This window comes from Geomicrobium sp. JCM 19055 (assembly GCF_000698185.1).
In the GTDB taxonomy this organism is placed as follows: domain Bacteria; phylum Bacillota; class Bacilli; order Bacillales; family Marinococcaceae; genus Geomicrobium_A; species Geomicrobium_A sediminis.
In genome coordinates this window covers 1-57,671 of the sequence record NZ_BAXL01000001.1, presented here as the reverse complement: position 1 = coordinate 57,671, position 57,671 = coordinate 1, and the positions used below count along the sequence as shown (strand labels likewise).

The window sequence follows — 57,671 nt, the reverse complement described above, 5'->3', positions numbered from 1 at the left end:
TGCACATCATGATTAGACTTGCAGGAATGGAAGACCTCTCTGGTGTTGTTGCGATAGCCAAAAAAGCAACAAAGCTAATGAATGAAGAAGGAAGCGACCAATGGAATGAAGAGTACCCTACACTTCACCATTTTGCACAGGATATAAAGAAGAAGTCGCTTTACGTTTACGTCGAAGAACGAATTGAAGGGTTTATCGTTATCAATCAAGAGTTTGCCAAAGAGTACCATCAACTTTCGTGGCGCCATCTTGATACAGACTCTATTACGCTACATCGCCTCGCGGTTAACCCAACAGTACGCAACAAAGGTATTGCTGAAACACTCTTTCGTTTTGCAGAAACAGAAGCGTTAAATCAACAGCTAAAATCAATCAAAATCGATACGTATTCATTAAATACGAAAGCACAGAAGCTTTTCCAAAAACTTGGTTATTCTCAAGTAGGAGAACTCCAAACAGAAGCACGAGAAGAGCCGTTCTTCTACTATGAAAAAGCGATCTAAAAAACTCACCCGCCTTTTTCTAGGCGAGTGAGTTTTTCTCATCCATTCATTAAATTTTTAGAGAGATGTACTTTGTTTCTATATATTCTTCTAATCCGTGATGTCCGCCTTCACGACCAATACCACTCTGTTTCCATCCTCCAAAAGGCGCCTGAGCAGTGGATGGACCACCATCGTTTAAACCAACAATTCCATATTCAAGGTCCTCACTTAAACGTACCGCTTTACCGATATCACTCGTAAATAAATAGGCTGCAAGACCGTAAATTGTATCGTTCGCTCTTTGGATTGCTTCTTCATCGGTCTTAAATGTAGCAATTGGCGCGAGGGGACCGAACGTTTCGTCGTTCATACAAGCCATCTCTTCAGTTATCCCTGTCATGACCGTTGGTGTTAAGAATAACTCACCGATTTTCTCACCGCCAGTAACGACCTTCGCTCCTTGTGACTTTGCATCTTCAATTTGCGATAGCACTTTATCAACAGCATTTGAGTCAATGAGTGGTCCGATATCCGTCTCATCATCAAGGCCGTCACCGACTTTTAGTTGTTCAACGAGCACTTTTAGTTTCTCAGTAAATTCCTTTTCGACGGACTCTGCAACATATATGCGGTTGGCACATACACACGTTTGACCTGCATTGCGGAACTTCGACGCAACCGCTTGTTCAGCTGCATTATCTAGGTCAGCGTCTTCTAAAACGATGAGCGGGGCATGGCCACCGAGCTCTAATGAGATTTTCTTAATGTTCTTTGACGCGCCCTCCATTAACGTACGGCCAACTTCTGTAGAACCTGTAAACGTTAATTTGCGTACGCGCGTGTCGTCTTGCCATACTTCAGAGATTTCACTCGATTTACCAGTGATAACATTGATTACACCTTTAGGAATCCCTGCTTCAACCGCCAGTTCAGCAAGTTTCAAAGCCGTCAAAGGCGTTTGAGTTGCTGGTTTAATGACGACTGTACAACCTACAGCAAGTGCTGGTGCAACCTTTCTTGTGATCATTGCAGCTGGGAAGTTCCACGGAGTAATGACCGCTACAACCCCGACCGCTTGTTTCGTCACAAAGATTCGCTTGTTCTCAGCTGACGCTGGAATCGTTTCACCATAAACACGTTTTCCTTCTTCTGCGTACCATTTAATAAATGAATTTGCATAGCCAATCTCACCACGGGATTCTTTCATTGGCTTGCCTTGTTCCTTCGTCATCGTCGTTGCTAACTCTTCTTGATGTTTATCGATAAGATTGTGCCACTTTTCAAGCTTCTCTGAACGTTCAGCTGCGGTTAACTTTGACCACGGGCGAAATGCCTCATATGCTGCATCAACCGCTTGCTTTGCCTCATTTTTTCCACCCTTTGGAACGGTGTCTACAATCGCTCCATTTGCAGGGTTGGTTACATCAATTTGTTCAAGGTCTGCTCCTGTCCATTCGCCATTAATTAAATGCTTCATCTTATCTCTCCTCTCTACATCATACGTAGAGTATAACGCTAGTTTCACATGAAACAAAAGAAAAACGACCTTCGCAAAAGCGAAGGCCATTCATCATCATACGCCCCAAACACCGCGTACTTCATTTGTTTGTGTACGATCAGGTCCAACAGAGAAAATGGATAGTGGAATATTCGTTAATTGGGAAACTCGTTCCGCATAATGACGCGCATTTTCAGGAAGATCACTTAACGACTTCGCTCCTGTAATGTCCTCGCTCCACCCTGGCATTTCTTCATACACTGGTTTACATTCTGCTAACACATTAAGACTAGCTGGGAATTCTTCAAGGCGTTCCCCTTGGTACTCATAAGCCGTACAGATCTTCACCGTCTCAAGACCAGAAAGCACGTCTAAACAGTTGAGGGAAAGTCTGTAATCCCACTTACGCGACGTGCGTGGCGTACAACGACGGAATCAAACCAACCGACACGTCTTGGTCGCCCTGTAGTCGTTCCGTATTCGTTACCAATCTTACGAATGCGATCACCAATTTCATCCGTAAGCTCTGTCGGGAATGGACCGTCTCCAACACGAGTCGTATATGCTTTTGAAACCCCAACAACTTTCTGGATTTTAGATGGTCCGACACCCGAACCGATTGCAACACCACCGGCAATAGGGTTTGATGATGTAACGAATGGATACGTACCTTGATCAATATCAAGCATAACACCTTGGGCACCCTCGAATAATACACGTCGACCTTGATCAATCGCATCATTCAATACGACAGACGTGTCACAAACGTATTGTTTTAACTTTTGACCATAATCAAAGTATTCTTCAAGAATCTCTTCTACTGTAAACCCGTTAGTCTCATAGAGTTTTTCCAATAGACGGTTTTTCTCGATCAAGTTACGTGAAAGCTTACTTTCAAATTCCGTCTTCTCTAGAAGATCAGCAATACGAATACCGATCCGAGCAGCTTTATCCATATAAGCTGGACCGATGCCTTTTTTTCGTCGTACCAATTTTGCTTGCGCCTTTACTCTCTTCTTCCACGATATCTTGTTTTATATGATAAGGAAGGATCACATGCGCACGGTTGCTAATACGCAAATTGCTCGTATCAATGCCACGTTCTTGTAATCCAGTCAACTCTTCTACTAATGCCTTAGGATCGATGACCATGCCGTTTCCAATTACACAAATCTTATCATCATAGAAAATCCCTGACGGTACTAGGTGAAGCTTATACGTTTCTCCACCAAATTTAATCGTATGCCCCGCGTTGTTACCACCTTGATAACGAGCAACGACTTCCGCGTTTTCTGATAAGTAATCTGTAATCTTCCCCTTGCCTTCGTCTCCCCATTGTGTACCTACAATTACGATGGATGACAAAAGACTCACCTCTTCCGATATAATTAAATCGTTCATTATTTATCTCTTTACCGTAGTCAATTCTATCAAAAGAAACACTTCAGGTCAAAATAAACCGAACATTTATATCAAAAAAAAGGATATTCATTCGCCTTATTGTTAAATTTGTTAACAAAAAAAACGAAGGGTTTTAACCCTTCGTTTAAGCTACGCACCAGGTGGTGCCATATTCTCGTCATGCCTTCGATCAAGGTTGACGAACTTGTTGTATTCTTTTATAAACGCAAGCTCTACACTACCAACAGGACCGTTACGTTGTTTCGCAATAATAATTTCAATCATGTTCTGATTTTCAGCATCATGATCATAATAGTCTTCACGGAACAAAAACGAAACGATGTCCGCATCTTGCTCAATACTTCCTGACTCACGCAAGTCGCTCATCATCGGACGCTTATCTTGACGGGATTCCACACTACGTGAGAGCTGAGACAAGGCAATGACCGGTACGTCGAGCTCACGTGCAATCCCTTTTAAGTTACGAGAGATCTCAGAGACTTCTTGTTGACGACTATCAGTTCCTCGCCCTTGAATGAGTTGAAGATAATCGATTAAGATCATGCCTAACCCTTTTTCCTGCTTAAGCCTTCGGCACTTCGCACGAATATCAGCAACACGAATTCCAGGCGAATCATCGATATAAATGCCTGCTCTAGACAACGTTCCCATCGCCATTGCAAGCTTTTCCCAGTCTTCTTCAATCAACTGTCCTGTACGAAGGCGTGTACCGTCGATATTACCTTCGGCACAGAGCATTCGTTGCACAAGTTGCGACGCTCCCATCTCAAGACTAAAGATCGCGACATTTTCATCACTTTTTGTTGCGATGTTTTGTGCAATGTTTAACGCAAACGCCGTCTTCCCCATAGATGGACGTGCAGCAACGATAATTAAGTCACTGCGTTGAAACCCTGCTGTCATTCGATCAAGCTCTTGAAACCCGCTTGAAACGCCCGTCAGTGCGTCGCCACGGCCTTGTAACATTTCAATGTTGTCATACGTCTCCATTAACACGTCTTTAATGGACACGAATGCACCTGAAGAACGACGATTCGAGACTTCTAGAATCATGCGCTCTGCATCACTTAATACGTCATCGACTTCTTGCTCCGCCTCAAATCCATCTGTTGCAATCGTCGTTGCCGTTCGAATTAATCGACGAAGCAATGATTTCTCTTCGACCGTTCTCGCATAGTGCTGAACGTTTGATGCAGTCGGCACAGCGTTTGCTAAATCGGTTAAATAGGCAACGCCACCTGCTTCTTCAAGCCACTGGCGATTTTGAAGCTCAGAGGTGACCGTGACGAGGTCTACAGGCTCGCCTTTCTCAGAGAGCTCAACCATCGCACTAAAAATTCGTTGATGAGAAGCACGATAAAAGTCTTCAGGGCGCAAACGCTCGGTCGCAGAAACGAGGGATTCCTCTTGCAAGAAAATGGACCCTAATACTGCTTGCTCTGCTTCGATATTTTGTGGAGGAAGTCGATCCTCTTGCCATCCTTCTGTCACCGTACCCTCACCTCATTTGCTTATTGTTCTTTTACGTGAATGTTAACTGTCGCTGTTACCTCAGGATGAATCTTCACAGGCACTTTCGTAACTCCGAGTGTACGAATTGGCTCGCTAAGTTCAATTTTGCGTTTATCAACCTTAAAGCCTTTTTTTCTTGAGCGCTTCATGAATTTGCTTTGTGGACACGGCTCCGAATAACTTACCGCCTTCACCTGCTTTAGCATTCATTTCAACGTCTGTACTTTCTAATTCGGCTTTTGTTTTTTCTGCTGCTTCACGTTCTTCTTGTAGTTTTTTATCATCGCTTTTTTGCTTCGCTTGCAAGTCTTTCATGTTACCTGTTGAAGCTTCAACCGCTAAATCATTCTTCAACAAATAGTTACGTGCGTATCCTTCAGACACGTCTTTCACTTCACCTTTTTTTTGCCTTTACCTTTAACATCTTGCTTGAAAATTACTTTCATGTAGACTGACCTCCCATAGATTGATCCATTGCTTCTTTTAGTTGTTCTTCAACTTGTTCAATAGTCAGGTCATCAAACTGAGCAGCGGCGTTTGATAGATGTCCACCACCACCCAATTTCTCCATGATCACTTGAACGTTAATATCTCCTAAGGAACGGGCACTCACACTCACCCGACCGTCATCCCGCTTCGAAATAACGAACGAAGCCTTAACGTCATTCATCGTAAGTAACGTATCCGCTGCCTGTGCAATAAGAACAGGATGATAGGTTCGACCTTCTTCACCACGCGCAATGGCCATTCCACTGCCGTAAACCGTCGCACGTCCGATAATTCTTGATCGTTCAATGTAGTTATCCAGATCTTCTTTTAGAAGCAACTGTACCGCTGTTGTATCAGCTCCATTTGCTTTTAAGTAGGAAGCCGCATCAAACGTTCTTGAACCTGTACGAATGCTAAAATGCTTCGTATCGACCATCATACCCGCAAGCATCGCCGTTGCTTCTAGCGATTCCATTTTCACTTTATTCGGTTGGTACTCAAGCAACTCCGTTACTAACTCTGACGCTGAAGAAGCATACGGCTCCATATACACGAGCGCTGCATTATCAATAAATTCTTCCCCACGACGATGATGATCAAGTACAACGACTCGGTGCACACGATCAAGAAGCTTCGGCTCAATAACAAGTGACGGTTTGTGGGTATCAACAACAACGAGAAGTGTCTGCTTCGTTAATTGTTCCAACGCTTCTGTAGGCGAAATAAACCTCGACCATAAATGCTCATGATGTTCAACTTCATCCATAAGCTTCTGAACGTCAGGACTCACTTGATCAGGATCAAGAACGATATACGCATCTTTGTTGTTCACTTCTGCGACTTTTAATACGCCGATACTTGCTCCAATCGCATCCATATCAGGCGTTTTATGCCCCATAACGATTACTTGATTACTCTCTCTTACAAAATCCCTTAAAGCATGAGAAATAACCCGTGCTCTTACACGTGTTCGCTTTTCTACCGCGTTCGTCTTTCCACCATAAAAACGTACTTGCCCGCTTTTCTCTTTAATTGCTACTTGATCCCCACCACGACCTAATGCAAGATCGAGTGAAGACTGCGCAAGAGATCCAAGATCACGGAGCGTTTTCTCTCCGGTTCCGATTCCAATACTTAGCGTAATCGCTACGCGATCCTTCGATGTTTCTTCACGAATATCATCAACAATTTGGAAACGATTCGTTTCTACTTCTTGAAGAGCCCGATGGTTAAAAACGGCCATAAAACGGTCATCATCAATGCTCCGAAGCAAAATGTCATGCTCATTTGCCCATTTGTTTAACATCGTTACGACTTTGTTTCGGAGACTACTCGTCACTTCGTCATCTAAAGTCTGTGTAACATCATCATAGTTATCTAAATAAATAAAGCCAATAACCGTTTGTTCCTCACGATATCGCTCTTTCGTTTCAATCGTTTCCGTCATATCAAAGAAATAAAGCAAACGCTCATCCGGTCGTTCATACACGTAATGCTCAAGATCGCCAAGCTTCAAGCGATGCTCGGTTTTTTTATCTTCAATATAGATCGGAAGATCTGATGAAATGATCGACAACGACTTCCCTAAATAATCTTCTCCGAGAAGATCACGAATATAAGGGTTCGCCCATTGAATTTCAAAGTTCTGGTCATACAACACAATTCCGACTGGTAAATTCGTAACCGCTTCTTCACCTGCTCGATTGACACGGTGGGAGAGTGTTGTAATGTATTGGCTTAACTCTTGTTGGAAATTCGAACGCGCATAGAAAAAAAACAACACCGATGACAATGAGTGTCACATAACCTACAACAGCAAGCATCCAATTATAAAAAAAGCAATACTGTCACACTCGCTGTTGTGACTGTAAACATAAAGATCATCGGATATAAATACCAATGTTGTTTTGTTATTTCGGGCATACCATCAACCCCTATTTGAATCAGGCTTAATCCGGCTTCTTAAATCAAAACCAAGATCAATGATCCCTAAGATTCGTACAAAGAACGTAATAATCGGTATCACAAGTGCTGAGAACAAGATGATGATCGGTAGCGCCTTTGAGATCTTCTTCACATGGGCAAAATAAAACATAACCGCTGCACCTTGGACAATCATCGCAATCTCAAGTAAAGGTGTAACATTCATCATGAAAATTGAAAGTGCTGATCCTGGGTCGCTTACCCCAACAAGGCTAACGATAATACCGAGTAAATAAATCCAGATAAAAAAATGTCGGCAATGACCACTCTCTAAGAGGTGGAAAACCGAACGGCTTATTCAACAGTCTTCTTAAAATCGGATGCGCAATGATTTGCGTGATAAACGCGTACATCACACCTGTAAAAATCATAAGCATCGCAGACATTTGCGGAATCATATTCGCTAATTCCCGGTATGCAGTAATCGCTTCTTCGTCCGTTTCTGCACCAAAGTTCTGCATTAATTGTTCTGCCGAGTTCATCGACTCAATCATACCTGTGCGAATCGCTTCAAAAGGATGGATTCCCATCACAACATTCGAAAATACAAAGAGCACAAAAATTGCTAGAACGTAACTTACACTACCTGTAAATAAGGTCTGAAATGCCCCTCTACCTTTTGAATAGCTCACACCCATTACAAAACCGCCAATTCCAAACAACAGAATAATTGGCAATGCTAAAGCTGTGGCAAGCAGAAAGGTTATAAGCGTTGCAACTACTAATACGAGAGCCCCCGGCTTCATTCCGTGACGGATCGTATAAACCATCATCGGTAGCGGCAATAACCAAATCGTCAAAAGCGCTACAACAGGGATATATAGTGTCATAACCATAAGTATGGTAAACAGAGCAACAACGACGGCTCCTTCGGTAATTCTACGTGACTGATTCATTCAGAAAATAACCACCAATCTTAGGCTTCATACATATCTTACACTGATCTATTGTAGCCCATTCACACGTAAATTGAAAGGTAATGCTCTTTAAGTATACGTGAAAAAAAAGCCGCCATCTACTAATGAGATGACGGCTTCCTTGAACACATTCTTAAACTTCTTTCGCGTATGGAAGAAGTGCTGCTTGACGTGAACGCTTGATCGCGATCGTCAATTTGCGTTGATACTTCGCAGAAGTACCAGTCACACGACGAGGAAGAATTTTTCCTCGCTCTGAGATAAACTTACGGAGAAGATCAAGATCTTTGTAGTCGATGCGCTTGATCTTATTTACCGTGAAATAACATACCTTTCTACGCTTGCCTCTACGACGTGCCATGTGGTCTCGCTCCTTTCAATTTAAAATGGTAAATCGTCGTCCGATATATCGATCGGTTTTCCATCATTAGAAAATGGATCGTCGTTCAGGTTCGATGATTGACGTTGTGGTGGCTCTTGAGAGTAAGAACCATTCTGGCTGTAGCCTCCACCGCTTTGGCCGTAACCTCCGCCTTGTTGGAAACCACCGCCGCCTCCACCGCTCCCTTGGGAGTTTCTCGGTTCGAGGAACTGAACGCTTTCAGCCTGAACTTCCACAACTTTCACGCGCTTGCCTTCTTGGTTTTCAAAGCTGCGACTTTGTAAGCGGCCATCAATCCCTGCCAAACTTCCTTTTTTTCAAGTAGTTTGCCACGTTTTCTGCCTGCTTCCTCCACACAACACAGCTGAAAAAGTCCGCTTCACGCTCTCCTTGCTGGTTCGTAAACGGTCGATTCACAGCAATACTAAAGTTTGCAACTGCAACTCCATTCGGCGTGTAACGAAGCTCCGGATCATGGGTGAGCCGGCCGACAAGCACAACGCGATTAATCATGCGTAACCCTCCCTTTTATCTATCAATTAGTCGTCTTCGCGAACGACAAGTGTACGAATAACATCATCAGTTAGCTTAACACGACGGTCAAACTCGTTTACCGCTGCTGCGTTAGCATTAACTTTTGTAATTACATAGTAGCCTTCTTTGAAATCGTTGATTTCGTAAGCAAGACGACGTCTTCCTTTTTCATCAACTGATGTGATTTCAGCACCGTTGTCTGTAAGGATCTTTTGGAAACGCTCATTAGCAGCTTTCACTGACTCCTCGTCCAACTGTGGGCTAAGAATGTAAAGAATTTCATATTTACGCATTCTAGTCACCTCCCTTTGGTCTAAACGGCCCTCACTTCATTAAGTAAGAGCAAGGAGCAATAAAACGGGTTATCCCATTTCTATACTCACAACAATCAATTCTATCAGGAAACGTGCGCAATCACAAGTTGGAATTTTATATAGGTAAGAAGTGTTCGAGCGAGGTTGGAGGGGCGTGGGTTAAGTGGTTCGGGGCAACGAAAGTTCAGCTATGTGAGGATGATTTTAATGCTGTCAGTTTCATTTTGCGATAATACGTTTAAAAACCACATAAAGCTAACGTTCTCATGTTATTGGCATCTTTAACTTGTACTTTGTCTGTTTTTGTTTACCAAGTTGCCTTTCTGAAAGCTCATACAGTATGGAGTATGGCTTACGTGTCTTTTCTCCACAGTGGTGACACGCCCAATAGCCATTTTTCACTTTGAAGCGTAAATCCGAAACAGCGTTCACAATACATTCCACCCTGAAGTTCCCCAAATTCTAGACCAAACGGCTTTAATGGGCTGAACCATGCAGGTGGACAGTTTCGCCCCGCCAAACTCGTGCTAGACCGTTTCTTTATAAGACTCAGATACACTTAAAATCGTTTTATGTGACGTAAAATTAACACGACTGAATACGGGTAAATGTTCAGGTAAGTTGTAATGCTGAAGGAATGCTTTAGCAAGAGTTCTTGTCGAAGACATTGCTCAAGAGGATTTGGAAACATCTTAATATTCGTGTCTACACGCATGAATTGATCGTATTCTGCGAAATGAACAAATCCATGAATGTGTTTGACTTCAAGAATGAGTATATAACTTAATATAAACACCAAAAAAACGAGTTGAAACGCAGATTCACTTACGAGGCCAGTGCTGGGAGTACTAAATAGGGCTTCGGTTGGCTGTCTAAACTTGTGAGGTGAAATCCAAGTTGCCTTTCACCAGCATAACCTGCTTGTGCTCGTCGCAGCCTGTTTTCTACTTCAAGGATTATGCCGTTATTCTCTTGTGGTAACCGACGGGATAACGCTTCTACAAACAATCAAATTTGTTCAGGTGCTCTCAACTCCTTTACATATTCAATCAATCATAGATCCCCTCCTTCTATGAACAAGTTTTCGACAGCAAACGATAAAAACCTGCCGTCACCCAAAATAATATTGACTTTTCAGACATTAATATATATCTTTAAGATACATATCATAAAGATATAGAGGTGTAGAATGAAAACAGAAACAAAATGGATCATTTTAGGGATTCTCACGTCCCAGTGCAAAACCGGATATGACATCAAAAACTTAATCGATGCCAGTTTTAGTCACTTTTGGAAAATGAGTTACGGTCAAATTTATCCTGCGCTGAAAACGTTAGTGGAAGATGGATACGCTACGCAATCTGTCATTAAAGCTGATGGAACACCTGAACGCAAAGAGTATACGATCACTACCGCCGGAAAAAAAGAAACTCGAAGAATGGCTTACTGCTCCTGTAAATGAAACTGTTATTATGCGTAATGAATTGCTTGTGAAATTATTTTTCGGGCTGGAGATGCAAAGAGAACAAGCGCTCGCGCACCTAGATAAACAAGAACAAATGCTAAGTGAAAAGCTCGAAGTCTATCACACCATTGAAGAGAACATCCAAACCCATAATGATTCTGAATTTTGGCTGTACACGCTTAATTACGGCAAGGAAATTGCTCAAGCCGAACTACGTTGGTGCCAAAAAAACAAAGGAGAGTATTCAATGCAAAAGCGAATAAGTACGCATAACGATCAAGACCTTGTCGTATTCATCATCGGAATGAGAATTAACAAGTGGTGGAACGTAAAAAAATTGGTGGCCAGTATTTATGGCCATGAGACCGATGCTCCAAGAGCTGTATGCAGATAAAAGTACAGGCTTCTTATCACAAGACACTACACTTGGCGGTCGCACGATTGTTTTGACGCAATATTGGGAAAGCATTGATCAGCTCCTCGATTATGCACACGGTAAAACCCATAAAGAAGCGTGGATCAATTTCTACAAAAAGTCAGCAAAGAGCGAAGCAGTTGGCATTTTTCACGAAACATATGAAGTGAAAGCTGGCGCTTATGAATCCGTTTATTCGCAAATGAACAAGCCAAGAGGCATTTTAAAAGCAAGAGAAATGCAAGCATTGACTGATGACTCTACAGCTAAGAGTCGCCTAACTCATCCTTAAAACTCATTACCGCACGAGTCGTTATTATAAAAAAAGCTCCCAAACGGGAGCTTTTACACATTAAACCTAAAGTGAATAACATCGCCATCAAGTACGACGTAGTCTTTTCCTTCAAGGCGGACTTTACCGGCTTCTTTTGCTTTCGTCATTGAACCGAGTTCTTTAAGGTCTTCATATGCGACCACTTCGGCACGGATGAACCTCGCTCAAAGTCAGTATGGATGACGCCTGCGGCTTGTGGTGCCTTTGTGCCTTTGCGAATCGTCCACGCGCGAACTTCTTGTTCTCCAGCCGTGAAATACGTGGAGAGACCTAAAAGAGCGTAAGCTGCACGGATTAAGCGATCAAGACCCGCTTCTTCAATGCCAAGATCAGCTAGGAAGCTTTGGCGGTCGTCGCCTTCTAATTCAGCAACTTCAGCTTCAATGCTTGCACAAATCGTAATTACTTCTGCGTTTTCTTCTGTTGCACGGGTACGAACGCTAGCGACATACTCGTTATCTTCATCAGACAAGAGATCTTCTTCGCTAACATTTGCAACATATAATACTGGCTTCAACGTTAACAGTTGAAAACCTTTAGCAAGCTTATGCTCCTCATCGTCAAGGTCGACTGAACGCGCTGGCTTTTCAGCCTCAAGTGCATCGACGATCTTTTGGAGAACCGATTGCTCAGCAATCGCTGTTTTGTCTTTTGTTTTGGCGAGCTTGTTTACTTTTTCAAGACGTTTTGAAATTGTTTCAAGGTCAGCGAGAATCAGCTCTAAGTTAATTACTTCCATGTCTCTTAGAGGATCAACACTTCCCGAAACGTGGGTGATGTCGTCGTTATCAAAACAACGGACAACGTGAGTAATCGCATCAACTTCACGAATGTGGGATAAGAATTTATTCCCAAGTCCTTCACCCTTGCTAGCGCCTTCTACAATTCCAGCAATGTCCGTGAATTCAAATGTCGTTGGGACTGTTTTCTTTGGGTTTACGAGTTCAGTAAGAACTTGTAAACGGTGATCAGGCACTTCAACGATTCCGACGTTCGGGTCGATTGTTGCGAATGGGTAGTTCGCTGCTTCAGCACCTGCTTGGGTAATTGCATTAAAAAGCGTTGACTTACCGACGTTTGGTAGGCCAACAATTCCTGTTGTTAAAGCCATCGTATAGTCACTTCCTTTACTCTGCTCGTTCAAGCACCTTTTTCATTTTACGGGCGAATGTCTTTCTCGGGATCATGACGCTATGATCACAACCTTCACATTTAATGCGAATGTCCATTCCCATACGAATAATCTTCCAACGGTTCGTCCCACACGGATGAGGTTTTTTCATTTCCACAATGTCTTTCAGTTGAAAATCAGTCTCCGTCAAGGCATTCGCCCCCTCTATTAAAGATTCATTACATACATATAGAAAAGCTTCCGAAGATCGGAAGCCTTTCGTATTATACCATAACTTGTAACCTTCGTTCTAGCGCAGTTTCGGTTGGTCATCTTGGAGAAAGGGGAAGAGCAAAACCGAGCCTAACAAGTATAAATTCAGCATCCCATAAAGAGGATACAAAAAAACCAACCAATGTTGAGAATCCGAACGTTGTCATCGGGATCAAAGCAGTGACAATGACGAACGTTAACAGCCACCCAGGTGCAGTAAACAAATTTTTAAAGCGACTAAGTAAACCTAAGATATTGGCAGCAGCCGTTGTGAAGATCGCTGTCCATAAAAGAATCGTCATTGCAAAAATTAAAATCGACGGATAGGAACTTAAAATCGAGAATAACGGAATTTCATAGAGCAGTAAGTCATCCGCTACCCTCAGTAACGATTGATTATAAATTAATGACACTCCTCCTAAAATTAAACCGCTACCAATTGTAGCAATCCATACCTCACCTTTATGTTCAATCTTCGTACCAATCGCAGATAGTACAGCGACAACGGGAAGTAAATTTAGGGCTGTAAACGTTAAAGCCGATGGCCAGTTGCTTTGTGCTCCCCATTCCAATGAAAAGCCGCCTTCGCTCGTCCATTGAAAGATAATCAAAATAACAACAAGGCAGATGATCAGCATTGGCGTCAAAAAATTGTTCACAGACGTTAACCCGTCCAAGTCCCAAATAAACAATACGACAAGCAAAATACACATGAGGCCAATTCCAAACCAATAGGGGAGTTCGAACGTCTGAAGTGTTGCACCTCCACCAGAGATCATAATTCCAGTCGTAAGGAACAGATACAAAATAATGAGCTTATCATACGCTTTTGCAAGCCGTTTTCCAAGCAATGCTTCTAAAACAACGACGTAGTTTTCCGCTTTCAAAGAAATACTTAGCTTTAAGATCACATACGAGCAGATCATGAACAGTCCGCTGAATAATAGGATTGCAACGACGCTATCAGCGCCGAAAAATTGCCATATTTCTCGACCAGAAGCGTACCCTGCTCCGATCATCGTTCCTGTTAATAAAAGCATCCACTTTATTCCACGACCGATCATACTATTCTCCCCTTATTCAACCCGTTGTATAGTCTTTGAAAAAAGTTCCTATACTGGGACTAGTATGTTTTGGGAGAAAGAGGTATGTCCATGAAGCTATCATTTTTTTAAAGAAAAGGTGTTTTCTTATCCATTTTACTTTGAAGAGCATCCGTCTAGTGATTCATTGGCACATCTGATGTATGAGGAAATTCTCCGCTCTACAAAACGACAGACGATTGTCCTTCTATGTATCGGTACCGACCGTTCCACAGGAGATGCGTTCGGACCTCTAGTTGGCACAATTATTAAAGAGAACAGCGAACGACGTATGCACGTATACGGGACACTAGAAAATCCTGTTCATGCGCTAAACCTTAAAGAAACCCTTGAACACATCGAAAAAAAACACCCTCTTGCTTTGCTCATTGCGGTCGATGCGAGCATGGGAAGAGCAGAAAACGTCGGACGGGTTACGTTTGCTTCTGGTCCGCTTCATCCAGGTAGCGCAGTTCATAAACGTCTACCTGAAGCGGGTGATATGCATATGACGGGGACAGTCAATGTGAGCGGCATGATGGAACATGTAACGTTACAAAATACACGATTGTACTTTGTGATGCAGATGGCCGAATGGGCTGCTAATGCATTGCTCAAGATGGACAGACTTCTCCATACTCACAAGACAAGACCAACACGTACCGTCTTTACTACAGAAACTTCACAGTTATTAACATCAAGCACAAACCAACACTAAAAAGCCCCAACAATACATGTCGGGGCGTTTACTTATTCTTAAAGCTCAGCTTCAAACGCTGTAATGCCTGCGCTAAAGCGTTCTATCAGTTCATCAATTTCAGGCTGAGTAATGATTAATGGTGGGGCTAGCGGGATAATGTTAATGCCGTTTCCTCCTGATGTCCGTACGAGCAAGCCTCGATCGAAGCAATGTTGGTACAATTTCTCAGCTGCATTATCTTGAGGGTCAAAGCGCTCAAATGACTTCGAATCTTTGAACAGTTCAATTGAACGTAGAAGACCCATTCCTCTCGTAAGGCCGACAGATGTATGTTTAGTGACTAATTCTTCTAAGCGATCACCGAAATACTCACCCATCTCTTTCGCACGATCAACAAGTCCGTCGCGTTCAATAATTTCGATGTTTTTAAGGCCTACAGCACAAGCCATTGCATGACCGCTATACGTAAATCCATGTGCCAGTACGCCATCAAAATCATTAATCACTTTGCGAATTTTGTCGTGAATTAAGACGCCGCCAAGCTGAGCATAACCGCTTGTAATGCCTTTGGCAACTGACATGAAATCAGGAACAACATCCCAATGCTCGACAGCAAACATACTTCCAGTACGTCCAAAACCACAAATCACTTCATCGGCAATAAAATGAATATCATACTCATTACAAAGCTTACGCACCGCTTCCAAATAACCAGCAGGTGGCACATAAATGCCCCCGGCTCCTTGGATCGGTTCAATAATTACGGCAGCAACGGTGTCTTTTCCTTCACGTTCGATAACCCCTCGAATGCTTCGCTCATAATGATCCGCATCTTTATTGCCTCGCTCACAATCCGTAAGGTGTGGCACTGCATGATACACATCATTCATGTGAGACCCTGAAAATGCATGAAACGCTGGTAAATGCGTCGCCGACTGCGCACCAATCGTCACACCATGATAGGAACGTTCTAAAGCGATTATTTTTTTTCTTTTCTGGTTTGCCAACTTGTTCCCAGTAGAAACGGGAAAGTTTAAATGCTGTATCATTTGATTCTGAGCCCCCAGAAGTAAAGAACACCGAATTTAATCCGTTAGGTGCAACTTCTGCTAACTTCTCAGAAAGGTTAATTGCTGAAGGATTTGAGTAACCTTTGAACGATGATGCATAAGCGAGTGTTTCCATTTGTTCAAAAGCTGTTTGTGCCAATTCCTTATTCCCGTGCCCAACGTTAACGTTCCACAAGCTTGAAAGCCCGTCGATGTATCGCTTGCCTTCAATATCCTCAAGATAAATGCCTTGACCACGACGCAAAACAATCGATGCCCCAGATTTCGCTTGTTGTTTCGGATTCGAAGTCGGATGTAGAAAATGCTTTTGATCTTTCTTCAACAAATCTTTGTCAGTGTGCAATGCTTTATGCGCCATTCCCCAATCACTCCCAAAGTTACGAAAAGTAAGATTATTTTAATCATCTTTATTAGTTTATCATCCTTTTTACCGTAAGGATAGTGTTGTTAGCGCTTTCAATAAAAGATAACAACTACACGAATCATGTAGTCGTTAGGCAATTGGTGTAGCTTCCTGTCGAATTGACGTTGCATGGTCTTGCCAGCCTGCCACTTGCTTTCGCCAAAAGAATAATGACGATTGCATAACTGGACCAATTAGAAATACCGACAAAAATGTCCCGAATGCAACAGGTCCACCAATTAACCAACCGAGAAGGAGGCACAGCCTTCTAATATTGTTCGTACGGAACGGATTGACCAACCTGAACGTTTCGCAACCGCTAGCGTCACACCGTCACGAGGACCCGCACCAAGACGCGTTGACACATACATTCCTGATCCTAGCCCGATCAACACAATACCGATAAATAACAAAATGACAAGCTGCCAAGTTGCACTCATCACTCTGCAATTGGCAATAACAGCCACATATCAAGAAAAAGTCCGACGAGAATAATATTTAAAATACTTCCGACTTGTGGCCACTCCCGTTCCATCCAACAAGCAATCGCAATCATAATAATTCCAATGATTTGAACCCAAGCACCAATACTAAGTGGCGTTAAGTTCGCAAGTCCAATGTGTAACACGTCCCACGTAGCGGTCCCCATGGATGATTGGATCATCAAACTGCCTCCAAATGCCATCACAAGTAGCCCTGCCAAAAATAAACCGAGACGTTTAAAAAAATATGTTCTCCCATACATCGAATAATCTGCGATGAGTTTCCCCATAACTAATCCTTCTTTCTCTCTTCCCCTTGCTATAAAGCAAAAATAAAATAACTCTCCAAAAGAGAGCTATCCGTTCAAAAAAAACCTTCGTGTAATCAAAACACTCGGTCGTTCTATTTAATAGTATACGCCTCATTGTAGTAATCTTCAATACGGGTATTCCACCACAGTTATGACAAAAGATTCCTAAAAGGAATCTTTTGTCATAACCAGGTAAACCAAAATGGTTTTTATAGGTAATGCAACACCGCAACACAGAGAAAAACGATCGGTAACGCTGGCAGTAAATTCGCAACCTTAATATGAAGTAAACCTAGAATTCTAAGCCCGATTGCAATAATCATAATACCGCCAACAGCCGTCATTTCAAGAATAAAATGATCAAGCATTTCAGCAGGAACGACACGATCAATTTGACCGGCTAACAGTGCAATTCCCCCCTGATATAGGACAACCGGAACGAGTGAGAAGAGGACACCGATCCCAAAGATTGAAGAAAAGAGCACCGCTGTAAAACCATCTAGCATCGCCTTTGTATAAAGTAAACTATGATCCAAGCGCAATCCACTATCAAGTGCTCCAAGAACAGCCATCGCTCCAACAACGTAGACGAGAGATGCCGTAACAAATCCTTTAGCAAACTGTGACTCCCCGCCTTTTGGACCGACTTTTCGTTCAATCCAATCTCCAGCATCATTGAGACGTTGCTCAATCTGCCACCACTCCCCTAATATTGCACCGATGACTAAGCAACCGACCGTAATTAGGAATTGCTCGCCTTCAAGAGCCATTGAAATGCCAAGTATAACAATGGCCAAACCGAGCGCTTGCATGACAATTGTTTTCATACGCTCTGGGATTTTCTTTAACATTAACCCGATTAGTGAACCGACTAAGATGCTGCACCATTTACTAACGTCCCAATAAGTACCATACTCTTTTCTCCATTCTAAAAAAAAAGAAACCATCGAGATCGATGGCTAATCAGTTTCCTCACCGAGTAACGAAAGAATTCTCGACAAATCATCGTCAGTGAGAAATTCGATTTCTATTTTTCCTTTATGTTTCCCCTTTTTAATTGAAACAGACGTTCCAAAGTACGTTTGTAACTCACGTTCCGTTTTCTCAATATGAAACGGCTTCTTTTGTTCTTTTTCAGGGGATTTATTTATCGTACCACGTTCGTTAAATTCTTGAACAAGCTTTTCCGTATTTCGAACATTTAACTCATCTCGTATAACGATCGCTGCTGCTTCTTGAATATGCTCTTTAAGATGCATCCCAAGCAAAGCTCGACCATGCCCCATGGAAAGCTTACGTTCACGTATGAGTTCTTGCACACCATTTGGAAGTTGAAGCAAGCGCATATGGTTCGCAATGTAAGGACGACTTTTCCCGACTCTTTGTCCTAACTTCTCTTGCGTCATGCCAAGTTGCTCAATTAACTTCTTATAAGCAATGGCTTCTTCTAAAGGATTAAGATCTTCTCGTTGTAAGTTCTCAATCAGCGCAATTTCCATCATGTCTTCATCGCTTAATTCCTTAACGATGACAGGAACTTGTTGCATGTCCAAGCGTTTTGCCGCTCGAAATCGTCGTTCTCCTGCAACGATGTCATATCCTTTAATACCTTGTCGGACGATTAATGGTTGAACAATGCCATGCTCTCGAATCGATTGGGACAATTCTTCAATCGTTTCATCATGAAAAGACAACCGTGGTTGATAAGGGTTTGCTCGTAACTCCTTAATCGGTACACGTTGTACTTGTTCAAGGTCCACGTCTTGTTCTTCATTCGGAAAAAGAGCCTGCAAACCTCGTCCCAAACCTTTAGGCACCTGTAACCACTTCCTTTGCAAGTTCTAAATAAACATCGGCTCCACGTGACTTCGGATCATATAAAATAATTGGCATTCCGTGACTTGGTGCTTCGCCTAAGCGTACCGTTCTTGGCACAATCGTCTTGAACACCTTATCTTGAAAGTATTTCTTTACTTCTTCAATCACTTGTAAGCCGAGATTCGTTCTCGCATCAAGCATTGTTAGTAGTACGCCTTCAATTTCTAGTGAAGAATTTAAATGCTTCTGTACGAGGCGTACGGTGTTTAATAACTGACTTAACCCTTCTAAAGCGTAGTATTCACACTGTACAGGAATGAGTACTGCATCAGCTGCGGTCAATGCGTTAATCGTTAATAATCCTAATGATGGTGGGCAATCAACAATAATATAATCAAATTGGTTCGCAATAGGGGCTAACCCCTTTTTCAAACGAACTTCTCGAGAAATTGTCGGAACAAGTTCAATCTCAGCGCCTGACAGCTGAATTGTTGCAGGAATAACGAATAAATTCTCAACGACTGTCGGGTGTATGAGCGTTTGTACATCATGATCGTCTACTAGTAAATTGTAGACGCAATAATCAAGGTCGCCTTTTTCAATCCCAGTTCCACTCGTCGCATTTCCTTGAGGATCAATATCGACGAGAAGTACACGCTTTCCTATATAAGCAAGGCAAGCACTCAGATTAACCGAGCTTGTTGTCTTACCAACACCGCCCTTTTGGTTCGCAATCGCAATTACCTTCGCCAAACTGCCCACCACCCTCCACAAAAGAGATCATTTTCTTTTATTCTAGCATTGAACAAGAAAAGCGCAAGAAACCGAACAAAAAAGTAACCTACCATTACAGATAATGATAGATTACTTCTTGGGAATTCGGATCGTAAATTGATAATATTCATCGTGTTCCTCTTCAGAACTATCAACATTCATTCCTGATTTCTCAACCATTGAAAGTGACTCACGAATCGTATTCATAGCAATTCTCATGTCTTTAGGAAAATGTTGCTTTCGGGCGCGTTTTTTTCTTAGGCTCGTCCGAAGGTTCTTTTGCTTCAAGTAACCGAACCGCTGCCTCTTCCGTTTGTTTCACATTGTAACCATGCTCCACAACTTCTTGAAGCAATTGTTCTTGAAGAACAGGATCTTCTTTTAAACGGATCAATGCCCGGGCATGGCGCTCACTAATCTGACGGTTAAGTAGTGCTTGTTGTACTGATTCTGGCAACGACAACAGTCGCAATTTATTCGCAATCGTTGATTGGCCTTTCCCTAACCGTTGGGCAAGGCTTTCTTGAGTAAGCGAATGCCAATCGATTAATTGTTTATATGCTCTCGCTTCTTCAATGACGGTTAATTCTTCACGCTGTAAGTTCTCAATTAAGGCAAGTGATGCCGTCTGTGCATCGTTAAACTCTTTAACGAGTGCGGGAACTTCGGTCCATTCTAATGATTGTACCGCACGCCAACGTCTCTCACCGGCAATAAGTTCAAACTTGCCCTCTCGCTCTCGCACAACAATCGGTTGCAAGATTCCATGAGTATGGATCGTTCTTGCAAGCTCTTCAATCTTCTCGTCAGAAAAAATCGTACGAGGTTGGAACGGATTCGGTACGATATCAGTGACTGGAATAAGACGGACCTCTTCATGGTGCCCTTTCTCATCCTTTATTTCTATTTCGCTGCTTTTAGACTCCTCACCAAAACCGAAAAAAACGCTGAATAGAACTTTTCACCGTCTCCCCCCTCACGCTGTTCATCTCATTTCATTTTACCATGCAAACTCAAATTGTTCACACGTTTTGTGTCGAACCGATTACAATCCAAGAGGTTTTTTTTGTAATTGTGCCGGCTTTACGCGGATAGGTTTTTGGAGTTACATCTTTTTTTTCCGACAACATATATTCTTCGTTCGCTAGATTCTGAAGGCAGTTCAAAGTAATGCTGGTCCGCGACACTTCCTTGTAATAAACGTATCGCCTCTTCTGCTTCGTCAGCTTCTTCTGCACCACTTTTGCCTTTCAATGCAACCCATACACCTTGTGGTTTAACAAAGGGTAGACAATATTCTGCAAGAACTGGCATCCGAGCAACTGCACGGGCAATTGCAACGTCATATTGATCTCGATGGTTAACGTCTCTTGCACCATCTTCTGCTCTTGCGTGCACAAATGAAACGCCGTCTATGTTCAATACGTCAGCTAAATGCTCTAGAAATTGGATACGCTTTTTAGACGCATCAAGTACAGTGAGTTTGATGTTTGGGTAAGCAATCTTTAAAGGCATCCCTGGAAAACCTGCCCCACCACCCACATCAATCATCGTTTCAACTTGGTCAAATTCATAACATTGACTCGCTAACAATGAGTCGTAAAAATGTTTTTCATAAATCTCATCTTTATCTGTAATTCGCGTTAAATTAACGTTTTTATTGTACTCGACGAGCTCATGAGCATACGTTTCAAATTGCTGTTCTTGTTCTTTTGAAAGCGTCAGATTAAGTTCTTTCAACCATTTTTTTCCACTGATTCATAAACATCCTCCTTTTTAGGCAAAACAGGCAGGCCGTTCAATACAGCCTGCCTCGTAATTACGACGTGCGCTTTTGCCTTCCTTGCTCTAAATAAACGAGTAAAATTGAAATATCAGCAGGGTTTACACCTGAAACGCGAGACGCTTGACCGACTGATAATGGGCGTACTTCTTTAAGCTTTTGACGAGCTTCCATTGCAATCCCTTGAATGTCATCATAATCAATCCACTCAGGGATTCGCTTACGTTCCATCTTTTTAAGACGATCCACTTGTTCAAGTTGCTTCTTAATATAGCCCTCATACTTCGTTTGAATTTCTACTTGTTCTTTCACGTCTGCATCAAGCATTTCATTAACTCCGAGAATCGCTTCAATATCTTCATAAGCAAGTTGTGGTCGCTTCAACAGATGATCTGCAGATAATGCTTCTTTCATCGTTGTCGAACCTTTCTTTTGAAGAACAACTTCAACTTCTTCACTCGGCTTAATAATCGTTTTTGACAGTCGTTTGCGTTCATTTGCAATCTGTTCTTTTTTTTATTTTGTAGACGCTCAAAACGCTCATCGGAAATTAGGCCAATTTCATGGCCAACATCTGTTAATCGTAAGTCAGCATTATCATGTCGTAACAACAAACGATACTCTGCTCTTGACGTTAACAAACGGTATGGTTCATTCGTTCCTTTTGTAACGAGATCATCAATTAACACGCCAATATAGGCATCTGAGCGACCTAAAATAATTCCTTCTTTATCTTGCACACGTCTTGCTGCATTAATTCCTGCCATTAATCCTTGACCTGCAGCTTCTTCATAGCCCGATGTTCCGTTAATTTGACCCGCAGTAAACAGACCACTAATTTTTTTCGTCTCAAGTGTTGGCCACAATTGTGTTGGGACAATTGCATCGTACTCAATTGCATATCCCGGTCGCATTAACCGCGCATTTTCAAGTCCCTTAATCGTCTTCAACATGTCATATTGCACATCTTCAGGTAACGATGTTGATAACCCTTGTACATAGACTTCATTCGTATTCCGGCCTTCTGGCTCTAAAAAGATTTGATGCTTATCTTTATCATGGAAACGAACGATCTTATCTTCAATGGATGGACAATATCTTGGTCCTGTCCCTTCAATCATTCCTGAGTACATCGGTGAACGAGTCAGGTTGTCGTTAATTAATCCGTGCGTCGTTAAGTTCGTATACGTAAGCCAACAAGGCAATTGATCGGTAATATACTTTGTCGTCTCATACGAAAATGCCCGTGGAACCTCATCACCAGGTTGAATCTCAGTCATCGAGTAATCAATCGTGTCACCGTTAATTCGTGGTGGCGTCCCCGTCTTAAATCGAACCATATCAAACCCTAGTTCCTGCAAGTGATAGGACAGTTGAATCGACGGTTGCATATTATTCGGTCCGCTTTCATACGCAAGGTCGCCGATAATGATTTTACCTCGTAAATACGTTCCTGTCGTTACGATGACCGACTTCGCAAGGTAATGGGCGCCTGTGTTCGTGACAACCCCTTTACATTCACCATCTTCAACAATAAGACGCTCAACAAGCCCTTGGCGGAGCGTTAAATTCTCTGTGTTTTCAAGAGTATTCTTCATTTCGTGTTGATACTCAAATTTATCTGCTTGTGCACGCAGAGCGCGTACGGCAGGACCCTTACCGGTATTTAACATTCTCATTTGAATGTGTGTTTTATCAATATTTCTAGCCATTTCACCGCCGAGAGCATCAATCTCGCGAACGACGATGCCCTTAGCAGGTCCTCCGACTGACGGGTTACATGGCATATAAGCGACTGCATCTAAGTTTAACGTTAACATTAATGTTGATGCACCCATTCGAGCAGCTGCAAGTCCAGCTTCAACGCCGGCATGCCCTGCACCAATGACAACAACATCATATTGTTGTTCAAAAGCCACTGATTTCTACCTCCTTATTTCCCCAGACAAAATTGTGAAAACAACTGATCAATTAATTGATCAGGCGCTGTCTCACCTACGATTTCACCGAGCTGTTCCCAAGCCCTTGTTACGTCAATTTGTACCATGTCTACAGGCATCATTGCTTCAGCTGCTGATTTGGCTTCTGCAATGGATGCTTTTGCTTGATTTAACAAAGCAATGTGCCGTGTATTTGAAACATAATTCATCTCAACGGCCTCGACACCTTCATGGAAAAAGCGTTGACTGATCGCTTGTTCTAGCTCATTAATTCCTTCTTCTTGAAGAAATGATGTCGTAATAACGGGTACGTCACCAATCCATTCTGTCAGTTGCTCTCGGTCAAGACGGCGTTCCAAATCCATTTTATTAAGAACGACAATCGTCTCAAATCCACGACTCGCTTCAATTAATGCTTGATCTTCTTTCGTTAACGGTTCATTTGCATTAAACACAAGTAAAATTAACTCTGCATCTTGCAACGCCTGACGTGAACGTTCCACACCAATACGTTCGACAACATCCTCTGTCTCTCTAATTCCTGCTGTATCGATTAAACGTAACGGCACACCGTTTACGTTGACATACTCTTCAAGCACATCCCGAGTCGTTCCTGGAATATCTGTTACAATTGCCCTTGCATCTTGGACGAGAGTATTTAAAAGGGAGGACTTCCCGACATTTGGACGGCCAATAATTGCCGTTGCGAGACCTTCACGAAGTATCCGTCCTTGTTTTGCGGTTTGCAACAGCTCATCAATCTCGCGATCAACGGCATGAATTTGCTCAAGCAAATGTTGTAATGTCACTGCATCTGCATCATATTCTGGATAGTCAATGTTCACTTCAACACTTGCAATTCCTTCTAACAGTTGTTGTCGTAGACGTTTAATCTGACCGGCTAACCGTCCTTCGACTTGTTTCATCGCGACATTCATCGCTCGGTCTGTCTTAGCACGAATCATGTCCATAACGCCTTCTGCTTGTGACAAATCGATGCGCCCATTTAAAAACGCTCGCTTCGTAAATTCACCAGGCTCAGCTAATCTCGCTCCTTGGCTTAAAACGAGCTGTAATATACGATCTGCGGATACGACCCCGCCGTGTACGTTAATTTCAATCATATCTTCACGAGTAAAAGTTCTAGGTGCACGAAGAACGCTCACCATCACTTCCTCGATTTTTACTTCTTGTTCTGGTTGGTAAAGGTGACCATAATGAATTGTATGAGATTCAACTGCTTGTAACTTGTTTTTCCCACGATACAAACGATCGCCAATCTCTACTGCTTGATCACCACTAACTCGAATAATTGCAATTGCACCTTCACCAGGAGGCGTTGATATTGCTGCAATTGTATCAAATTCCATCCATTCCACCTCCGTGAAAAAATAGTTATTCACATCTCCTAAGGATACCATAGGAGCGCGTAAATCTCTATCCTTGTGTGGACAACTTTCCGATACGAAGTTATCCACATGTGGGGAATCTCTCCTGCTTGTGACAGTTATCCCCATATGTAGGTTTTTGTCGAAATAGACCAACGACTTTCTTTAGGAATGTCACAAAATGTCTCAGTCAACAAAGGGGTTTGAAGGGCAGTATGATTTGATTCGTCACTGCACCACGTTCAAGTGCAAGTCATGCCAAAGAGTACCCCGATATTTGCTGTACTGGTGAGCAAATTCTAATGCTTAGTCGCAATGTAGTCTACTAGCTAGTTACTGCACTTCGTTTCACTGTCATAGATTATGCCCTCATGAACGTTTTCCTAAAGGGTGATTATTGTTTGCCGATTTCTTTAGTATTGACGAAATGTCAGAAGCTTTAGACGCGATAAGTTCACTATAAAGCCCTATAATCATGGAAAATGCAGCTTTTTATCGTTGGATTTAAAATGATTCAGTGATTCGCTGTTATGATTACTCAATTCCAGTTTCTAAGGCGAAACCGATCCATGTCCGTAGTATATAACCATAAAAAAAGACCACACCGTTTGGTATGGTCTTTTAAACTAGCGAACTTTAGGCGCAATAATGACATGGCGATGAGGCTCTTTCCCATCTGAAGTGGTCTCAATCGCTCTGTCTTTTTGGAGCGTTTGATGAATAAGCTTACGCTCTTTCGCTTGCATCGGCTCGAGAACAACTTTACGTTTTGTTTTCTTCGCTTTGTGAGCAAGTCGTAATGCTAAGTTCTCTAACGTTTGTTGTCTGCGTTCACGATAGTTCTCTGCATCAAGTGTTATTCTGACGTATTTCGATGAATGTCGATTTGCCGCTAAGTTCGTCAAATACTGCAATGATTCCAGTGTTTGGCCACGTTTTCCAATAATAACTCCAACATCTTTTCCTTGAATGTCAAAAGTCGCTTCTTGGCTTTTGTGTTTCTCGACAGTTACCGTCAATGTCACATTCATCGATTTTAGTACGTCTTCTAAAAACGTTTTGGCTTCTTTAAACGGATCCGGCTTTACAGTAATTTCTAGTATTGCCGGCTTACTAAAAAGACCTAAAAAACCTTTCGTCGGTGACTGGATCTCCACGTAATTAACTTGCTCACGATTAACGTCTAATTGTGTAAGCCCATTTTCTAACGCTTCTTCAATCGTTTTCCCTGACACCGAAATGGTTTTCACGATTTTTTAGCTCCTCCCGCTTTCTTTTCTTCTTTTTTTCCTTTGCGCTGAAGGTCCTGTAATGAAATACGTCTGAACGATCATAAAGATGTTACCGACTACCCAGTACAATGCAAGAGCTGACGGGAAGAAGAAGGCAAAGACCCCGATCATGATTGGCATCATGTACAGCAAAATTTGCATTTGCGGGTTCATGTTATTAACCATCATCATCTTCTGTTGTAAGAATGTCGTAATTGCAGCGATAATCGGTAGAATAAAGTCTGGCTCACCGAGTTGGAACCAAAGAAAATCGTGTTCACGAATTTCATGTGTACGCATGATCGCGTGATAAAAAGCAATCAGAATCGGCATTTGTATAAATAGAGGCAAACAACCTGCTAACGGGTTGATGCTGTTCTCTGTAAACAAATTCATCGTTTCTTGTTGCAGTTTTTGTTGAGTCTTTTGGTCTTTCGCACTGTATTTCTCTCTTAGCTTCAGCAATTCAGGTTGAATTTCCTGCATTGCCTTCGTACTTTTTGTTTGTTTAATCATGAGTGGCAAGATTAACAAGCGTAAAATTAATGTAACGACGATAATCGCTAAACCATAATTCTCACCAGTCGCCCCTGCAATGTTTATGATGAGCCAATAGAGGGGAAATACGAAAAATGTGTCCCAAATTCCATCTGGATTTCCGTCCATCGGCTGGTCAAGGCTAAAACAACCCGTCATTAGAGCTGTAACCGCAATCAACATTGCTGCCAGCGTCAATTTCTTTCGCACCGTGCACATCCTCCTTGCTAAATACTCTATCTCTTAAGATATAAATAAATCTTCGTACTTGCAATGGTGTTAACTGTTTCTCCACACATTTGCTCTTTTTAGCACGTGGATTAAACTTTTTTTCTGCGCTGATAAAGTCTGAATCAAGCAAAGCTTTTCGAGCAATAATGACATAATCTTTATCTTGGGAAATCTTTGTTGTATTCAAGCGGATCAGTTCTCTCATCTGTCTTTTTAGACGATTCCTCGTTACCGCATTGCCTACTTTTTTTTCCAACCGTAAATCCGACTCGGAAATGTTCCTGTTCTGGCTTGTCTAGTACGTAAACGACAAATTGACGGTTTGCTGATGTTTTCCCTTGTTTAAAGATCATCGCGAACTCGTCGCGGTCTTTGATTCGATAAGCTTTTTTCATAACGATCACAAAACCTCTTTATCAGTTTGATCCTAATCTATGTAATTTGAGAAGCTCTTTCTTCAAATGAGAAAAAAGACCACTGAAATCCAGTGGCCTTATGCGGAAAGAACTTTGCGTCCCTTTTGACGTCTACGCTTAAGAACGAGACGACCGTTTTTCGTGCTCATGCGAGAACGAAAACCGTGAACTTTCTTCCGCTTACGATTATTCGGTTGAAATGTTTTCTTTGACATCGTAAGCCACCTCCTCAAAATCAAATCCTTATTCAGGCATTCTAAAAAAAGTATACAGACATACAGACGAATATGTCAAGCTCCGTAAAAATCCTTCTTTTTTTATTCTCCAAGCATTCGTTTTGTGTTCGTTTGCCGATTTCCGTTATCCACAGCCTCAAAAAAAATAACTTCGACAACACGTTGGTTTTTTCGACAATGTTACTGACAGCTTTTCCACATATACCGCTCTGTGGACAACAGCTTGTGCACTTCATTTCTCTTTTTGTGGATAACCTTTCTACTCACCGTGCTACGCTTGATTTTTTTTGATATGATTAACATGTTTTCTTGAAAAGTCCGGAAATGAAATATGCTTCATCCACAGCCTGTGTATAACTGTGTGGATAACATTCCACAGCCTTGAACAACTTTATGCACATCTTTGTGAAGGGTGTTGATAATTGTTGTAAAAGCTGTTATCTTCATTCATCTAGACCTGTGGATGAACGATACATGATTGACGTTATTTTAATGCTTCCTTCGCCTCATCTACTTTGTTTGTCGTGGGAAGCTTTTTTATTATAGTGGGGTTCGCAGTGAACGTACGTAAGGGAGGGGACGGTTAACATTGGAGCAACTGGCAGACCTATGGGAAAAAACGTTACAAACGGTTAAGGAACGTGTAAGTAAACCAAGCTACGAGACGTGGTTAAAAGCTACAGAGCCAATGCGTCTAGAAAACGATACACTCTTAATTGCAGCTCCAAATGAGTTTGCAAAAGATTGGTTGGAAGATCGGTATTCCGACATTATTGCCAATACAGTTGAAGAAATTACAGGGACATCGTATAGCGTTAAATTTGTGATTCCAAGTGAACAAGTTTATGAAGAATCGACAGCTAAAGAGCAAGAAACAAAGCAACCATCTGTGAAACAAGCCGAACAAAACAATACGAAACAAATGGTTCGTGAAGATGCGCCTTTAAATGAGAAATATACATTTAATACGTTTGTTATCGGTTCTGGGAACCGTTTTGCACACGCAGCCTCGTTAGCTGTTGCAGAAGCACCTGCAAAAGCTTATAACCCTTTGTTTATATACGGGGGAGTAGGTCTTGGAAAGACCCACTTAATGCATGCAATTGGTCATTACGTTATTGAGCACAACCCAGGCGCACGAGTCGTTTATTTGTCATCTGAAAAATTTACGAATGAGTTCATTAATGCTATTCGTGACAATCGCGGTGACAACTTTCGAAATAAATATCGAAATGTCGATGTCTTACTGATCGATGATATTCAATTTTTAGCTGGAAAAGAACAGACGCAAGAAGAATTTTTCCATACGTTTAATGCTTTGCATGAGGATTCTAAGCAAATTGTTATCTCAAGTGATCGACCTCCAAAAGAAATTCCAACACTTGAAGACCGTCTGCGATCACGATTTGAATGGGGATTAATTACGGACATTACTCCACCAGATTTAGAAACTCGAATCGCAATTCTTCGTAAAAAAGCAAAAGCAGATATGTTAGATATTCCTAACGAAGTTATGCTTTACATTGCGAATCAAATTGATACGAACATCCGGGAATTAGAAGGGGCCCTCATACGGGTAGTCGCTTATTCATCGCTCATTAATGAAGATATGAATGCAGACTTAGCAGCGGAAGCTTTAAAAGACATCATCCCGAGCGCAAAGCCTCGAATGATCGGCATTGAAGATATCCAATCTCATGTCGCAGCTTATTTTCAGCTTAAAGTTGAAGAGCTTAAAGCGAAGAAACGAACCAAATCGATTGCTCATGCTAGACAAATTGCGATGTATTTGTCTCGAGAAATGACCGACTCATCTTTACCTAAAATCGGTGAGAAATTTGGGGGCCGAGATCATACAACGGTCATTCATGCGCATGAAAAAAATATCAAAACTCTTCGCGAACGATACGCAAGTACAAGCTCAGATTAATGAACTGACCGACAAATTAAAACAATAGCTGTGTATAACTGCGTATTTAACGTCCCATTTATTCACATGCTTATCCACATGTGCAAAACCTAGTAACTCCAAAGGCTTTATTGATTTATCCACATCATACACACCCTATACTACTACTACGAACTTTTATTTATAATTACTAAATTAGAATTCATGATAAAAAAAAGGAAGGAGCAGCGGAAGCGATGCTGCTTTTTTCTTCTACACAGGAGGAACCCCTTCATGCATATCTCAATTGAAACAGATAAATTTGTAACCGCGGTTCAATATGTAAGTAAAGCCGTCTCTTCACGGACCACAATTCCAATTTTGACAGGAATTAAAATCGTCGCTACTCAAGAAGGCGTTACATTAACAGGTAGTGATTCTGATATCTCGATTGAAACGTTTATTCCACTTGGGAATGAAGAACGTGAATTTATGACCGTTTTCGAAGAAGGACAACTCGTACTTCAAGAACGATATTTTACAGATATCGTTAAAAAAAATGCCTGGTGAAACCTTAACGATTCAACGTGACGGACAGATGGCAGCTACAATTGAGTCCGACACAGTCGTTTTTAATTTAAACGGGTACGATCCAGATGATTATCCAAAGCTCCCTGAACTTCCTGAAGAGGATCAGTTAATTCTTCCACAACATTTACTTAAAGACATGATCCGTCAAACGGTTTTTGCTGTATCAAACCAAGAAACGAGACCTGTTTTAACAGGGGTAAACTTCGATGTTGAGCACTTGAAACTAACAGCAACAGCAACAGATAGTCATCGTTTAGCGCTTAGAAGTGCAAGCTTTGATGGGGATGAAGAACTTTCATTTACGAACATTATTATTCCAGGTAAGAGTCTTGTAGAACTAAGTCGAATTCTTAAAGATGACGAAACACCGGTAACAATCGTCATAACGAGTACTCAAGTTTTATTCAAGATGGAAAACCTTTTATTCTTCTCTAGACTACTTGATGGGAAGTTCCCGTTAACAAACAACATGATTCCTACGAATGGTAAAACAACGATGGAGTTATCCACAAAAAAAATTAAATCAAGCGCTCGATCGTGCGATGTTGCTTTCACGGGAAGCAAAAAAACAACGTGATTCACATGAAAGCATCCACAGGTGGACAAGTTGAAATTACGTCTGTATCCGCTGAGGCTGGAAAAGTACAAGAACAATTACATGCGAATCATTTTGAAGGCGAAGAACTACGAATTGCCTTTAACGGAAAAAAATATCTCCGATGCGTTAAAAGTGATCGACAGTGAAACAATCTCGATTATGTTCACAGGTTCAATGAGTCCATTTGTTGTAAGACCGACCGATCATGATCAAATGACGCACTTGTTTTCCCCTGTACGAACAAACTAAGAAAAGCTCTACAAGGACATTTTGTTCTTGAGAGCTTCTCTTTTTTTTAATTAGGCTATTCGATGTACTTGAACGGATTGGCGCTAGACGTTTTTTTCTAGTAAAATAAAGAGAGGAATGAAATGTTCGTAGAGAGGAAGTTATGTGGGAGTGTTCTTATTATGAAAGAAATCGTGAAGATATCGACAGAATTTATCACATTGGGCCAATTGCTAAAGGTGACTACGATCGCAAGCACGGGTGGCATGGTGAAAATGATCCTAGCTGAATATGACGTGTTTGTTAATGGGGAACTTGAATCTCGAAGAGGAAAGAAGCTTTATGATGGCGACGTGATCGAAGTAGAGGAAGTTGGCCAGTTTCAAATTGAACACGACCATAACACCGAGTAAAAGGGGCGATGAAGATTGCACGTTCAAAAGCTCTCTTTGAATGGGTATCGAAATCTTGAACCGTTAACGCTCACTTTTGATAACAGCGTCATACTTTTTCTCGGCGAGAATGCTCAAGGGAAAACGAACTTGATTGAATCGCTGTATGTGCTCGGTTTTGCTAAGTCTCATCGAACATCCAAAGATCGTGAACTCATTGCATGGGGAGAAGAGCATGCACGCATTCATGGAGAAATTGAAAAGCGTACAAGTTCGTTAACGTTAGACGTTCAATTTGCAAAGCAAGGCAGTAAACGAGCAAAGCTTAATGGCCTTGAGCAAGAACGGATTAGTCAATATATCGGTGCTCTTAATGTCGTTTTATTTGCTCCAGAAGATTTAAACCTCGTAAAAGGCGGTCCAAAAGAGCGTAGACGGTTTATCGACATGGAAATTGGGCAGATTAGTAATGTTTACCTACATGATCTTTCCCTATACTATAAAACACTCAAACAACGAAATCAGTTGCTGAAAGATTATTGGTCAAAAAAAGACCCAATAATGCTTGAAGTTTTAACAGAGCAATTGATTGCAGCAGCTGCAAAAGTAGTGTCTAGACGGTTTGTATTTCTAGATAAACTACAATCATGGGCAGCACCTATACATGAACAGATTAGTCGAGGTCTTGAAGATCTACGGCTTGACTATGTTTCTACTGCTGAGGTATCTCAAACCTCAGATTTGTCGACAATAGAAGAAAGATACAGAGAAGCTTTTCATAAAAAAAAGAAGAGCAAGAAATTCGCAGAGGTCTTAGTTTAGTCGGTCCCCATCGTGAGGACTTTGCTATTTTTGTTAATGAACGAGAAATTCAAGTGTATGGTTCTCAAGGACAGCAGCGAACAGCTGCTTTATCTTTGAAACTCGCAGAAATTGATTTGATTACAGAGGCAACGGCTGATCCACCGATCTTACTACTTGACGATGTATTGTCAGAGTTGGACGATTTTCGCCAATCGCATTTATTAAACGCGATTCAAGGTAAAGTTCAGACCTTTGTTACGACGACAAACGTTTCCGGTATTGAACATGAGACACTAAATCAAGCAAAACGATTTTACGTGAACAGTGGAAAAGTGCAAATGGACCCTTAACGGTCGTTTTTGAACTTAATGGAGGTGATTGTTTGTTTCTTCATCTAGGCGGAGATACCGTCATACGCTCCAAAGATGTAATAGCGATTCTTAATTATGACGGAAATGAATCTTCAACATATACTGAGGATTTTCTTGCTCAGGCTGTTACTGAGTACGTCTCACATATTAATGACGAAGCAACGAAAGCGATCGTCGTTACGAATGACAAAGTCTATTATTCACCGATCTCCTCCATGACACTGATGAGACGATCCCTTACAGAATTAGAAGCTTTACAAGATGATGAGCCAAGTGAGGGTTCAACGAACACTTAGGTTATTGAACGAGGCTTAAATTTAAGAAACTGATTGAACGTAATCAGTTTAGGTAGAAAAACCCGACAGAAGTGAAGGTGAACAGATTGTCGATGGAACACTCTTACGATGCAAGTCAAATACAAGTACTAGAAGGATTAGATCCAGTCCGTAAACGTCCAGGCATGTACATTGGTTCAACAGGACCGAAGGGATTGCACCACCTCGTATGGGAAATTGTTGATAACAGTATCGACGAGGCGATGGCTGGCTATGCAGATGAGATTAACATTGTACTCGAAGAAGATAATAGCATTACGGTTACTGATAACGGCCGTGGTATTCCAGTAGATATTCAAGAGAAGACAGGAAGACCTGCGCTTGAAGTCATTATGACGGTTCTTCATGCTGGAGGTAAATTTGGTGCTGGAGGGTACAAGGTTTCTGGTGGTTTGCACGGGGTAGGTGCGTCAGTTGTTAACGCTTTATCCGAGCACTTAGAAGTTCATGTTTACCGTGATAACAAGGTTCATATGCAGTCATTTAAACAAGGAAATATTCAAAATGACATTGAAGTGATTGGTGAGACGGAATTAACAGGAACGCGTGTTCATTTCAAGCCAGATCCACTTATCTTCACAGAAACGACAGAATATGATGCAGAGACTTTAAAAACGCGAATTCGCGAGCTCGCCTTTTTGAACAAAGGTTTACGTATTATTTTCACAGACATGCGTGAAGATGAGCCAGAGAAACATGAATATTTCTATGAGGGTGGTATTCGCTCATTTGTAGAATATATAAACCGTTCCAAACAAGCGTTACATGAACCGCCGATCTTTATTGAAAGTGAACAAGATGGTATGACCGTTGAAGTAGCGGTTCAATACAATGATAGCTTTACGAGTAGCATTTATTCGTTTGCGAATAACATCAACACGCACGAAGGCGGAACACATGAGTCGGGGTTCAAAACAGCACTCACACGTGTAATAAACAACTATGCGCGTCAGCACCAGTTGTTTAAAGACAACGACCCTAACCTTGTCGGTGAAGATGTTCGTGAAGGATTAACGGCTATTATCTCAGTTAAGATTCCTGATCCTCAATTTGAAGGTCAAACGAAAACAAAACTTGGAAACAGTGAAGCTAGAACGGCTACTGACCAACAGTTTAGTTTGTTATTTGCACGTTTCTTGGCAGAAAATCCAGACACGGCAAGACTAATTGTTGAGAAGGGAATTACAGCTTCAAGAGCAAGAGAAGCAGCGAAAAAAAGCCCGAGACTTAACGCGCCGTAAAAGTGCATTAGAAGTCGGGGCGCTCCCTGGTAAATTGGCGGATTGCTCGTCAAGGGATGCTTCAATTAGTGAGCTTTACATCGTAGAGGGTGACTCTGCTGGTGGTTCAGCGAAGATGGGACGAGATCGTCACTTTCAAGCAATTTTGCCATTACGTGGTAAAATCCTAAACGTTGAAAAAGCGAGACTAGATAAGATTTTAGCGAACAATGAAATTCGCACGATCATTACAGCATTAGGAACAGGGATTGCTGATGAGTTCAATATTGAGAAGGCTCGATACCATAAGATCATGTTAATGACGGATGCGGACGTTGATGGTGCCCACATTCGAACATTGATCTTAACGTTCTTCTATCGCTTTATGAGACCGCTCATTGAACATGGCTACGTGTACATTGCACAGCCGCCATTGTTCCAAGTGAAGCAAGGTAAAAAAAATTGCCTATGTTCACTCTGATAAACAATTAAAAGCGACTTTAGAAGAATGGCCAGAAACACCAAAACCAGATGTGCAGCGTTACAAAGGTCTTGGGGAAATGAACGCTGAACAACTTTGGGAAACAACGATGGATCCTGATGAGCGGACGCTATTACAGGTCACATTGGAAGACGCTATGCTTGCAGACCAAGTGTTTGAGACGTTGATGGGAGATCGTGTAGAACCAAGACGTGAATTTATCCAAGAGAACGCGGAGTATGTAAAGAACTTGGACGTGTAATTCAGTTTGGTTCGTTTAAGGAATTGGAGGTAAGAGGATGGCAGACCAGGAATCAAGAATTCATGAAATTAATATTAGTCAAGAGATGCAAACGTCATTTCTTGACTACGCAATGAGTGTAATCGTTAGCCGTGCACTTCCTGACGTTCGAGATGGTATGAAACCTGTTCATCGACGTATTCTCTACGCCATGAATGAATTAGGAATGACACCAGATAAGGCATACAAGAAATCAGCACGTATTGTCGGCGATGTCATCGGTAAATACCATCCACACGGAGACTCTGCTGTATACGAAGCGATGGTTCGTATGGCTCAAGACTTCAGCTATCGTTATATGCTCGTTGACGGACACGGAAACTTTGGATCGGTTGATGGTGATTCTGCAGCAGCGATGCGGTATACAGAAGCCAAAATGTCCAAGATTTCAACTGAACTCGTTCGTGATATTCGTAAAGATACGATCGACTATCAAGACAACTATGATGGTGCAGAACGTGAACCAGTCGTGTTACCAGCAAGATTCCCGAACTTACTCGTAAACGGAGCTTCAGGTATTGCCGTAGGTATGGCAACGAACATCCCTCCTCATCAACTCGGAGAAGTGATCGACGGATTGCTTGCTTATAGCAAAGATGAGGAGATTACGATTGAAGAATTAATGGAGTACATTCCAGGACCTGATTTCCCTACAGCTGGCTTAATTATGGGTAGAAGTGGAATCCGTAAAGCTTATCAAACAGGTCGAGGATCGATTACGCTTCGTGCTAACGTTCACATTGATACGAAACCGAGTGGTAAGGAAGAAATTATCGTCACGGAACTTCCTTATCAAGTGAACAAAGCACGCCTTGTTGAAAAAAATTGCAGAGCTTGTACGCGAGAAGAAGATCGAAGGAATTACAGATCTTCGCGATGAGTCGGCTAGACAAGGTATGCGCATTGTCATTGAAGTTCGTAAGGATACCAATTCCAATGTGTTATTGAACAATCTGTATAAGCTCACGTCACTACAAACGACGTTTGGAATTAATATGCTAGCTCTCGTTGGCGGTCAGCCAAAAGTGTTGAACTTAAAAGAGACACTAAAGCATTACTTGGATCACCAAATTGAAGTCATTCGTCGTCGTACACAGTTTGATTTGAATAAAGCGGAAGCGAGAGCTCATATTCTCGAGGGACTTCGAATTGCTCTTGATCATATTGATGACATTATCGCGCTCATTCGTGCCTCTGAGACGACTGAAATTGCACGTAATGGCTTAATGGAAAGCTATGAACTTTCTTATGAACAAGCTCAAGCGATTTTAGATATGCGTCTTCAACGATTAACAGGTCTTGAACGAGACAAGATTGAGCAAGAGTATAACGAGTTAATCGCTAAAATTGCTGAATTAAAAGCGATTCTTGCGGATGATGAGAAAGTACTCACGCTTATTCGTGAAGAGCTTGCTGAGGTAAGAGAACGTTACAATGATGAACGACGTACGGCGATTCATGCGAGTGAGAACGTTCTTGAAGATGAAGACCTAATTCCTCAAGAAAACATTGTCATCACGGTTACGCATGAAGGATACATTAAGCGCTTGCCGATTACGACGTATAAGAGTCAACGCCGTGGTGGTCGTGGAATTCAAGGAATGGGAACGAATGACGGTGATTTCGTTGAGCATCTCTTTACGACGAACTCACACCAAACGATTCTCTTCTTTACGAATAAAGGGAAGGTGTATCGCTTAAAAGGATACGAAATTCCAGAGCTTAGTCGTACAGCAAAGGGAATTCCAATTATTAATTTGCTTCAAATTGAAAAAGGCGAAGAAATTAGTACGGTCATTCCGATCGATGAATTTAGCGACGACAATTACCTGTTCTTCCTAACGAAGAAAGGCATTGCCAAACGTACACCGTTATCAGCATACGCAAACATTCGCAAAGGCGGTCTCTTTGCCATTAATCTTCGTGATGACGATGAGCTTCACGGGGTTCGATTAACGAATGGGGACGATCATGTTATTATCGGTACTAAAAATGCAATGGCGATTCGATTTGAGGAAGAAGATGTACGTTCTATGGGACGTACAGCAGGTGGTGTAAAAGCCATTAACCTTGATGAAAACGATCAAGTGGTTGGTATGGATATTGTCGGAACCGGTCAAAAGGTACTGATTGTGTCGAACAATGGATACGGAAAACGAACGAATGAAGATGAATTCCGTATTCAAAACCGAGGCGGAAAAGGACTACGTGCTTCAACGCTAACGGAGCGAACGGGGCACCTTGTCGCACTCCGTGTCATCTCCGATGATTATGATTTAATGTTAATCACAGCGAAGGGTGTTTTGATTCGAATTAAAGCTGACGAAATCTCAACACTCGGTCGTTACGCTCAAGGTGTTACGTTAATACGTGTAGCGGATGATGAAGAAGTGTCCTCTGTTGCACCTTTTGAGCCAGACGAAGAAGCCGAAGAAATAGAAGAAATGATCGAAGAGACTTCGAATGAAACAGTAGAAGAAGTAACAAATGAATCACCAGAAGAAGACGAGTCTACATCAAGTGATGTTGATTCAGATGACTCCAACGATCAAAACGAATCTTAAAGAACAAGTTAGACCCTCAACTGTATGGTTGAGGGTCTTTTACATTGTTATGAGGCCTTTTAATGTTTCTTCACGAATTAACGTACGAATACGATTTCCAGCTTGTTGTAAATACAATTCAATTAAAGGCACGTCTTGAGACAAGCGGCTCGTAATTAGTTCACCCCACCACTCGCTCTCATAACGGCTAATCATGCTCAAGTTGTATAACAACATGTGATGCGTAAGTAATTCAGGAACAATCGTCGTGTTTTTCGGCGGTATAATGCGTGCATCGTGACGAATGATTGATTCCATATCGTGTAGTTGAACGAATAGCTCAGACATTTTAAAACGTGTTCCTTCTTCAATGGTGAGCTGAAACATTTTTGAAGAAAGTAACGGAAACAGCCCGTTGCGTTGTGTTTTTACTTCATCGTCAATAAAACGGTAATCTTTCTTTTTCCGTTTTCTCGTACTCAGTCCATGTGCAAGCACGGATGTTGTTTCTGGATAGGAAGGTTGATAAAACAATATAATTGCTTTTAAAAACTCTGTGAATCCGTAATAAAGAAGCAAAGGTTGAATGTGAAGATCAGCAGATTCTTGCGTATTTAAGAGTCGTTCTCCTTGTAAGAACCGGTGAAGAAACGGTAGAGTATTTTGATAAGCGAAAGAACTAGCCTTTTTCTCTTCATATCCAGTTCTTATGTAATAACGAAGAAGGCTTTTCTGAAGAGGGTCGACTGCTAGAAAAGGTCTGACATCATTTAGCGGTTCATACAAGTTTTTCCTTTCAATTTATTAGAAAGTTAGAACTTCTTGTTCGCACCTAAACATTGCGTAAAAACGTGATAAAATAGGAAAAATACATTCTACAATCTTTAGCATTACTATCCCCGTTTTAGCGAAGAATACACGTGAAATGACCAGAAAGGGTGAAGCTTCAATGATGAGAGAAGACAAGTTTGCCAAAGAAGGACTTACGTTCGATGACGTTTTGCTTGTACCGGCTAGATCTGAGATTCATCCGAGAAATGTAAACATTTCAACACAATTAACGAAGAAGCTTCCACTGAATGTACCGATTATTAGTGCGGGAATGGACACAGTTACGGAAGCTGGTATGGCGATTGCCATGGCCCGTGAAGGCGGTTTAGGCGTTATTCACAAAAACATGAGTGTCGAAGAACAAGCAGAAATGGTAGACCGAGTAAAACGCTCGGAGAGCGGTGTAATTACCGATCCATTTTTCCTGACACGTGATCGCCAAGTGTTTGATGCAGAGCACTTGATGGGTAAATTCCGAATTTCTGGTGTTCCAATCGTTGATGAAGATCAGAAGCTAGTTGGGATTTTAACGAATCGTGATTTACGTTTTATCGAAGACTACGCAATTCTTATTGATGATGTCATGACGAAAGACAACCTTGTGACAGCGCCAGTTGGAACGACACTTGATGAAGCAGAACAAATTCTACAAAAGCATAAAATTGAAAAGCTTCCTCTTGTCGATGAAGATATGACATTAAAGGGACTTATTACGATTAAAGATATTGAGAAAGCGATTGAATTCCCTCACTCAGCGAAAGATTCAAAAGGTCGTTTACTTGTAGCGGCAGCTGTAGGGGTATCTAAAGATACGAACGTTCGTGTCAAAGCTCTCGTTGAAGCAAGTGTCGATGCACTTGTCATTGATACGGCACACGGTCACTCTAAAGGAGTTCTTGATACGGTTTCTGAGATTCGTAAAGAGTACCCGGATGTCACCTTGATTGTCGGTAATGTTGCAACGGCTGAAGGAACGAAAGACCTTATTGAAGCTGGAGCTGATATCGTTAAGGTAGGGATTGGACCAGGCTCAATCTGTACGACTCGTGTCGTCGCAGGTGTAGGTGTGCCACAAATTACAGCAGTTTACGATTGTGCAAGAGAAGCTGCTAAACACGATGTACCGATCATTGCTGATGGTGGTATTAAATACTCTGGAGATATCGTGAAGGCTCTTGCAGCAGGTGCTTCAGCAGTTATGTTAGGAAGCATGCTTGCAGGGACAAGCGAAAGTCCAGGAGAAACAGAAATATACCAAGGTCGTCAATTTAAAGTTTACCGAGGTATGGGCTCTCTCGGAGCGATGGAAAAGGGAAGCAACGACCGTTACTTCCAAGAAGAAAACAAAAAGTTCGTTCCAGAAGGGATCGAGGGTCGCATTGCTTATAAAGGTCCTCTTGCAGATACCCTTTATCAAATGACTGGTGGAATGCGTGCTGGTATGGGTTACTGCGGTACAGAAAGCCTAGCAGCACTTCATGAACACGGTCAGTTTATCAAAATTACGAGTGCTTCTTTAAAAGAAAGTCATCCACATGATGTTCAAATTACGAAAGAAGCTCCGAATTATAGCGTATAGTTTTCATTTCCCGGAATTTCCCGGGTCTTTTTTTTGATTGAAAAGGGACAAATTAAGAACTGTCTACAGGCATCTATTTTTTTACAGTTCATCTGTGGTAAAATTACGTCTGGATTAGACAAGATCACCAAGGGGTGTTAGTTAACGTGATAAGTACATATATGAAACGATATACATATAAATCAATGACTGCATTAACAGCAGCTGCCTTACTCGCTACAGTTGCCATTACTCCAGCATCAGCACAGGAACCGTCAATTGATGCAGAAGCATCTATTCTCGTTGATATGGAAAGTGGCGTCGTTCTATACGAAGACAATATTGATGAACAATTACCGGTAGCAAGTATGTCTAAGATGATGACAGAATACCTCGTTAATCGTGCGATTGAAGCAGGAGAATTATCGTGGGATCAAGAGTTAACAGTTACCGATGAAGTAGCCTTATTATCACAAGACAGAACCTTATCAAACGTGTTTTTACGTACGGATACGACGTATACTGTAGAAGAAATGTATGAAGCGATGGCGATTTACTCAGCGAACGGTTCAACAATTGCGTTAGCAGAAGCTGTAGCAGGTAGTGAAGCGGCCTTTGTTGATCTGATGAATGAAACGGCTGAAGAGTTAGGCCTTACGAATACACACTTTGTTAACTCAACAGGGTTAAACAATTCGAGTATGCAAGGGTTCCACCCTGAGGGTACTGATGAGAATGCTGAGAATGAAATGTCAGCAAGAGACACGGCAACACTGGCTTACCACGTGATTACCGAGTACCCAGAAATTCTAGAAACAGCGAACATTCCTTCCTTGCCGTTCCGTGAGGGAACGAATGATTACGTTGAAATGACGAACTGGAATTGGATGTTACCTGGGCATTTATTTGAGTATGAAGGCGTAGATGGGTTAAAAACAGGCTCAACTTCGCGCGCGGGAAGTGCATTTACAGGAACGGTTGAGCAAGATGGAACCCGTTTATTGTCTGTTGTAATGCGAACAGAAGATAACTCAGCACGTTTCCAACAAACAAAAGTACTCTATGATTATGGGTTTGATACGTATGAAACGGCTGAAATTGTAGAAGAGGGTCAACAAGATCCTGAAATGTTAACGATTGAAGTTCCAAGCGGACGAGATCAAGAAGTAGCCATTGCCACGGCTTCTAACATTGAAGTGCCCGTCTCATCTGGAGATGAAGAGAATTTTGATGTTGAATTTACGATTGCAGCAGACGTGCTTAATGAAGACGGCACGTTAGATGCACCTGTTGAAGCAGGAACGACTGTAGGGTATGCAACAATCTCTTATGCTGGTGAGGAAGATGTTGAATACCTTAATGAAAAATTAGAAAACCAAAACCGAGTACCAGTTGTAACACAACAAGACGTTGAGCGTTCCAATTGGTTCGTACTTTCCATGCGAGGCATCGGTGATTTCTTCTCGGGGCTTTGGGGACGTACAACTGACATGATTGGTGGATGGTTCTCGTAAATTTAAAATCATGCTATAATGAGTAAATCATGAACAAATGGTCTACACTATGAATAAAAACGTTGACGGGCAATAGTATTAAGCGGAAGTTTCTCAGAGAGCCGGTGGTCGCTGCGAACCGGTAAACATTCGGTTAAGAATCCAGCCTTGAGTGAAGAACGGAACGAGAAATGTTGTTTCTTAACTAAGTTCTTTCGTATTCCCTGCGTTATTGGGCTTGAGCTGGTTGGTCTTTTGTAGACCAACAATGAGGGTGGCATCGCGGTTTAACCGTCCCTGTTTTTACAGGGGCGGTTTTTTATATTTTAAAGGAGGTATGGCTATGTTAGATATGAAATACATTCGTCAACATGTAGAAGAAGTAAAAACCAACATTAAGTCTCAAGGTGGCAATCCAGAAGAAGTTGATCGCACCATTACGCTTGATGAGAAACGCCGAGAGTTAATCGTCAAAACTGAGGAACAAAAGCAAAGACGTAACGAAATTAGTAAGCAAGTTGCAGAGAGAAAGCGTGCGAAAGAAAACGCGGATGATCTAATAGCAGCAACAAAAGAAATTGGTCAAGCAATGAAACAATTTGACGAAGAACTACGAGGTGTTGAGGAGGAACTCAACCATTTACTGTTAACAATTCCGAACCTCGTTCATAAAACTGTGCCAATCGGTGAAAGTGAAGAACAAAACGTAGAAGTAAAAACGTGGGGAGAACCTAAAACGTTCGAATTTGAACCGAAGGCGCATTGGGACTTAGCAACAGAGCTTGATATTATTGATTTTGAACGTGCAGCGCGTACGACGGGAAGCCGATTCGCGTACTATAAACGTGGTGGAGCTAGGCTAGAGCGTGCGCTTATGCAGTGGATGATGGACTTGCATGCAGATGAGCATGGGTATATTGAAACGTTACCACCGCAAATTGTTCATCGTGATAGCATGATTGGTTCTGGACAGTTGCCGAAATTTGAAGAGGATGCGTTTGCACTTGAAGATGGACCATATTACTTAATTCCAACTGCAGAAGTACCGGTCGTAAACCTTCACCGGAATGAAATTCTCAGTGGTGACGACCTTGATCTTAAATATGTTGCCTATAGTCAATGCTTCCGCGCTGAGGCAGGCTCTGCAGGAAGAGATACACGTGGAATTATTCGTCAGCATCAGTTCAGTAAAGTCGAGCTGATTATGTATACGAAGCCTGAGGATTCTTACGAGGCGTTAACGAAGTTAACGGGGCATGCGGAACGCGTATTACAAGAACTTGAGCTCCCTTACCGTGTGTTAGATTTATGTTCTGGTGATATTGGATTTACAGCTGCAAAAACGTATGACCTTGAGGTATGGTTACCGAGTTATGGTAGCTATAAAGAAATCTCTTCTTGTAGTAACTGTGAAGACTATCAAGCGAGAAGAGCAAACATCAAATTTAAACGTGAACCAAAAGCACAAGCAGAGTATGTGCATACGTTAAATGGTTCTGGTCTTGCAGTTGGTCGTACGATTGCTGCAATTATCGAGAATTACCAACAAGAGGACGGGACGATTCGTGTTCCGAACGTATTAATTCCATATATGGGCGGTAAAGAAACGATTTAACGATCAGAGCGCACGTTTGTGCGCTCTTATTTAAGATGAAGAAAGTCGTAGTTTAATAATCAGTATTGCGGCTTTCTAAAGAAAATACTTGTATGAAAAAAACCATTGCATAGATTGCCGGCACACCGTATAATAAGTCTAAATTATTCTACGAATTCAATAGAAGATGTACTCTTTTCTAACGATTGCGTAGTGAATATTTAAAATAATATACGAAATCGATGTGATGGGCGAATGGAACTTGATACAATGGATTTTAGAATTTTGGCTCTTTTGCAACAAAATGGAAAGCAGTCGTATAGCGAAATTGCCCGTCTTCTTGATGTTAGCGAAGGGACGGTTCGTTCACGTGTCAATAAGATGCTAAAGGAGGATGTATTTGAATTTATCATTCATACGAATCCGAACAAGGTAGGTTTAAACGTACAAGCCATTATCGGACTTGAAACACGATTAGGAAAGCAAGATTCAATTGCTTGCCAGTTGCAAGGTCACGGCTCTGTACGATTTATCGGTGCGTTTTCTGGTAAACATGATCTAATCATCCAAGCTTACTTCAAAAATAACGATGAGCTCGTCTCATTTGTGAACCAAGATCTATCAGAAATTGAAGGGATTATTAGCGTTGATGTAAACGTTGAATTAAAGCAGTATAAAGATACGTTTTCGTATATTGATCGCTAAGATTGTTACGAATTGTGACAATATAATCTCAAAAATATTAAAAATAGACTAAATAAAACGTTGCATCATTGAAATCCTGCCCTTATAATGTTCAGTAGTTTCATTGTCATTCGTACAAGGGCACTTGTTACGCATTTCTAATTATCTATCAATTCAATAAAGTGTAAAAATACATACAGATTTAACTGAATGGGGGTGCATGCTTTGGGGCAAGAAACAGTTATAGAACTTAAAGACGTAACGACATCATTTTTCAGCCGTAAACAAGAACTAACTGTTGTTGACCGTGTTAGTTTTTCAGTTGAAAAAGGAGAAACAGTAGCAATTGTAGGGGAATCAGGCTCGGGCAAGAGCATGACCTCGCTCTCCATTATGCAACTCGTCCCCGCACCAAATGGTAAAATCACAAACGGGGAAATTATCTTTAATGGTGAAGACTTACTTAAGAAATCGAAAAAAAGATATGCATAAAGTTCGGGGGAACGACATCTCGATGATTTTCCAAGAGCCGATGTCGTCATTAAACCCGGTTTATACTATTGGTGAACAACTTCGCGAACAATTGATGTATCACCAACCTTTCTCGAAACGTGAAGCACATGAAAAAGGAATTGAAATGTTAGAGATTGTCGGTTTTGCCCGAGCTCGTGAAATGATGCGTGAGTATCCGCACCGTTTATCAGGGGGAATGAGGCAACGGGTCATGATTGCAATGGCACTTAGTAATAACCCTAAGTTGCTCATTGCCGATGAACCTACTACTGCATTGGATGTAACCGTACAAGCACAAATTCTCGATTTGATGAGAGGGCTTTCCAAAGACTATGATTCTTCGATCATTCTCATTACCCACGACCTTGGTGTCGTAGCTGAACTTGCACAACGTGTTGTTGTTATGTATGGGGGACAAGTGGTAGAAGAGGCGAAGATTGACGAAATATTTGACAAACCTCTTCACCCATATACAGAAGGACTTTTGAATTCTATGCCGAAACTAAACGAGGCACAGACTCGTCTACAATCTATTCCCGGTTCAGTACCGACACCTGATAACTTCCCTAAAGGATGCCGCTTTGTGACTCGCTGTCCATACGCGATGCAAGTGTGTACGGAAGAACAGCCAACATTACTAGAGAAAGAAACGGGACATAAAGTACGCTGTTTTCTACATGAGGAAGGAGTCGTTAAGGATGGGGACATCGATCGTCGCTCAAAACAAACCCAATGAAAAAATTCAGCATTCTGAAAAAATTCTTGAAGTAAGGAATTTAAAAAAGTATTTTCCAATAAAGGCAGGAGTACTTCAACGTACTAAGGGTTATATCAAAGCCGTAGATGGTATTGATTTTTTTATCAGAAAAGGTGAAACTTTCGGTCTTGTCGGTGAGTCTGGTTGTGGTAAATCAACTGCCGGAAGAACGATTACTCGCTTGTATGAGCCAACAGAAGGAGAAATATTTTTTTGAAGGAGAAAATATTACTTCAAAGAAAGAGAGACACTTGTTCAACTTACGGCGGAATATGCAAATGGTTTTTCAAGACCCTTATTCATCGTTAAACCCTAGAAAAACTGTAGGGACGACCTTAATTGAGCCATTGAAAGTACATCGAATGTATAAGACACATAAGGAATGTAGGGAGTATGCACAATCAATTCTCGAAAGGGTAGGGTTAAATCCATCATTTATCAATCGTTATCCTCATGAGTTTTCAGGAGGTCAGAGACAACGTATTGGTATCGCCCGCTCACTAGTATTAAATCCAAAGTTAATCGTAGGTGATGAACCTGTATCGGCACTGGATGTGTCAATTCAATCACAAGTTTTGAATCTACTGAATGACTTGCAAGATGAATTTGATCTTACTTATCTATTTATTGCACATGATTTAAGTGTCGTTAAGCACTTTTCAGATCGAATTGGTGTTATGTACCTCGGGAATATGTCTGAGGTAGCAAATAAAAAAAGACTTGTACGATGAACCATTACATCCGTATACTCAAGCATTATTATCAGCGGTCCCACGCTCACATCCACGTGAAGTGAAAAAGGAACGTATCTTGTTAAAAGGAGATATTCCTAGTCCAGCTAATCCACCGACTGGTTGTGTATTCCATACACGTTGTCCGTTTGTTATGGATCATTGTAAAGAGGTAATTCCAGAAATGAAAGAAGTACGTCCAGATCATTTTGTTGCTTGTCATTTGCATTAATGAAGCTTTATTCCATATGAGGGGGATCTTTCAACAACGTGAGGTCGTATGGTCGTTCAGAACTTATTATGATAATTTAAGGGGGATTTTAAGTGGTGAAGAAAACACAATGGTTGTTTTTGGTAATGATTTTTGCAATGGGGATGTTGCTTGCCGCTTGTGGAGGTAGCGATGAAGGCGCAGAAACTGGCGCTGATGAAGGAACTGAGCCTGATACAGAAGAAACAGATGGCGACAATGTAGAGGACAGCGACGGTGAGGATGGAGACTCCGCTGCAACTGGAGAACCTGTTGAAGGTGGCGAAATTATTGTTGGTACAGATGGTGAACCGAACGGTTTAACACCTGCTACGGTTTCAGATACAGCATCGCGTGATGCTCATGACCTTGTACATGCTGCCCTTTATCGTCAAACAGTAGAGGGATTTGATGTAGAACCGGATGTTGCAGTTGATTTACCGGAAGTTTCTGAAGATGGTTTAGAGCAAGTTATTCAACTACGTGATGATGTGTTTTTTTAGTGATGGTGAGCAATTAACAGCAGACGATGTTGTCTTCACTGTAGGTATTTATCTTATGGAAGATTATGCAGGTACATCGACGACCTTATTCGAGCGCGTTGAGAATGTAGAAGCAACTGATGAGTATGAAGTTACGTTTACGATGAGCGAACCAGATGCTGCATTAACAGCTTCTTTAGAGCAAGCTCCAATTGTTCCAGAACATGTTCTAGGAGATCTTGAGACGTATGCAGATATCGAGGAGCATGAAGCAAGTACTACAGATGCAGTTATTGGTGCAGGTCCTTATGTGATGACAGACTGGACAGTAGGCCAATATATTAACTATGAGGCACGTGATGATTACCACAATGAAGGACCATATATTCAAAACATTACTTGGCGTGTTGGGGATACAGATGCCCAACTTGCGATGCTACAAGCTGGAGAGCTTGATATTATGAATGCAGCACCGCAAGATGTTGTGACAGTAGAAGCAATTGATGGTTACAACTTGGCAGAAGAGCCACAGTTTGGTTATAACTATATTGGCTATAATCAACGTAATGAATTGTTCGAGTCCGCAGATGTTCGTCGTGCTTTAACGATGGCCATTGATCGTGAAGCAATCATTGAAGGAATTATGGATGGTCACGGAACAGTAGCAGAATTCCCACACAGTCCAGAAGGTCCAATTTATTCTGATGAAATTGATTCGATTCCTTTTGATCAAGAAGGAGCGCTTGAACTTCTTGCTGAAGAAGGATGGGAACAAAATGACAGTGGTCAACTCGTTAACGGTGATGGTGATGTATTTGCATTCAGTCTATTAACGAACTCTGAGGCACTTGTACGTACAGATTGGATCGTAGCAGTACAACAAATGCTTGGAGAAATTGGTATAGAGGTAGAGACTGAAACAATGGAATTTGGTGCTTATTTAGACCGTATTAATCCTCCTAATTGGGACTTCGATGCCATAGCAGGTGCTTGGAGCCTATCACTTGATCCAAATATGGAATCATTGTTCCATTCTAGAAATATTGAATCAGGTCAAAATAACATTGCCTATGAGAGCGAAGAATTTGATGAGTTATCAACAGATAACCGTGCAATCTTAGACGTTGATGAGCGTATGGAAACGTTGCAACAAGCAGCAATGCAAGTAGCAGAAGATCAAGTTTATACGTTTATGTATTATCCAACAGAATTCCAAGCGTATCGAGACAACATTCAAAACCATAGCTACAACTCAAGAGCAGGTCTGTTCCGAGTTCAAGAATGGTGGATTGAGGAGTAAATCTTCATTCAAGAAGTGAAGAGGGGGAAGCCTCTCTTCACTTTTTTTATAAAAGGAGATTTGAATCATGACTACATATATTATTAGAAGGCTATTAATCACAATTCCACTGCTCATTGCAATTTCAATTATTACGTTTGCACTAATGCAATTTGCACCAGGGAGCCCTGCAGTGTTGGATGTCGATCCAAACGTTCCACCTGAGGCTCGCGAGGCGCAAATTGAAGCAATGGGATTAAATGAACCTTTGCCAGTTCAGTATGCCCGTTGGATTAGCGGGGTTGTTACTGGAGACTTCGGTAATTCTTACATTACGAAACGACCCGTTTCTGACATGCTTTTAGAACGATTACCAAACACGTTAATCTTGATGACCGCGGCAACGATATTAGCGATCATTATCGCAATTCCAATTGGTATTATTTCAGCGGTTCGTCAGTATACAAAAACAGATTATGCAATTACACTTGTCTCATTTGCAGGTGTAGCTGTTCCAAACTTTTGGATCGGTTTAATGCTTATCATGTTTTTAAGTGTCCAATTTGGATGGTTCCCTGTTGGTGGTGTACAAACCTTAAATGCAGATTTTAATATAATGGATCGAATACATCATTTATTTTTACCTGCACTCGTTTTAGCCACTGCCGATACGGCACAACTTACTAGGTATACGAGAACGAGCATGTTAGAAGTGAAAAATCAAGATTATATTCGTACAGCGAGAGCGAAAGGCTTTAAAGAAAGTAAGGTAATACTCAAGCACGGTCTTAGAAATGCTTTATTGCCTCTTATTACGTTAATTGCGATTATGTTGCCAACGTTGATTGGCGGTTCAGTCGTTGTAGAGAGTGTGTTCTCATGGCCTGGATTAGGGGATTTATTTATGACGAGTGTTAATCAACGAGATTATCCAGTTATTATGATTATCACGATGTTAACAGCCGTTCTTGTTGTTATCGGTAACCTTATTGCCGACATTCTATATGCAATCGTTGATCCACGGATCGAGTATTAGGGAGGATTAAAGACTATGGACCAATTACAACATCGAAAACTTGAACCTATGACCCCTAATAATAATCATGATAATCTTGGAAAACATCGTTCGATGCTTGGAATATTCGTTGTTAAGTTTTTTCAAAATAAATTAGCGGTTATAGGTTTAGTGATGCTCTTACTCATTATCGGTTCGGCAGTATTTGCACCACTACTTGCACCACATGATCCAAACTATCAAATATTAACAGCTCGTCTGCACGAACCGAGTGCTGAATATCCACTTGGAGCCGATCAACTCGGAAGAGATTTACTTAGTCGTTTACTATATGCTGGACAAATGTCTTTACTTGTTGGTTTTGCTGCAATGGCAAGTGCAACATTTATTGGTGCAACAATGGGAGCAATTGCTGGTTATTTTGGTGGGATTATTGATAGTATTATTATGAGAATTGTAGATATTCTTTTTTTCATTCCCAAACATCTTTCTAATGATTACGTTAGTAGCGCTATTCCGTCCAAGTCCTTTTTGGCTTATTGTTTCTTTTGCCGTATTAGGATGGATGAGTACGGCAAGGTTAATTCGTGGTGAAATGCTATCTCTTAAAAAACGAGAATTCGTACTAGCTGCAAGAACGCTAGGCATCTCGAAATGGCGCATCATTTTTAATCACATCATGCCAAACGCCATTGGACCATTGATTGTTGCAGCGACACTTGCTGTAGGGCAGTTTATTATTGCTGAATCAACGCTAAGTTTCCTTGGTATTGGAATTAGTCCACCAACGGCAACGTGGGGAAATATGTTAACTGCAGCACAAAATTTAACGATCTTCCAAACGGCATGGTGGTACCCGCTTTTCCCTGGTCTTATGATCTTCCTTACCGTTCTGAGTTTTAACTTTGTTGGAGACGGTTTGCGAGATGCACTAGACCCTCGTGTTGTTGAGAAATAAACATCATCTTTCACTTACAATGCTTTGAAAGAAGCGTTGTAAGTGATTTTTATATGGTTAAATTCCTAAATAAAAACCCGTAACTAGCTCTACTAGTTACGGGTTTTTGTTATTTGACGGCTAATTTTTGTTTGGCTTCTTTTCTTCGTTGGTGAAGAATTGGTTCCGTGTAGCCGCTCGGTTGTTCTTTTCCTTTGAAGACGAGATCACATGCAGCTGGAATGCAACAGAGTCTTCGAAGTTTGGTGCCATATTACGGTATGCTGGATCGTCGGCATTTTGTTCATCAACGACTTTGGCCATCCGCTTCATCGTCTCCATTACTTGTTCTTCATTTGTTAAGCCGTGATAAAGCCAGTTGCACATGTGCTGACTAGATATACGCAGTGTCGCTCGGTCTTCCATTAAACCAACATCATTAATGTCTGGAACGGTAGAACAGCCGACACCGTGCTCAACCCAACGGACGACATAACCTAGAATACCTTGTGCGTTGTTGTTCAGTTCTTGTTGAATGTCTTCTTGGCTATACGTCTCTTTTGTTGTTGGGATTTGTAAAATGTCTTCTAAATAATCGGTATGGTCACCTAGTAATGTTTCTTGAACGGATTGAACGTCAATTTGATGGTAATGCATCGCATGCAACGTAGCTGCAGTAGGGGAAGGAACCCAAGCTGTATTTGCGCCTGCGCGTAGTTGACCGCCTTTTTGTTCGATCATTGCGTTCATTAGGTTGGGCATTGCCCACATTCCTTTGCCGATTTGGGCCTTTCCTTGGAAACCACTATTTAACCCGTGTTGGACGTTTGATTTCTCATACGAGTTTAACCATGTGCTTCCTTTCATTGCGGCTTTTGGAATGACAGCTCCTGCTTCCATCGACGTATGAATCTCATCTCCCGTACGATCTAGGAAACCTGTGTTAATAAAGACCGTTCGTTCTTTAGTAGCTTGAATACAAGCTTTTAGATTCAAAGATGTTCGACGTTCTTCATCCATGATCCCTACTTTAAGTGTGTAGCGATCTAAGTTTAGAATATCTTCGATACGATTAAAGAGGCTATTCGTAAAGGCAACTTCTTTTGATCCGTGCATTTTCGGCTTTACGATATAAACCGAACCAGTTCTCGAGTTTTGGAAAGCGTTTGTTTTTTTGAGATCATGGAGTGCAATAAGGCTCGTAATCATTCCATCCATGATGCCTTCAGGTGTTTCATTGTCATGTTCATCTAAAATTGCGTCAGTCGTCATGAGGTGACCGACGTTTCTAATGAATAATAAGGAACGACCGTGCAATGAAATCGATGCGCCATTTGGACTCGTATAATTCCGATCATTGTTTAACTTACGGGTGATCGATTTCCCGTCTTTCTCAAATGTCGTCTCTAAAGTACCTTTCATTAGACCGAGCCAGTTGCGGTAAACGAGTACTTTATCTTCTGCATCTACAGCGGTTACAGAATCTTCGCAGTCGATAATCGTCGTAATTGCCGATTCCAAAATAACGTCTTTAAGTCCAGATAAATCAGATTTTCCGATTGGATGATTTCGATCGATTTGGAGCTCAAGATGGTTGTTGTTATTAAGGAATAATAGAGAAGAAGGGTCTTCTTCTGTTCCATTGAACCCAATGAACTGTGATGGTGTCTTTAACGGGACTTGCTTCGATGCGGTCGTAGCAACGACTTGTTGTTCTAAAATGCTGTAAGATGTAACGTCTTTATGGCTTCCATCTTGTAAAGGCAGTGCTTGATCAAGGAATGACTTCGCGTGATCAACGACTTTCTCGCCTCGTACAGGATTGTATGAAGAACCTTGAGTAGCCCCATTTTCTTCCGAGATAATATCGCTTCCATAAAGAGCATCATATAAGCTTCCGAAACGAGCGTTGGCAGCATTTAACGCATAACGAGCATTGTTAACAGGGACGACAAGCTGTGGCCCAGCTTGGTTTGTAATTTCCGTGTCGACATTTTTAGTTGTAATTTCAATAGGAGCAGTTAGCTCTTCAAGGTAGCCAATGTCTTTAAGGAAATTGACGTATTCACTGGAGTGCTCTTTACCTGAGTTTTGTTTGTGCCAGTCGTTTATCTTCTGTTGTAACGTTTCTCGCTCTTGCAGTAAGCTTTTGTTTTCAGCTTGGTACTCACTGAGTAAAAGATCGTATTGTTGCCAAAAGTATTCAGCAGTAATTCCAGTTCCGGGAATTACGTCTTCATTCACAAATCGGTAAAGTTGATCGTCTATTTTTATATTTCCGACTACTTTGTACGTCATAATTTCCTCTCCTTTAACTTCAAGTTTGTACCTTTAGTGTATCGTCTGTTATTCAATAACGGAAATACATATTTGGAATGAACAATATGCTTGTTAGTTATAGTCGATGTAAAAAAAGACATAACACATTTGTGTTATGCCTTACTTTCTGACTCTGCAATTTCATTCGCTACGTCTTCAGCTTTGCTACGACGAATCACGATTCGTTCGTCAATCTCATAAAAGGTCTGATCTAATGAGCGTTGATCATTTTCATCGATGAGAGCGATAATAAATGGATTTTCTGCTTCAATACTATCTAATTTCCCATCAATGATTTTACTTTGATCATTGATTTTGTCTCCTGTAACAACAGCACCGATGAGTGATCCGATTCCACCGCCTAGTAGAACCCCAAAAGGGCCACCTAGAATTCCAACAACGGCACCGATCATTCCGCCTTTAAACCAGTCGTTGCTATGTTCTTGTTCTGTCGTAAATCCATCTTTATAGACCATATCGTCATTAATGCTCTTTTCAACGACTGCAGCTTGTACAATGCGATGCTCTGGTCCTTGGGAACGCTTTTTAAGCTCAGATAGTGCCTCATATGCTTGACTTTGCTCTGGGAATTTAACAAAAAGTAAGGACTGATTCTCAAGGTCTTTCTTGGCCATTTTATGAGCCCCTATCTTTAATTATAGTGCTATAGTTCCCGCGTGATGAAGTTATAAACATGTAAATGCGATTCGTTTATGACAACTGTGTGATCAGTTATGTATACTAGGCTTAGACAACATCCTTAATAGGAGTTGTACTTTTAGTGAAGAATTGTTTTTTTTCTTTGGCCAAAAACATTTAACTTGGACCATTAATGAAGGAGAAAACCGTTCAAAGGAGTAAGCGATGTACCGTCATATGATGAAGGCCAAATTGCATAAAGCGACCGTTACGGAAGCGAATCTGCACTATGTTGGCAGCATTACAATCGATGAAGATTTACTTGATGCCGTTGATCTTGTCGAAAATGAAAAAGTACAAGTCGTGAACAATAACAATGGTGAGCGACTAGAAACGTATATTATAGCCGGGGAGCGCGGGAGTGGTGTGTTCTGTTTAAATGGGGCTGCCGCAAGACTTGTTCAACCTGGAGATGTTATTATTGTTATTGGGTATACAATGATTGAAGAAGCCGAATGTAAAGGTTATCAACCCAAAGTAGCTATACTAGATGAATCAAACAAGATTGTTGAGCTAACAGGTACTGAACCTGCGCATACGATCAAGTAAGAAGTATATCGTTATGGTAAAATGGGCAGAACAGAGATGTTACGTGCAGTAGAAAAAGTTTTTCAAAAGAAATTCATAAAAACTATTGCATTTCTCTATCTGTCCGTGATACTATAATTTTTGTCGGACACGTTGTATCACACTCGGAGGAGTACCCAAGTCCGGCTGAAGGGAGCGGTCTTGAAAACCGCCAGGGGGTTAACGCCCCGCGGGGGTTCGAATCCCTCCTCCTCCGCCATATTTTTAAAACACGACCTACTTTATGATGAAGTGGTCTTTTTTTTATGTCTAAATTTAAAAGAAAAGAGTTGTTTCATATGGAACAACAAAAACGTGACGAATACTTTATGGGTTTGGCGATTAAAGAAGCGAAAAAGGCGGAAGCGATTGATGAGGTGCCGATTGGTGCTGTCCTCGTTTATGAAGATGAGGTTATTGGTCGCGCTCATAATCGCCGTGAACATGATCAACATACGTTTACCCATGCAGAGTGTATGGCTATTTTGGAAGGGAATCGTGTAATTGGGTCTTGGCGTCTTGAAGAATGCACGTTATATGTAACGTTAGAGCCTTGTCCGATGTGTGCAGGTGCGATTGTGCAAGCGAGGATTCCTCGCGTTGTCTATGGAGCGAAAGATCCGAAGGCGGGTTACGCCGGGACACTCGGCAATGTGCTCCAAGATGAACGTTTAAACCATCAGTGCGTTGTAACCCCTGATGTACTCGGTCATGAATGTAGTGAATTATTAACGAACTTTTTCAAAAAAACTTCGGATGAGAAAGAAATTAAACAAGTCCATTGATTTCTAGTAACTGATCAGATATACTTTAACATGCCGTGCTAGGTGGGGAATTAGCGGTGCCCTGTACTTGCAATCCGCTATAGCAAGACTGAATCCCTTCCCGAGGTTTATGCGCTGCGAGGTCTGCCCTTTGTAAGTAGTGTTGACGTTTGGGTTCTACGCAACGGAAACATGTGAACCCTGTCAGGTCCGGAAGGAAGCAGCAGTAAGCATGACCTTTCGTGTGCCGTGGAGTTGCCTGAATCGAGCCAACTGCTTAGGTAACGCTTGTGGTGCATAGATCGACGGAAGGTGCGCGGTTACATAACATAGCTATTGAAGTCTCTCTTTACTAGAGGGGCTTTTTTCATTTTGAAAAAGACACTTCAAAACAGTATAATAGAAACAAAGCGTCAAAGGACTGGAAAGGAGGGGGCAGAAGCTATGAGCTATCAAGCATTATATCGCGTTTGGAGACCGAAACGGCTCGAAGACGTTGCAGGTCAAAATCACATCACGAAAACATTGCAAAACGCCCTCATCCAACAGAAAGTAGCGCACGCCTACTTGTTTAGTGGTCCGAGAGGAACGGGGAAAACGAGCGCTGCAAAAATTATGGCGAAAGCTGTGAACTGCGAGCATGCGCCGGTTGCTGAACCATGTGATACGTGCGAGGCTTGCAAAGGGATCCAGAGTGGAGCGGTCGTTGACGTAATAGAAATTGATGCAGCGTCGAACAATGGTGTAGATGAAATTCGCTACATTCGTGATAATGTCATCGCAGCACCTCGAGATGTAAAGTATAAGGTATATATTATTGACGAGGTTCACATGCTCTCTACAGGAGCATTTAACGCATTACTGAAAACACTCGAAGAGCCTCCAGCTCATGCGATCTTTATTTTAGCAACAACAGAATCTCATAAAATTCCGTTGACGATCATCTCAAGAACACAACGATTTGATTTTAAGCGAATTGGCCCGGAGACATTAATCAAACGTATGTCTTACATTCTTGAACAAGTAGGAGCAGAATGTGAAGAGGATGCTTTACACCTTATTTCTCGAGTAGCAGAAGGCGGGATGCGTGATGCATTGAGTCTGCTTGATCAAGCATTATCATTTTCAGAAGATAACACGATTCGTACAGACGATGTGCTTGCAATTACTGGAGCGGTATCTCAAGGTTTCTTGGCGGACGCTGTAGGGGCTATTATTGATGGAGATGCTGAAAAAGCCGTTCAAGCTGCGGATGCATTAATTCGAGAGGGGAAAGATCCTCTTCGTTTTATGGAAGACTTAATTTACTATTTACGTGATTTAATGCTTTATAAAACCGCACCGTCTCTTAATACACTATTAGATCGTGTTCAAGCTGATGATGCATTTGTATCGATGGCAGAGCGAGTGGAGAGTACATGGGTGTATGATAGCATTGAACGTCTTCACGGAGAGTTACGTGAAATGAAAGGATCATCTCATCCGAAGATTTTTCTTGAGATGGCGTTAATTCATGCAGCGAAAGCAGGCGGGAGTACAACCGCACCAGCGTTTGACCAAGGTGAAGTATCTCAACTTAAAGAGCAACTATCCCAGTTGCAAAAAGAACTTCATTCTGTGAAAACACAATCACCTGCAGCTTCTGGAGAAGAACAACATCAAAAAGCTCCTCCGAAACGAAGGCCACAGCCAACGGCACAAAACGGGGCGTCCGTTAAACAAGCCGCACGAATGCTTCAACAAGCATCAAAAGAAGAGCGAGCGAAAGTTGAAAGCAAGTGGGCAGATGTCTTGCGCACGATAAAGCAAGAAAGTGTTCCTGCTTCTGCGTGGATCAATGATGCAAAGCCGGTAGCTGCTAGTACAGATGCAATGATTCTCGTTTTTCAAAATGAAATGCATCGTGGAATGATCGATGACAAATTTCGAACATTGACGGAAAGGGCTATTGCATCTAATAATGATCATAGCTACCAAATTATTACGCTTTTAAATCATCAATGGGAAGAGCTCAAATCGAACTTTAGATCTAACCAATCTGATGAAGATCAGAACTCGACGCAAGAAACAGAGCAAGCAGAAGTGAAAGAGGAAGAAGATCGCCTAATTACAGAGGCGCATAAACTTGTCGGTGAAGAGTTTGTGCATGTCATTGACGACTCGCCGTCCAATTCTTAAGGAGGATTTTACGATGAAAAACATGGGTAACATGATGAAGCAAATGCAAAAAATGCAAAAGCAAATGGCTGAGGCGCAAGAGAAACTAAAAGAAAAGACGGTTGAAGCAACAGCTGGAGGCGGGGCAGTTAAAGTGGTTGCTTCTGGGGATAAGCGTATCTTGGAAGTTATCATGGATGAGGAAGTTGTCGACCCTGAAGACGTAGAAATGCTACAAGACCTCGTACTTGCTGCAACAAATGACGCTTTGCAACAAGTAGACAAGCTTGTTGAGGAAGATTTAGGTAAGTTCACGAAGGGAATGAATATTCCTGGCCTAATGTAGGAGGAATGAATTCGTGCAATACCCTGCACCGATTTCTAAGTTAATCGAAGGATTTATGAAATTGCCAGGCATTGGTCCAAAAACGGCGAGTCGCTTGGCGTTTCATGTTTTGAATATGAAAGAAGACGACGTTCTTGAATTTGCAAAGGCACTCGTCAATGCAAAGCGAGATCTCACGCATTGTTCTGTTTGTTACTATATTACAGATAAAGACCCTTGCTTGATTTGTGATGATAGTCAGCGGGATCGTTCAGTCATCTGTGTTGTCGAAGACTCTAAAGATGTGATGGCTCTTGAGAAAATGCAAGAGTATCGTGGTCAATACCACGTTTTACATGGAGCCATCTCACCAATGGATGGTATTGGGCCTGAAGATATACGCATGTCAGAATTAATTAAGCGTCTGCAAGATGATACAATTAAAGAAGTTATGGTTGCCACAAACCCTTCAATAGAAGGAGAAGCAACAGCGATGTATTTATCAAGAATGATTAAACCAACAGGAATACGTGTAACAAGACTTGCTCATGGCTTACCTGTCGGTGGAGATTTAGAGTATGCAGATGAAGTGACACTGTCTAGAGCAGTGGAAGGACGTCGAGAACTTTGAAGCTAAAGAAAAAGGTTTATAAACGAGAAAAAGCACGAATCTACCATTTACTTGAACAACAAAAAGAAAAGCTTCATAGACAGAAGAAACATATGGAGAAAAGTATCGATCCAAGTCATGAAGCACTCACGTATGTGAAAGTAGAAGAAGCGAAGTATCGTTTATATTTAAAAGAAGCGAGAAGAATGACGTAAGAAGAGCCGATTCCAAGGTTCTTCTTTTTTTTATTAGAAATAAGGAAAGTCTAAACGAGTACAAGCATACAATGGTGAAAACTAGAAAGAAGAAGGGGATATAAACATGGAACCCATTGTACTTGTATCAATTATTGGAGTGGCAGTTTTTATATTAATGTTTGTAGGAGCTTCGTTAAAACCAGTGAAATGGATTGGTAATGGAGCGATCCGATTGGTATTAGGGGCAGTTGCTTTGTTTCTTATAAACTTATTCGGAAACTTAGCTGGTATTCACATGCCCATCAACCTATTCACAGCTTCTATCGCCGGATTCCTTGGTATACCAGGGTTCTCATGCTTTTTGCCGTTCATTTTTTCGTGCTTCCATTCTAAAAATAGGAGCACGAATATTTTTTTAAAAAAAATATTACTAGATTTGTTGACAGTCTAATAGAACCCTGATAATATACTAAGAGTCGCCGCAAGAGATCACGAAACACAAACGATCACAACGAAAACTTTTAAAAAAAAGTTGTTGACGCGGACGACAAGAGATGATAAGATAATAAAGTCGCTGTCAC

At 41.6% G+C, this 57,671-nt stretch carries 46 protein-coding genes, 1 tRNA gene, 1 other RNA gene, 16 pseudogenes and 1 other annotated feature; of the genes and pseudogenes, 31 read left to right on the top strand and 33 right to left on the bottom strand.

The genetic code is table 11. From position 1 onward, the window contains the following. Nucleotides 1-8 precede the first annotated feature (8 nt). Nucleotides 9-503 carry a GNAT family N-acetyltransferase gene (locus JCM19055_RS00295; RefSeq protein WP_052361005.1) on the top strand — a complete coding sequence of 165 codons (495 nt, stop codon included), beginning with the start codon at nt 9-11 and terminating at the stop codon, nt 501-503. A gap of 49 nt (nt 504-552) precedes the next feature. Here JCM19055_RS00295 and JCM19055_RS00290 read toward each other — a convergent pair whose 3' ends face one another. From JCM19055_RS00290 to JCM19055_RS30980, 11 genes and pseudogenes are all read right to left on the bottom strand, one after another. Continuing rightward, complete coding sequence (locus JCM19055_RS00290) at nt 553-1,962, bottom strand: NAD-dependent succinate-semialdehyde dehydrogenase (RefSeq protein WP_042358063.1); 1,410 nt, start codon at nt 1,960-1,962, stop codon at nt 553-555. 96 nt (nt 1,963-2,058) lie between these two features. After that, a pseudogene (locus tag JCM19055_RS00285) lies at nt 2,059-3,348 on the bottom strand (adenylosuccinate synthase). A gap of 186 nt (nt 3,349-3,534) precedes the next feature. Beyond that, nucleotides 3,535-4,896, bottom strand: a complete 1,362-nt coding sequence (dnaB, locus tag JCM19055_RS00280) for a replicative DNA helicase (RefSeq protein WP_042358061.1) — start codon at nt 4,894-4,896, stop codon at nt 3,535-3,537. A gap of 20 nt (nt 4,897-4,916) precedes the next feature. Next, a pseudogene (gene rplI / locus JCM19055_RS00275) lies at nt 4,917-5,363 on the bottom strand (50S ribosomal protein L9). Further along, nucleotides 5,360-7,189, bottom strand: coding sequence for a DHH family phosphoesterase (locus JCM19055_RS00270; protein WP_265181605.1), 1,830 nt, complete (start codon nt 7,187-7,189; stop codon nt 5,360-5,362). The pseudogene rplI and the gene JCM19055_RS00270 overlap by 4 nt, the downstream one beginning before the upstream one ends. 144 nt (nt 7,190-7,333) lie before the next feature. Continuing rightward, nucleotides 7,334-7,609 (bottom strand): DUF2232 domain-containing protein, encoded by a 276-nt coding sequence (locus JCM19055_RS24960; RefSeq protein ID WP_265181661.1) that lies wholly within the window; start codon nt 7,607-7,609, stop codon nt 7,334-7,336. Further along, nucleotides 7,602-8,285, bottom strand: coding sequence for a YybS family protein (locus tag JCM19055_RS00265; RefSeq protein WP_081833327.1), 684 nt, complete (start codon nt 8,283-8,285; stop codon nt 7,602-7,604). The genes JCM19055_RS24960 and JCM19055_RS00265 overlap by 8 nt, the downstream gene beginning before the upstream one ends. A 154-nt stretch (nt 8,286-8,439) precedes the next feature. Continuing rightward, nucleotides 8,440-8,667: a 30S ribosomal protein S18 gene (gene rpsR, locus JCM19055_RS00260; protein ID WP_042358060.1), complete on the bottom strand. Its 228-nt coding sequence runs from the start codon at nt 8,665-8,667 to the stop codon at nt 8,440-8,442. Nucleotides 8,668-8,687: 20 nt separating this feature from the next. Next, nucleotides 8,688-9,201, bottom strand: a pseudogene (gene ssb, locus JCM19055_RS00255) (single-stranded DNA-binding protein). Nucleotides 9,202-9,227: 26 nt separating this feature from the next. Further along, entirely contained in the window at nt 9,228-9,515 is a 288-nt protein-coding gene (rpsF, locus tag JCM19055_RS00250; RefSeq protein ID WP_042358059.1) for a 30S ribosomal protein S6, read from the bottom strand. Between the two features lie 580 nt (nt 9,516-10,095). Further along, nucleotides 10,096-10,332: an NERD domain-containing protein gene (locus JCM19055_RS30980; protein ID WP_193745242.1), complete on the bottom strand. Its 237-nt coding sequence runs from the start codon at nt 10,330-10,332 to the stop codon at nt 10,096-10,098. A 393-nt stretch (nt 10,333-10,725) separates the two neighbouring features. Between JCM19055_RS30980 and JCM19055_RS22140 the strand changes: the two genes are divergently transcribed. From JCM19055_RS22140 to JCM19055_RS00230, 3 genes are read left to right on the top strand one after another with little or no spacing between them, the layout of a single operon-like run. Beyond that, on the top strand, nt 10,726-10,998 hold the full coding sequence (locus tag JCM19055_RS22140) for a PadR family transcriptional regulator (protein WP_052365711.1): 273 nt from the start codon (nt 10,726-10,728) through the stop codon (nt 10,996-10,998). Beyond that, nucleotides 10,880-11,395 (top strand): hypothetical protein, encoded by a 516-nt coding sequence (locus JCM19055_RS27835; protein WP_370542934.1) that lies wholly within the window; start codon nt 10,880-10,882, stop codon nt 11,393-11,395. The genes JCM19055_RS22140 and JCM19055_RS27835 overlap by 119 nt, the downstream gene beginning before the upstream one ends. Then, entirely contained in the window at nt 11,355-11,708 is a 354-nt protein-coding gene (locus tag JCM19055_RS00230) for a DUF4188 domain-containing protein (protein WP_265181603.1), read from the top strand. Before JCM19055_RS27835 ends, JCM19055_RS00230 begins: the two co-directional genes overlap by 41 nt. A gap of 53 nt (nt 11,709-11,761) precedes the next feature. On the opposite strand, the pseudogene ychF reads toward JCM19055_RS00230, so the two are convergent. The 3 genes and pseudogenes from ychF to JCM19055_RS00215 form a co-directional block, all read right to left on the bottom strand. Next, nucleotides 11,762-12,861 (bottom strand): annotated as a pseudogene (gene ychF, locus JCM19055_RS00225) (redox-regulated ATPase YchF). 16 nt (nt 12,862-12,877) lie between these two features. Continuing rightward, a complete protein-coding gene (locus JCM19055_RS00220; RefSeq protein WP_042358055.1) occupies nt 12,878-13,072 on the bottom strand; it encodes a DUF951 domain-containing protein in 195 nt (64 codons plus the stop codon). Between the two features lie 118 nt (nt 13,073-13,190). Further along, entirely contained in the window at nt 13,191-14,198 is a 1,008-nt protein-coding gene (locus JCM19055_RS00215) for a hypothetical protein (protein WP_370542933.1), read from the bottom strand. Nucleotides 14,199-14,316: 118 nt separating this feature from the next. Here JCM19055_RS00215 and yyaC point away from each other — a divergent pair, with 118 nt between their 5' ends. Then, the gene (gene yyaC, locus JCM19055_RS00210; RefSeq protein ID WP_042358053.1) at nt 14,317-14,934 is read left to right on the top strand and encodes a spore protease YyaC; all 618 of its coding nucleotides are present in this window, start codon (nt 14,317-14,319) and stop codon (nt 14,932-14,934) included. 38 nt (nt 14,935-14,972) lie between these two features. Here yyaC and JCM19055_RS00205 read toward each other — a convergent pair whose 3' ends face one another. The 16 genes and pseudogenes from JCM19055_RS00205 to rpmH all read right to left on the bottom strand — a co-directional run bounded on the left by JCM19055_RS00205 (nt 14,973) and on the right by rpmH (nt 27,555). After that, entirely contained in the window at nt 14,973-15,869 is an 897-nt protein-coding gene (locus tag JCM19055_RS00205; RefSeq protein ID WP_370542932.1) for an aspartate aminotransferase family protein, read from the bottom strand. Next, nucleotides 15,799-16,344 (bottom strand): aminotransferase class III-fold pyridoxal phosphate-dependent enzyme, encoded by a 546-nt coding sequence (locus JCM19055_RS30975; protein WP_370542931.1) that lies wholly within the window; start codon nt 16,342-16,344, stop codon nt 15,799-15,801. The genes JCM19055_RS00205 and JCM19055_RS30975 overlap by 71 nt, the downstream gene beginning before the upstream one ends. A gap of 284 nt (nt 16,345-16,628) precedes the next feature. Next, nucleotides 16,629-16,829: a membrane protein gene (locus JCM19055_RS22135; protein ID WP_052365710.1), complete on the bottom strand. Its 201-nt coding sequence runs from the start codon at nt 16,827-16,829 to the stop codon at nt 16,629-16,631. Then, entirely contained in the window at nt 16,829-17,161 is a 333-nt protein-coding gene (locus tag JCM19055_RS22130; RefSeq protein ID WP_052365709.1) for a hypothetical protein, read from the bottom strand. Before JCM19055_RS22130 ends, JCM19055_RS22135 begins: the two co-directional genes overlap by 1 nt. 230 nt (nt 17,162-17,391) lie before the next feature. Beyond that, on the bottom strand, nt 17,392-18,129 hold the full coding sequence (locus JCM19055_RS00195) for a DUF554 domain-containing protein (protein ID WP_370542930.1): 738 nt from the start codon (nt 18,127-18,129) through the stop codon (nt 17,392-17,394). Nucleotides 18,130-18,141: 12 nt separating this feature from the next. After that, a complete protein-coding gene (locus JCM19055_RS00190) occupies nt 18,142-18,999 on the bottom strand; it encodes a ParB/RepB/Spo0J family partition protein (RefSeq protein WP_042358051.1) in 858 nt (285 codons plus the stop codon). Beyond that, the gene (locus JCM19055_RS00185) at nt 18,992-19,753 is read right to left on the bottom strand and encodes a ParA family protein (RefSeq protein ID WP_042358049.1); all 762 of its coding nucleotides are present in this window, start codon (nt 19,751-19,753) and stop codon (nt 18,992-18,994) included. The genes JCM19055_RS00190 and JCM19055_RS00185 overlap by 8 nt, the downstream gene beginning before the upstream one ends. 111 nt (nt 19,754-19,864) lie before the next feature. Continuing rightward, nucleotides 19,865-20,681, bottom strand: a pseudogene (gene noc, locus JCM19055_RS00180) (nucleoid occlusion protein). 115 nt (nt 20,682-20,796) lie between these two features. Further along, nucleotides 20,797-21,532: pseudogene (gene rsmG, locus JCM19055_RS00175) on the bottom strand (16S rRNA (guanine(527)-N(7))-methyltransferase RsmG). A gap of 61 nt (nt 21,533-21,593) precedes the next feature. Continuing rightward, entirely contained in the window at nt 21,594-22,025 is a 432-nt protein-coding gene (locus tag JCM19055_RS27830; RefSeq protein WP_265181660.1) for a hypothetical protein, read from the bottom strand. Continuing rightward, the gene (gene mnmG, locus JCM19055_RS00170; protein ID WP_265181602.1) at nt 21,968-23,476 is read right to left on the bottom strand and encodes a tRNA uridine-5-carboxymethylaminomethyl(34) synthesis enzyme MnmG; all 1,509 of its coding nucleotides are present in this window, start codon (nt 23,474-23,476) and stop codon (nt 21,968-21,970) included. Before mnmG ends, JCM19055_RS27830 begins: the two co-directional genes overlap by 58 nt. A 14-nt stretch (nt 23,477-23,490) precedes the next feature. After that, nucleotides 23,491-24,867, bottom strand: coding sequence for a tRNA uridine-5-carboxymethylaminomethyl(34) synthesis GTPase MnmE (gene mnmE / locus JCM19055_RS00165; RefSeq protein WP_042358047.1), 1,377 nt, complete (start codon nt 24,865-24,867; stop codon nt 23,491-23,493). Between the two features lie 644 nt (nt 24,868-25,511). Then, complete coding sequence (gene jag, locus JCM19055_RS00160) at nt 25,512-26,135, bottom strand: RNA-binding cell elongation regulator Jag/EloR (protein ID WP_042358045.1); 624 nt, start codon at nt 26,133-26,135, stop codon at nt 25,512-25,514. 6 nt (nt 26,136-26,141) lie between these two features. Then, nucleotides 26,142-26,903 carry a YidC family membrane integrase SpoIIIJ gene (gene spoIIIJ / locus JCM19055_RS00155; protein ID WP_042358043.1) on the bottom strand — a complete coding sequence of 254 codons (762 nt, stop codon included), beginning with the start codon at nt 26,901-26,903 and terminating at the stop codon, nt 26,142-26,144. Between the two features lie 69 nt (nt 26,904-26,972). Beyond that, a pseudogene (rnpA, locus tag JCM19055_RS00150) lies at nt 26,973-27,319 on the bottom strand (ribonuclease P protein component). Between the two features lie 98 nt (nt 27,320-27,417). Further along, on the bottom strand, nt 27,418-27,555 hold the full coding sequence (gene rpmH / locus JCM19055_RS00145) for a 50S ribosomal protein L34 (protein ID WP_042358041.1): 138 nt from the start codon (nt 27,553-27,555) through the stop codon (nt 27,418-27,420). 610 nt (nt 27,556-28,165) lie between these two features. Between rpmH and dnaA the strand changes: the two are divergent. The 7 genes and pseudogenes from dnaA (at nt 28,166) to gyrA (ending at nt 37,349) form a co-directional block, all read left to right on the top strand. After that, nucleotides 28,166-29,534: pseudogene (gene dnaA, locus JCM19055_RS00140) on the top strand (chromosomal replication initiator protein DnaA). Between the two features lie 224 nt (nt 29,535-29,758). Next, nucleotides 29,759-30,902: pseudogene (gene dnaN / locus JCM19055_RS00135) on the top strand (DNA polymerase III subunit beta). Nucleotides 30,903-31,063: 161 nt separating this feature from the next. Then, nucleotides 31,064-31,294, top strand: a complete 231-nt coding sequence (gene yaaA / locus JCM19055_RS00130) for a S4 domain-containing protein YaaA (protein WP_042358313.1) — start codon at nt 31,064-31,066, stop codon at nt 31,292-31,294. Nucleotides 31,295-31,309: 15 nt separating this feature from the next. After that, nucleotides 31,310-32,427: pseudogene (recF, locus tag JCM19055_RS00125) on the top strand (DNA replication/repair protein RecF). A 32-nt stretch (nt 32,428-32,459) separates the two neighbouring features. Next, entirely contained in the window at nt 32,460-32,744 is a 285-nt protein-coding gene (gene remB / locus JCM19055_RS00120) for an extracellular matrix regulator RemB (RefSeq protein ID WP_042358038.1), read from the top strand. A 92-nt stretch (nt 32,745-32,836) separates the two neighbouring features. After that, nucleotides 32,837-34,746, top strand: a pseudogene (gene gyrB, locus JCM19055_RS00115) (DNA topoisomerase (ATP-hydrolyzing) subunit B). A 37-nt stretch (nt 34,747-34,783) separates the two neighbouring features. After that, nucleotides 34,784-37,349 (top strand): annotated as a pseudogene (gene gyrA, locus JCM19055_RS00110) (DNA gyrase subunit A). Between the two features lie 39 nt (nt 37,350-37,388). Here gyrA and JCM19055_RS00105 read toward each other — a convergent pair. Further along, nucleotides 37,389-38,114 carry a YaaC family protein gene (locus tag JCM19055_RS00105; RefSeq protein WP_052365708.1) on the bottom strand — a complete coding sequence of 242 codons (726 nt, stop codon included), beginning with the start codon at nt 38,112-38,114 and terminating at the stop codon, nt 37,389-37,391. A 166-nt stretch (nt 38,115-38,280) separates the two neighbouring features. Here JCM19055_RS00105 and guaB point away from each other — a divergent pair, with 166 nt between their 5' ends. From guaB to opp4C, 10 genes and pseudogenes are all read left to right on the top strand, one after another. Then, the gene (gene guaB / locus JCM19055_RS00100; RefSeq protein ID WP_042358311.1) at nt 38,281-39,738 is read left to right on the top strand and encodes an IMP dehydrogenase; all 1,458 of its coding nucleotides are present in this window, start codon (nt 38,281-38,283) and stop codon (nt 39,736-39,738) included. Between the two features lie 146 nt (nt 39,739-39,884). Beyond that, nucleotides 39,885-41,231 carry a D-alanyl-D-alanine carboxypeptidase family protein gene (locus tag JCM19055_RS00095; RefSeq protein ID WP_265181601.1) on the top strand — a complete coding sequence of 449 codons (1,347 nt, stop codon included), beginning with the start codon at nt 39,885-39,887 and terminating at the stop codon, nt 41,229-41,231. A gap of 53 nt (nt 41,232-41,284) precedes the next feature. Beyond that, nucleotides 41,285-41,512 (top strand) — a binding site (T-box leader). 41 nt (nt 41,513-41,553) lie between these two features. Beyond that, on the top strand, nt 41,554-42,825 hold the full coding sequence (gene serS / locus JCM19055_RS00090; RefSeq protein WP_042358024.1) for a serine--tRNA ligase: 1,272 nt from the start codon (nt 41,554-41,556) through the stop codon (nt 42,823-42,825). 249 nt (nt 42,826-43,074) lie between these two features. Then, nucleotides 43,075-43,509, top strand: a complete 435-nt coding sequence (locus JCM19055_RS00085) for an Lrp/AsnC family transcriptional regulator (RefSeq protein WP_265181600.1) — start codon at nt 43,075-43,077, stop codon at nt 43,507-43,509. 189 nt (nt 43,510-43,698) lie between these two features. Further along, nucleotides 43,699-44,737 (top strand): annotated as a pseudogene (locus tag JCM19055_RS00080) (ABC transporter ATP-binding protein). Further along, nucleotides 44,700-45,721: pseudogene (locus JCM19055_RS00075) on the top strand (ABC transporter ATP-binding protein). Before JCM19055_RS00080 ends, JCM19055_RS00075 begins: the two co-directional pseudogenes overlap by 38 nt. 92 nt (nt 45,722-45,813) lie before the next feature. Further along, nucleotides 45,814-46,242: a hypothetical protein gene (locus JCM19055_RS00070; protein ID WP_042358022.1), complete on the top strand. Its 429-nt coding sequence runs from the start codon at nt 45,814-45,816 to the stop codon at nt 46,240-46,242. Next, nucleotides 46,226-47,521, top strand: coding sequence for an ABC transporter substrate-binding protein (locus JCM19055_RS00065; protein WP_042358020.1), 1,296 nt, complete (start codon nt 46,226-46,228; stop codon nt 47,519-47,521). The genes JCM19055_RS00070 and JCM19055_RS00065 overlap by 17 nt, the downstream gene beginning before the upstream one ends. A gap of 67 nt (nt 47,522-47,588) precedes the next feature. Continuing rightward, nucleotides 47,589-48,536, top strand: a complete 948-nt coding sequence (locus tag JCM19055_RS00060; RefSeq protein ID WP_042358019.1) for an ABC transporter permease — start codon at nt 47,589-47,591, stop codon at nt 48,534-48,536. Between the two features lie 48 nt (nt 48,537-48,584). Then, a pseudogene (opp4C, locus tag JCM19055_RS00055) lies at nt 48,585-49,473 on the top strand (oligopeptide ABC transporter permease). Nucleotides 49,474-49,582: 109 nt separating this feature from the next. Here the strand turns inward: opp4C and JCM19055_RS00050 are convergent. Further along, nucleotides 49,583-51,753: pseudogene (locus tag JCM19055_RS00050) on the bottom strand (malate synthase G). Between the two features lie 131 nt (nt 51,754-51,884). Then, entirely contained in the window at nt 51,885-52,406 is a 522-nt protein-coding gene (locus tag JCM19055_RS00045) for a hypothetical protein (protein ID WP_042358018.1), read from the bottom strand. 229 nt (nt 52,407-52,635) lie between these two features. Here JCM19055_RS00045 and panD point away from each other — a divergent pair, with 229 nt between their 5' ends. The 9 genes from panD to JCM19055_RS00005 all read left to right on the top strand — a co-directional run bounded on the left by panD (nt 52,636) and on the right by JCM19055_RS00005 (nt 57,541). Beyond that, the gene (panD, locus tag JCM19055_RS00040) at nt 52,636-53,019 is read left to right on the top strand and encodes an aspartate 1-decarboxylase (RefSeq protein ID WP_042358017.1); all 384 of its coding nucleotides are present in this window, start codon (nt 52,636-52,638) and stop codon (nt 53,017-53,019) included. A 145-nt stretch (nt 53,020-53,164) separates the two neighbouring features. After that, nucleotides 53,165-53,257: transfer RNA gene (locus JCM19055_RS00035), tRNA-Ser, on the top strand. 46 nt (nt 53,258-53,303) lie between these two features. After that, nucleotides 53,304-53,822: a tRNA adenosine(34) deaminase TadA gene (gene tadA / locus JCM19055_RS00030; RefSeq protein WP_265181599.1), complete on the top strand. Its 519-nt coding sequence runs from the start codon at nt 53,304-53,306 to the stop codon at nt 53,820-53,822. Nucleotides 53,823-53,855: 33 nt separating this feature from the next. After that, an RNA gene (ffs, locus tag JCM19055_RS24950) (signal recognition particle sRNA large type) lies at nt 53,856-54,121 on the top strand. Between the two features lie 124 nt (nt 54,122-54,245). Then, on the top strand, nt 54,246-55,979 hold the full coding sequence (gene dnaX / locus JCM19055_RS00025) for a DNA polymerase III subunit gamma/tau (RefSeq protein ID WP_042358012.1): 1,734 nt from the start codon (nt 54,246-54,248) through the stop codon (nt 55,977-55,979). Between the two features lie 13 nt (nt 55,980-55,992). Beyond that, entirely contained in the window at nt 55,993-56,304 is a 312-nt protein-coding gene (locus JCM19055_RS00020) for a YbaB/EbfC family nucleoid-associated protein (RefSeq protein WP_042358010.1), read from the top strand. Nucleotides 56,305-56,317: 13 nt separating this feature from the next. Continuing rightward, nucleotides 56,318-56,914 carry a recombination mediator RecR gene (recR, locus tag JCM19055_RS00015; RefSeq protein ID WP_042358006.1) on the top strand — a complete coding sequence of 199 codons (597 nt, stop codon included), beginning with the start codon at nt 56,318-56,320 and terminating at the stop codon, nt 56,912-56,914. Then, a complete protein-coding gene (locus JCM19055_RS00010) occupies nt 56,911-57,108 on the top strand; it encodes a DUF2508 family protein (protein ID WP_042358003.1) in 198 nt (65 codons plus the stop codon). Before recR ends, JCM19055_RS00010 begins: the two co-directional genes overlap by 4 nt. 106 nt (nt 57,109-57,214) lie before the next feature. Further along, a complete protein-coding gene (locus JCM19055_RS00005; protein ID WP_081833325.1) occupies nt 57,215-57,541 on the top strand; it encodes a pro-sigmaK processing inhibitor BofA family protein in 327 nt (108 codons plus the stop codon). The last annotated feature ends 130 nt before the right edge of the window (nt 57,542-57,671 follow it).

Excerpts from the sequence above, each read along its gene's own strand:
- JCM19055_RS00295 (WP_052361005.1), top strand. The coding sequence starts at position 9 with ATGATTAGACTTGCAGGAATGGAAGACCTCTCTGGTGTTGTTGCGATA.
- JCM19055_RS00290 (WP_042358063.1), bottom strand. The coding sequence starts at position 1,962 with ATGAAGCATTTAATTAATGGCGAATGGACAGGAGCAGACCTTGAACAA.
- JCM19055_RS00265 (WP_081833327.1), bottom strand. The coding sequence starts at position 8,285 with ATGAATCAGTCACGTAGAATTACCGAAGGAGCCGTCGTTGTTGCTCTG.
- rpsR (WP_042358060.1), bottom strand. The coding sequence starts at position 8,667 with ATGGCACGTCGTAGAGGCAAGCGTAGAAAGGTATGTTATTTCACGGTA.
- rpsF (WP_042358059.1), bottom strand. The coding sequence starts at position 9,515 with ATGCGTAAATATGAAATTCTTTACATTCTTAGCCCACAGTTGGACGAG.
- JCM19055_RS22140 (WP_052365711.1), top strand. The coding sequence starts at position 10,726 with ATGAAAACAGAAACAAAATGGATCATTTTAGGGATTCTCACGTCCCAG.
- JCM19055_RS27835 (WP_370542934.1), top strand. The coding sequence starts at position 10,880 with ATGGATACGCTACGCAATCTGTCATTAAAGCTGATGGAACACCTGAAC.
- JCM19055_RS00230 (WP_265181603.1), top strand. The coding sequence starts at position 11,355 with ATGGCCATGAGACCGATGCTCCAAGAGCTGTATGCAGATAAAAGTACA.
- JCM19055_RS00215 (WP_370542933.1), bottom strand. The coding sequence starts at position 14,198 with ATGATCGGTCGTGGAATAAAGTGGATGCTTTTATTAACAGGAACGATG.
- JCM19055_RS30975 (WP_370542931.1), bottom strand. The coding sequence starts at position 16,344 with ATGGCGCATAAAGCATTGCACACTGACAAAGATTTGTTGAAGAAAGAT.
- JCM19055_RS22135 (WP_052365710.1), bottom strand. The coding sequence starts at position 16,829 with ATGAGTGCAACTTGGCAGCTTGTCATTTTGTTATTTATCGGTATTGTG.
- JCM19055_RS22130 (WP_052365709.1), bottom strand. The coding sequence starts at position 17,161 with ATGGGGAAACTCATCGCAGATTATTCGATGTATGGGAGAACATATTTT.
- JCM19055_RS00195 (WP_370542930.1), bottom strand. The coding sequence starts at position 18,129 with ATGGTTTCTTTTTTTTTAGAATGGAGAAAAGAGTATGGTACTTATTGG.
- mnmE (WP_042358047.1), bottom strand. The coding sequence starts at position 24,867 with ATGGAATTTGATACAATTGCAGCAATATCAACGCCTCCTGGTGAAGGT.
- rpmH (WP_042358041.1), bottom strand. The coding sequence starts at position 27,555 with ATGTCAAAGAAAACATTTCAACCGAATAATCGTAAGCGGAAGAAAGTT.
- yaaA (WP_042358313.1), top strand. The coding sequence starts at position 31,064 with ATGAAAGAAATCGTGAAGATATCGACAGAATTTATCACATTGGGCCAA.
- guaB (WP_042358311.1), top strand. The coding sequence starts at position 38,281 with ATGAGAGAAGACAAGTTTGCCAAAGAAGGACTTACGTTCGATGACGTT.
- serS (WP_042358024.1), top strand. The coding sequence starts at position 41,554 with ATGTTAGATATGAAATACATTCGTCAACATGTAGAAGAAGTAAAAACC.
- JCM19055_RS00085 (WP_265181600.1), top strand. The coding sequence starts at position 43,075 with ATGGATTTTAGAATTTTGGCTCTTTTGCAACAAAATGGAAAGCAGTCG.
- JCM19055_RS00065 (WP_042358020.1), top strand. The coding sequence starts at position 46,226 with ATGATGTGTTTTTTTAGTGATGGTGAGCAATTAACAGCAGACGATGTT.
- JCM19055_RS00060 (WP_042358019.1), top strand. The coding sequence starts at position 47,589 with ATGACTACATATATTATTAGAAGGCTATTAATCACAATTCCACTGCTC.
- JCM19055_RS00045 (WP_042358018.1), bottom strand. The coding sequence starts at position 52,406 with ATGGCCAAGAAAGACCTTGAGAATCAGTCCTTACTTTTTGTTAAATTC.
- panD (WP_042358017.1), top strand. The coding sequence starts at position 52,636 with ATGTACCGTCATATGATGAAGGCCAAATTGCATAAAGCGACCGTTACG.
- tadA (WP_265181599.1), top strand. The coding sequence starts at position 53,304 with ATGTCTAAATTTAAAAGAAAAGAGTTGTTTCATATGGAACAACAAAAA.
- dnaX (WP_042358012.1), top strand. The coding sequence starts at position 54,246 with ATGAGCTATCAAGCATTATATCGCGTTTGGAGACCGAAACGGCTCGAA.
- JCM19055_RS00020 (WP_042358010.1), top strand. The coding sequence starts at position 55,993 with ATGAAAAACATGGGTAACATGATGAAGCAAATGCAAAAAATGCAAAAG.
- JCM19055_RS00005 (WP_081833325.1), top strand. The coding sequence starts at position 57,215 with ATGGAACCCATTGTACTTGTATCAATTATTGGAGTGGCAGTTTTTATA.